Source organism: Escherichia sp. KTE159 (assembly GCF_000408805.1).
Lineage (GTDB): Bacteria > Pseudomonadota > Gammaproteobacteria > Enterobacterales > Enterobacteriaceae > Escherichia > Escherichia marmotae.
The window spans coordinates 755,503-813,173 of sequence record NZ_KE137292.1; the positions used below are offsets into that span (position 1 = coordinate 755,503).

39 protein-coding genes and 2 pseudogenes (1 of these 41 running past the window's edge) are annotated in these 57,671 nt (G+C 48.6%); 35 read left to right on the top strand and 6 right to left on the bottom strand.

The genetic code is table 11. The annotated features are described in order from the left end of the window. From ftsK to dmsC, 7 genes and pseudogenes are all read left to right on the top strand, one after another. Positions 1–1,560 (top strand): annotated as a pseudogene (ftsK, locus tag A31E_RS17860) (DNA translocase FtsK); the annotation flags it as partial. Positions 1,561–1,718: 158 nt separating this feature from the next. Further along, on the top strand, positions 1,719–2,330 hold the full coding sequence (lolA, locus tag A31E_RS17855) for an outer membrane lipoprotein periplasmic chaperone LolA (RefSeq protein ID WP_001516101.1): 612 nt from the start codon (positions 1,719–1,721) through the stop codon (positions 2,328–2,330). 9 nt (positions 2,331–2,339) lie between these two features. Next, positions 2,340–3,683, top strand: coding sequence for a replication-associated recombination protein RarA (rarA, locus tag A31E_RS17850; protein ID WP_000067764.1), 1,344 nt, complete (start codon positions 2,340–2,342; stop codon positions 3,681–3,683). A gap of 90 nt (positions 3,684–3,773) precedes the next feature. Next, positions 3,774–5,066 (top strand): serine--tRNA ligase, encoded by a 1,293-nt coding sequence (gene serS, locus A31E_RS17845; protein ID WP_000886683.1) that lies wholly within the window; start codon positions 3,774–3,776, stop codon positions 5,064–5,066. A 238-nt stretch (positions 5,067–5,304) separates the two neighbouring features. Then, a complete protein-coding gene (dmsA, locus tag A31E_RS17840; RefSeq protein WP_001516102.1) occupies positions 5,305–7,749 on the top strand; it encodes a dimethylsulfoxide reductase subunit A in 2,445 nt (814 codons plus the stop codon). Between the two features lie 10 nt (positions 7,750–7,759). Further along, positions 7,760–8,377: a dimethylsulfoxide reductase iron-sulfur subunit DmsB gene (dmsB, locus tag A31E_RS17835; RefSeq protein ID WP_000213098.1), complete on the top strand. Its 618-nt coding sequence runs from the start codon at positions 7,760–7,762 to the stop codon at positions 8,375–8,377. A gap of 1 nt (position 8,378) precedes the next feature. Next, positions 8,379–9,242: a dimethyl sulfoxide reductase anchor subunit DmsC gene (gene dmsC / locus A31E_RS17830; protein WP_001516103.1), complete on the top strand. Its 864-nt coding sequence runs from the start codon at positions 8,379–8,381 to the stop codon at positions 9,240–9,242. A 35-nt stretch (positions 9,243–9,277) separates the two neighbouring features. Here dmsC and ycaC read toward each other — a convergent pair whose 3' ends face one another. Beyond that, on the bottom strand, positions 9,278–9,904 hold the full coding sequence (gene ycaC / locus A31E_RS17825) for an isochorismate family cysteine hydrolase YcaC (protein WP_000165876.1): 627 nt from the start codon (positions 9,902–9,904) through the stop codon (positions 9,278–9,280). A 314-nt stretch (positions 9,905–10,218) separates the two neighbouring features. Here ycaC and A31E_RS17820 point away from each other — a divergent pair, with 314 nt between their 5' ends. From A31E_RS17820 to bcsC, 7 genes and pseudogenes are all read left to right on the top strand, one after another. Next, entirely contained in the window at positions 10,219–11,367 is a 1,149-nt protein-coding gene (locus A31E_RS17820) for an MFS transporter (protein WP_000109280.1), read from the top strand. 183 nt (positions 11,368–11,550) lie between these two features. Then, positions 11,551–11,649 (top strand): annotated as a pseudogene (locus tag A31E_RS26370) (hypothetical protein); the annotation flags it as partial. A 1,061-nt stretch (positions 11,650–12,710) separates the two neighbouring features. After that, positions 12,711–15,059 (top strand): EAL domain-containing protein, encoded by a 2,349-nt coding sequence (locus tag A31E_RS17815; RefSeq protein ID WP_016248545.1) that lies wholly within the window; start codon positions 12,711–12,713, stop codon positions 15,057–15,059. A gap of 4 nt (positions 15,060–15,063) precedes the next feature. Next, positions 15,064–16,404: a GGDEF domain-containing protein gene (locus A31E_RS17810; RefSeq protein WP_016248546.1), complete on the top strand. Its 1,341-nt coding sequence runs from the start codon at positions 15,064–15,066 to the stop codon at positions 16,402–16,404. A gap of 83 nt (positions 16,405–16,487) precedes the next feature. Continuing rightward, positions 16,488–18,602 (top strand): UDP-forming cellulose synthase catalytic subunit, encoded by a 2,115-nt coding sequence (bcsA, locus tag A31E_RS17805; protein ID WP_000576412.1) that lies wholly within the window; start codon positions 16,488–16,490, stop codon positions 18,600–18,602. Positions 18,603–18,668: 66 nt separating this feature from the next. After that, on the top strand, positions 18,669–20,969 hold the full coding sequence (gene bcsB / locus A31E_RS17800) for a cellulose biosynthesis cyclic di-GMP-binding regulatory protein BcsB (RefSeq protein WP_016248547.1): 2,301 nt from the start codon (positions 18,669–18,671) through the stop codon (positions 20,967–20,969). Positions 20,970–21,087: 118 nt separating this feature from the next. Beyond that, positions 21,088–24,195 (top strand): cellulose synthase complex outer membrane protein BcsC, encoded by a 3,108-nt coding sequence (bcsC, locus tag A31E_RS17795; RefSeq protein WP_016248548.1) that lies wholly within the window; start codon positions 21,088–21,090, stop codon positions 24,193–24,195. 142 nt (positions 24,196–24,337) lie between these two features. Here the strand turns inward: bcsC and pflA are convergent, their stop codons facing one another. From pflA to ycaO, 4 genes are all read right to left on the bottom strand, one after another. Continuing rightward, on the bottom strand, positions 24,338–25,078 hold the full coding sequence (gene pflA, locus A31E_RS17790) for a pyruvate formate lyase 1-activating protein (RefSeq protein ID WP_000111043.1): 741 nt from the start codon (positions 25,076–25,078) through the stop codon (positions 24,338–24,340). Positions 25,079–25,269: 191 nt separating this feature from the next. After that, complete coding sequence (gene pflB / locus A31E_RS17785) at positions 25,270–27,552, bottom strand: formate C-acetyltransferase (protein WP_001292821.1); 2,283 nt, start codon at positions 27,550–27,552, stop codon at positions 25,270–25,272. A gap of 54 nt (positions 27,553–27,606) precedes the next feature. Continuing rightward, positions 27,607–28,464, bottom strand: coding sequence for a formate transporter FocA (gene focA / locus A31E_RS17780; RefSeq protein ID WP_000642551.1), 858 nt, complete (start codon positions 28,462–28,464; stop codon positions 27,607–27,609). Positions 28,465–28,870: 406 nt separating this feature from the next. Then, positions 28,871–30,631, bottom strand: a complete 1,761-nt coding sequence (gene ycaO, locus A31E_RS17775; protein ID WP_001516111.1) for a 30S ribosomal protein S12 methylthiotransferase accessory factor YcaO — start codon at positions 30,629–30,631, stop codon at positions 28,871–28,873. Positions 30,632–30,760: 129 nt separating this feature from the next. Between ycaO and A31E_RS17770 the strand changes: the two genes are divergently transcribed. The 14 genes from A31E_RS17770 (at position 30,761) to A31E_RS17705 (ending at position 46,640) form a co-directional block, all read left to right on the top strand. Then, the gene (locus A31E_RS17770) at positions 30,761–31,453 is read left to right on the top strand and encodes a DUF421 domain-containing protein (protein ID WP_000642842.1); all 693 of its coding nucleotides are present in this window, start codon (positions 30,761–30,763) and stop codon (positions 31,451–31,453) included. Between the two features lie 197 nt (positions 31,454–31,650). Next, the gene (gene serC / locus A31E_RS17765; RefSeq protein ID WP_000057146.1) at positions 31,651–32,739 is read left to right on the top strand and encodes a 3-phosphoserine/phosphohydroxythreonine transaminase; all 1,089 of its coding nucleotides are present in this window, start codon (positions 31,651–31,653) and stop codon (positions 32,737–32,739) included. Positions 32,740–32,810: 71 nt separating this feature from the next. Next, positions 32,811–34,094, top strand: a complete 1,284-nt coding sequence (gene aroA / locus A31E_RS17760) for a 3-phosphoshikimate 1-carboxyvinyltransferase (protein ID WP_016248549.1) — start codon at positions 32,811–32,813, stop codon at positions 34,092–34,094. Between the two features lie 168 nt (positions 34,095–34,262). Then, entirely contained in the window at positions 34,263–35,027 is a 765-nt protein-coding gene (gene ycaL / locus A31E_RS17755) for a metallopeptidase YcaL (protein WP_016248550.1), read from the top strand. 172 nt (positions 35,028–35,199) lie between these two features. Next, positions 35,200–35,883 carry a (d)CMP kinase gene (gene cmk, locus A31E_RS17750; protein ID WP_000125014.1) on the top strand — a complete coding sequence of 228 codons (684 nt, stop codon included), beginning with the start codon at positions 35,200–35,202 and terminating at the stop codon, positions 35,881–35,883. 110 nt (positions 35,884–35,993) lie between these two features. Then, complete coding sequence (rpsA, locus tag A31E_RS17745) at positions 35,994–37,667, top strand: 30S ribosomal protein S1 (protein WP_000140327.1); 1,674 nt, start codon at positions 35,994–35,996, stop codon at positions 37,665–37,667. Between the two features lie 159 nt (positions 37,668–37,826). Next, positions 37,827–38,111: an integration host factor subunit beta gene (gene ihfB, locus A31E_RS17740; RefSeq protein WP_000167336.1), complete on the top strand. Its 285-nt coding sequence runs from the start codon at positions 37,827–37,829 to the stop codon at positions 38,109–38,111. 205 nt (positions 38,112–38,316) lie between these two features. Next, positions 38,317–40,581, top strand: a complete 2,265-nt coding sequence (locus A31E_RS17735) for a ComEC family protein (protein WP_016248551.1) — start codon at positions 38,317–38,319, stop codon at positions 40,579–40,581. 36 nt (positions 40,582–40,617) lie between these two features. Then, the gene (msbA, locus tag A31E_RS17730) at positions 40,618–42,366 is read left to right on the top strand and encodes a lipid A ABC transporter ATP-binding protein/permease MsbA (RefSeq protein WP_000551252.1); all 1,749 of its coding nucleotides are present in this window, start codon (positions 40,618–40,620) and stop codon (positions 42,364–42,366) included. Then, positions 42,363–43,349: a tetraacyldisaccharide 4'-kinase gene (lpxK, locus tag A31E_RS17725; protein WP_001516115.1), complete on the top strand. Its 987-nt coding sequence runs from the start codon at positions 42,363–42,365 to the stop codon at positions 43,347–43,349. Before msbA ends, lpxK begins: the two co-directional genes overlap by 4 nt. Positions 43,350–43,384: 35 nt before the next feature. Further along, positions 43,385–44,617 (top strand): crosslink repair DNA glycosylase YcaQ, encoded by a 1,233-nt coding sequence (ycaQ, locus tag A31E_RS17720; protein WP_016248552.1) that lies wholly within the window; start codon positions 43,385–43,387, stop codon positions 44,615–44,617. Positions 44,618–44,668: 51 nt separating this feature from the next. Then, positions 44,669–44,851, top strand: a complete 183-nt coding sequence (ycaR, locus tag A31E_RS17715; protein WP_000350069.1) for a protein YcaR — start codon at positions 44,669–44,671, stop codon at positions 44,849–44,851. Next, on the top strand, positions 44,848–45,594 hold the full coding sequence (gene kdsB / locus A31E_RS17710) for a 3-deoxy-manno-octulosonate cytidylyltransferase (protein WP_000011587.1): 747 nt from the start codon (positions 44,848–44,850) through the stop codon (positions 45,592–45,594). The genes ycaR and kdsB overlap by 4 nt, the downstream gene beginning before the upstream one ends. Before the next feature lie 152 nt (positions 45,595–45,746). Beyond that, a complete protein-coding gene (locus A31E_RS17705) occupies positions 45,747–46,640 on the top strand; it encodes a YcbJ family phosphotransferase (RefSeq protein ID WP_000436936.1) in 894 nt (297 codons plus the stop codon). On the opposite strand, the gene elyC is transcribed toward A31E_RS17705, so the two are convergent. Further along, entirely contained in the window at positions 46,617–47,396 is a 780-nt protein-coding gene (gene elyC / locus A31E_RS17700) for an envelope biogenesis factor ElyC (RefSeq protein ID WP_016248553.1), read from the bottom strand. The two genes, A31E_RS17705 and elyC, sit on opposite strands and share 24 nt — an antisense overlap. 135 nt (positions 47,397–47,531) lie before the next feature. Between elyC and cmoM the strand changes: the two genes are divergently transcribed. The 7 genes from cmoM to gloC all read left to right on the top strand — a co-directional run. Continuing rightward, positions 47,532–48,317: a tRNA uridine 5-oxyacetic acid(34) methyltransferase CmoM gene (gene cmoM, locus A31E_RS17695; RefSeq protein WP_001516118.1), complete on the top strand. Its 786-nt coding sequence runs from the start codon at positions 47,532–47,534 to the stop codon at positions 48,315–48,317. Then, on the top strand, positions 48,314–49,636 hold the full coding sequence (mukF, locus tag A31E_RS17690; RefSeq protein WP_001288861.1) for a chromosome partition protein MukF: 1,323 nt from the start codon (positions 48,314–48,316) through the stop codon (positions 49,634–49,636). Before cmoM ends, mukF begins: the two co-directional genes overlap by 4 nt. Beyond that, positions 49,617–50,321: a chromosome partition protein MukE gene (mukE, locus tag A31E_RS17685; RefSeq protein ID WP_010329756.1), complete on the top strand. Its 705-nt coding sequence runs from the start codon at positions 49,617–49,619 to the stop codon at positions 50,319–50,321. Before mukF ends, mukE begins: the two co-directional genes overlap by 20 nt. Further along, entirely contained in the window at positions 50,321–54,781 is a 4,461-nt protein-coding gene (mukB, locus tag A31E_RS17680; RefSeq protein ID WP_016248554.1) for a chromosome partition protein MukB, read from the top strand. The genes mukE and mukB overlap by 1 nt, the downstream gene beginning before the upstream one ends. A gap of 255 nt (positions 54,782–55,036) precedes the next feature. Continuing rightward, the gene (gene ldtD, locus A31E_RS17675) at positions 55,037–56,869 is read left to right on the top strand and encodes a L,D-transpeptidase (RefSeq protein ID WP_016248555.1); all 1,833 of its coding nucleotides are present in this window, start codon (positions 55,037–55,039) and stop codon (positions 56,867–56,869) included. A 181-nt stretch (positions 56,870–57,050) separates the two neighbouring features. Continuing rightward, complete coding sequence (locus A31E_RS17670) at positions 57,051–57,599, top strand: peptidoglycan L,D-endopeptidase MepK (protein ID WP_001516120.1); 549 nt, start codon at positions 57,051–57,053, stop codon at positions 57,597–57,599. Between the two features lie 26 nt (positions 57,600–57,625). Then, a protein-coding gene (gene gloC / locus A31E_RS17665; protein ID WP_001109447.1) for a hydroxyacylglutathione hydrolase GloC crosses the window boundary here: on the top strand, positions 57,626–57,671 show its 5' end (the start). 602 nt of this gene lie beyond the right edge of the window; the window shows 46 of its 648 coding nt (coding positions 1–46); it begins with the start codon at positions 57,626–57,628; its stop codon lies beyond the right edge, outside the window.

The following is a 57,671-nucleotide window of genomic DNA, read 5'->3' on the forward strand; positions in this document are numbered from 1 at the left end:
GTCGTGCCGCAGCCGCAGGATACCCTGCTTCATCCGCTGTTAATGCGCAATGGCGACAGTCGTCCGTTGCACAAGCCGACAACGCCGTTGCCATCGCTGGATTTGTTGACGCCGCCGCCGAGCGAAGTGGAGCCAGTAGATACCTTTGCGCTCGAACAAATGGCACGTCTGGTGGAGGCGCGCCTGGCTGATTTCCGCATTAAAGCCGATGTTGTTAACTACTCACCAGGGCCAGTTATCACTCGCTTTGAACTGAACCTGGCACCGGGTGTAAAAGCCGCGCGTATTTCTAACTTGTCACGTGACCTTGCCCGTTCGTTATCAACAGTGGCAGTCCGTGTAGTTGAAGTAATCCCAGGTAAACCTTATGTAGGTCTGGAATTACCGAATAAAAAACGCCAGACCGTTTATTTGCGCGAAGTGCTGGATAACGCCAGGTTCCGTGATAACCCATCACCGTTGACGATTGTATTGGGTAAAGATATTGCCGGTGAGCCGGTGGTTGCCGATCTGGCGAAAATGCCGCACTTATTGGTTGCGGGGACTACCGGTTCCGGTAAGTCTGTCGGTGTGAACGCTATGATCCTGAGTATGCTCTATAAAGCGCAGCCGGAAGATGTGCGTTTCATCATGATCGACCCGAAAATGCTGGAGCTTTCGGTTTATGAAGGTATCCCGCATCTGTTAACGGAAGTCGTTACCGACATGAAAGATGCAGCGAATGCTCTGCGCTGGTGTGTCAACGAGATGGAACGTCGTTATAAGCTGATGTCGGCACTGGGTGTGCGTAACCTGGCAGGTTATAACGAAAAAATTGCTGAAGCTGATCGTATGATGCGGCCAATTCCAGATCCGTACTGGAAGCCGGGCGATAGTATGGATGCACAGCATCCGGTGCTGAAAAAAGAGCCGTATATCGTGGTGCTGGTGGACGAATTTGCCGACCTGATGATGACGGTGGGTAAAAAAGTGGAAGAGCTGATTGCACGTCTGGCGCAAAAAGCCCGTGCCGCGGGTATCCACCTCGTACTGGCAACGCAACGTCCTTCGGTTGATGTTATTACTGGTCTGATTAAAGCGAACATTCCGACCCGTATCGCCTTCACGGTATCCAGCAAGATCGACTCACGTACCATTCTTGATCAGGCTGGCGCAGAATCGCTACTGGGAATGGGGGATATGCTCTACTCCGGGCCTAACTCCACCATGCCAGTACGTGTTCACGGTGCCTTTGTTCGCGATCAGGAAGTACATGCGGTGGTGCAGGACTGGAAAGCCCGTGGTCGTCCGCAGTATGTTGACGGCATCACTTCCGACAGCGAAAGTGAAGGTGGTGCGGGTGGTTTTGACGGTGCTGAAGAGCTGGATCCGTTGTTCGATCAGGCGGTGGCGTTTGTCACTGAAAAACGCAAAGCGTCTATTTCCGGTGTTCAGCGTCAGTTCCGCATCGGTTACAACCGTGCCGCACGCATCGTAGAACAGATGGAAGCGCAGGGGATCGTCAGCGAACAGGGTCACAACGGTAATCGTGAAGTGCTGGCCCCACCGCCATTTGACTAATTAGTGAATCGTAGGCCGGATAAGACGTGATAACGTTGCATCCGGCACTCCATCAACTGAAAATTCAGTATTTTCTTCTTTCCTCAAGCTGATTATTAGCCTGGAATAGAGAGTAGAGGGAACTCCCGTTTGGGAGTGACGTAATTTGAGGAACAATGATGAAAAAAATTGCCATCACCTGTGCATTACTCTCAAGCTTCGTGGCGAGCAGCGTTTGGGCTGACGCCGCAAGCGATCTGAAAAGCCGCCTGGATAAAGTCAGCAGTTTCCATGCCAGCTTTACGCAAAAGGTCACTGACGGTAGCGGCGCTGCTGTACAGGAAGGTCAGGGGGATTTATGGGTGAAACGCCCTAATCTGTTTAACTGGCATATGACTCAGCCGGATGAAAGTGTTCTGGTTTCTGACGGTAAAACACTGTGGTTCTATAATCCCTTTGTTGAACAAGCCACGGCAACCTGGCTGAAAGATGCCACCGGCAATACGCCGTTTATGCTGATTGCCCGTAACCAGTCCAGTGACTGGCAGCAATACAACATCAAACAGAATGGCGATGACTTTATCCTGACGCCGAAAGCCAGCAATGGCAATCTGAAGCAATTCACCATTAATGTGGGGCGCGATGGTACGATCCATCAGTTTAGTGCGGTAGAGCAGGACGATCAGCGCAGTAGTTATCAACTGAAATCCCAGCAAAACGGTGCTGTGGATGCAGCGAAATTTACCTTCACCCCGCCGCAAGGCGTAACGGTAGATGACCAACGTAAGTAGAGGCCCTGAGTGAGCAATCTGTCGCTCGATTTTTCGGATAATACTTTTCAACCTCTGGCCGCGCGTATGCGGCCAGAAAATTTAGCACAGTATATCGGCCAGCAGCATTTGCTGGCTGCGGGGAAACCGTTGCCGCGTGCTATCGAAGCGGGGCACTTGCATTCCATGATCCTCTGGGGGCCACCCGGTACTGGTAAAACGACCCTCGCAGAAGTCATTGCCCGCTATGCGAATGCTGATGTGGAACGTATTTCAGCCGTCACCTCTGGCGTTAAAGAGATTCGCGAGGCAATCGAGCGAGCGCGGCAGAACCGCAATGCCGGTCGGCGCACCATTCTGTTTGTTGATGAAGTTCACCGCTTCAACAAAAGTCAGCAGGATGCTTTTCTACCGCATATTGAAGATGGCACCATCACTTTCATTGGCGCGACGACTGAAAACCCGTCATTTGAACTTAACTCGGCATTGCTTTCCCGTGCCCGAGTTTATCTGCTGAAATCCCTTAGCACAGAGGATATTGAGCAAGTACTGACTCAGGCGATGGAAGACAAAACCCGCGGTTACGGTGGGCAAGATATTGTTCTGCCAGATGAGACGCGTCGGGCGATTGCTGAACTGGTGAATGGCGATGCGCGCCGGGCGTTAAATACGCTGGAAATGATGGCGGATATGGCCGAAGTCGATAACAGCGGTAAACGTGTTCTGAAGACAGAATTATTGACGGAAATCGCCGGTGAGCGCAGTGCCCGCTTCGATAACAAAGGCGATCGCTTTTACGATCTGATTTCCGCGCTGCATAAATCTGTGCGCGGTAGCGCCCCCGATGCGGCGCTTTACTGGTATGCGCGAATTATTACTGCTGGTGGCGATCCGTTATATGTCGCACGTCGCTGCCTTGCAATAGCGTCGGAAGATGTCGGCAATGCTGATCCGCGTGCGATGCAGGTGGCAATAGCTGCCTGGGATTGCTTTACCCGCGTGGGTCCGGCAGAGGGCGAGCGCGCCATTGCCCAGGCGATTGTTTATCTGGCTTGCGCACCAAAAAGTAACGCTGTGTATACTGCGTTTAAAGCCGCGCTGGCCGATGCTCGCGAACGTCCGGATTATGACGTGCCAGTTCACTTGCGCAATGCGCCAACCAAACTGATGAAGGAAATGGGCTACGGGCAGGAATATCGTTACGCTCATGATGAAGCAAACGCTTATGCCGCCGGTGAGGTTTACTTCCCGCCGGAAATAGCACAAACACGCTATTATTTCCCGACCAACAGAGGCCTTGAAGGCAAGATTGGCGAAAAGCTCGCCTGGCTGGCTGAACAGGATCAAAATAGCCCCATAAAACGCTACCGTTAATGTTATCGTTGCGGTAATGTTGTTACTGTATCCCTGTGGTCGCAGGCTGTGGCCACATCTCCCATTTAATTCGATAAGCACAGGATAAGCATGCTCGATCCCAATCTGCTGCGTAATGAGCCAGACGCAGTCGCTGAAAAACTGGCACGCCGGGGCTTTAAGCTGGATGTAGATAAGCTGGGCGCTCTTGAAGAGCGTCGTAAAGTATTGCAGGTCAAAACGGAAAACCTGCAAGCGGAGCGTAACTCCCGATCGAAATCCATTGGCCAGGCGAAAGCGCGCGGGGAAGATATTGAGCCTTTACGTCTGGAAGTGAACAAACTGGGCGAAGAGCTGGATGCAGCAAAAGCCGAGCTGGATGCTTTACAGGCTGAAATTCGCGATATCGCGCTGACAATCCCTAACCTGCCTGCAGATGAAGTGCCGGTAGGTAAAGACGAAAATGACAACGTTGAAGTTAGCCGCTGGGGCACCCCGCGCGAGTTTGACTTTGAAGTTCGTGACCACGTGACGCTGGGTGAAATGCACTCAGGTCTTGACTTTGCAGCAGCAGTTAAGCTGACCGGTTCGCGCTTTGTGGTGATGAAAGGGCAAATCGCTCGCATGCACCGTGCGCTGTCGCAGTTTATGCTGGATCTGCACACCGAGCAGCATGGCTATAGCGAAAACTATGTCCCGTATCTGGTTAACCAGGACACGCTGTACGGTACTGGTCAGTTGCCGAAATTTGCTGGTGACCTGTTCCATACTCGTCCGCTGGAAGAAGAAGCTGACACCAGTAACTACGCGCTGATCCCGACGGCGGAAGTTCCGCTGACCAACCTGGTGCGCGGTGAAATCATCGATGAAGATGATCTGCCAATTAAGATGACCGCCCATACACCGTGCTTCCGTTCTGAAGCTGGTTCTTATGGTCGTGACACTCGCGGCCTGATCCGTATGCACCAGTTCGACAAAGTTGAAATGGTTCAGATCGTGCGTCCGGAAGACTCTATGGCGGCACTGGAAGAGATGACCGGTCATGCAGAAAAAGTCCTGCAACTGCTGGGTCTGCCGTACCGTAAAATCATTCTTTGCACTGGCGACATGGGCTTTGGCGCTTGCAAAACTTACGACCTGGAAGTATGGATCCCGGCACAGAACACCTACCGCGAGATCTCTTCCTGCTCTAACGTCTGGGATTTCCAGGCACGTCGTATGCAGGCACGTTGCCGCAGCAAGTCAGACAAGAAAACCCGTCTGGTTCATACCCTGAACGGTTCTGGTCTGGCTGTTGGTCGTACGTTGGTTGCGGTAATGGAAAACTATCAGCAGGCTGATGGCCGTATTGAAGTACCAGAAGTTCTGCGTCCGTACATGAACGGACTGGAATATATTGGCTAATATCTAAATATGCCGAATCTAAAAAGCGCCTACGGGCGCTTTTTTTGTCTCCTTTTGATACCAAACAATAATTACATTTCACTTACGCGTAATACTACTTTCGAGTGAAAATCTATCTATCTCGTTGATTTTCAAATCATTCGATGTATACAAGCCTATATAGCGCACCGCTATAAAAATAATTACACAATACGGTTTGTTACTGGAATCAATCGTAAGCAAGCTTGAGTGAGCCATTATGAAAACGAAAATCCCTGATGCGGTATTGGCTGCTGAGGTGAGTCGCCGTGGTTTGGTAAAAACGACAGCGATCGGCGGCCTGGCGATGGCCAGCAGCGCATTAACATTACCTTTTAGTCGAATAGCGCACGCTGTCGATAACGCCATTGCGGCAAATTCTGACGAGAAGGTTGTCTGGAGCGCCTGTACAGTTAACTGTGGCAGCCGCTGCCCGCTACGTATGCATGTCGTGGACGGTGAGATCAAATACGTCGAAACGGATAATACCGGTGATGACAATTACGACGGCCTGCATCAGGTGCGCGCCTGTCTGCGTGGGCGTTCCATGCGTCGTCGCGTTTATAATCCTGATCGTCTGAAATATCCGATGAAACGGGTAGGGGCGCGTGGTGAAGGCAAATTTGAGCGCATTAGCTGGGAAGAAGCCTACGACATTATCGCTACTAATATGCAGCGTCTGATTAAAGAATATGGCAACGAATCCATCTATCTGAACTATGGTACAGGTACGCTGGGCGGCACCATGACCCGCTCCTGGCCACCGGGAAATACCCTGGTTGCGCGTTTAATGAACTGCTGTGGCGGTTACCTGAACCATTATGGTGACTACTCCTCCGCGCAAATTGCGGAAGGTCTGAACTATACCTACGGCGGCTGGGCTGATGGCAACAGCCCGTCAGATATTGAAAACAGTAAGCTGGTGGTACTGTTTGGTAATAACCCGGGCGAAACGCGAATGAGCGGCGGCGGGGTGACTTATTACCTCGAACAGGCGCGTCAGAAATCAAATGCTCGCATGATCATTATCGATCCGCGCTATACAGACACCGGTGCCGGGCGCGAAGATGAATGGATCCCGATCCGTCCGGGAACAGATGCCGCACTGGTTAATGGTCTGGCATATGTCATGATCACTGAAAACCTGGTTGATCAAGAGTTTCTCGATAAATATTGTGTCGGTTACGACGAAAAAACGTTGCCTGCCAGTGCGCCGAAAAACGGTCACTATAAAGCCTACATTCTGGGTGAAGGGCCGGACGGCGTTGCTAAAACGCCGGAATGGGCTTCGCAAATTACGGGTATTCCGGCGGACAAAATCATCAAACTGGCGCGGGAAATTGGCAGCACTAAACCGGCGTTTATCAGCCAGGGTTGGGGACCACAACGCCACGCTAACGGTGAAATCGCCACTCGTGCTATCTCAATGCTGGCGATCCTCACCGGTAACGTCGGTATTAACGGTGGCAACACCGGGGCGCGCGAAGGCTCATACAGCTTACCGTTTGTCCGTATGCCGACCCTCGAAAACCCGATCCAAACCAGCATTTCCATGTTTATGTGGACCGATGCGATTGAACGCGGCCCGGAAATGACAGCGCTGCGTGATGGTGTGCGCGGTAAAGATAAGCTGGATGTTCCGATTAAGATGATCTGGAACTATGCCGGTAACTGCCTGATTAACCAGCACTCGGAAATCAACCGCACCCATGAAATCCTTCAGGATGATAAGAAGTGCGAATTGATTGTAGTTATCGACTGCCACATGACCTCATCAGCAAAATATGCTGACATCCTGTTGCCGGATTGCACCGCCTCTGAGCAGATGGACTTTGCGCTGGATGCTTCCTGCGGAAATATGTCCTACGTAATTTTCAATGACCAGGTGATTAAACCGCGCTTTGAATGTAAGACCATCTATGAGATGACCAGCGAACTGGCAAAACGCCTTGGCGTCGAGCAACAGTTTACTGAAGGGCGTACCCAGGAAGAGTGGATGCGCCACCTGTATGCCCAGTCGCGAGAAGCGATTCCTGAATTGCCGACCTTTGAAGAGTTTCGTAAGCAGGGGATCTTTAAAAAGCGTGATCCACAAGGGCATCACGTTGCTTATAAAGCCTTCCGGGAAGATCCGCAGGCAAATCCATTGACCACGCCATCGGGCAAAATTGAGATCTATTCACAGGCACTGGCTGATATTGCAGCTACCTGGGAATTGCCAGAAGGCGATGTGATTGATCCACTGCCGATCTACACGCCGGGCTTTGAAAGTTATCAGGATCCGCTGAATAAACAGTATCCGCTGCAACTTACTGGTTTCCACTACAAATCTCGTGTGCACTCCACCTACGGTAACGTTGATGTGCTGAAAGCGGCTTGTCGCCAGGAAATGTGGATCAACCCAATTGATGCGCAAAAACGCGGTATCAACAATGGCGATAAGGTGCGGATCTTTAACGATCGCGGTGAGGTTCATATTGAGGCGAAAGTAACGCCACGAATGATGCCGGGCGTGGTCGCATTGGGTGAAGGTGCCTGGTATGACCCCGATGCGAAACGTGTTGATCAGGGCGGTTGTATCAACGTACTGACCACTCAACGCCCATCTCCTCTCGCCAAGGGGAATCCGTCACATACAAACCTCGTTCAGGTTGAAAAGGTGTAAGGAGTAACCGATGACAACCCAGTATGGATTTTTTATTGATTCCAGTCGTTGCACCGGTTGCAAAACCTGCGAACTGGCTTGTAAAGACTACAAAGATTTGACACCAGAAGTCAGCTTCCGCCGAATTTATGAATATGCGGGCGGCGACTGGCAGGAAGATAACGGCGTCTGGCATCAGAACGTATTTGCCTACTATCTCTCGATTTCATGTAATCACTGCGAAGATCCGGCGTGTACCAAAGTCTGCCCGAGCGGCGCGATGCATAAACGTGAAGATGGTTTTGTCGTTGTCGATGAAGATGTGTGTATTGGCTGTCGTTACTGCCATATGGCTTGCCCGTATGGTGCGCCACAGTACAACGAAACCAAAGGACATATGACCAAATGTGATGGTTGTTATGATCGTGTCGCGGAAGGTAAAAAACCGATCTGTGTCGAGTCTTGCCCGCTGCGGGCGCTGGATTTCGGCCCTATCGACGAGTTGCGTAAAAAACATGGCGATCTGGCCGCCGTTGCGCCGTTGCCAAGAGCGCACTTTACCAAACCAAATATTGTGATCAAACCTAACGCCAACAGCCGCCCAACCGGGGATACCACTGGCTACCTGGCAAATCCGAAGGAGGTGTGAGATGGGAAGTGGATGGCATGAATGGCCGTTGATGATCTTCACGGTCTTCGGGCAGTGTGTAGTGGGCGGTTTTATCGTTCTGGCATTTGCCTTGTTGAAAGGTGAACTTCGGGCCGATACCCAACAGCGGGTTATTGCCTGTATGTTTGGCTTGTGGGTACTGATGGGCATTGGCTTTATTGCCTCAATGCTTCACCTTGGTTCACCGATGCGCGCCTTTAACTCACTCAATCGGGTTGGCGCTTCGGCGTTGAGTAACGAAATCGCCAGCGGTTCGATCTTTTTTGCCGTTGGTGGCATCGGCTGGTTGCTGGCAATGCTGAAAAAGCTGTCACCGGTATTACGCGCGCTGTGGCTGGTGGTGACGATGGTTCTCGGTGTGGTATTTGTCTGGATGATGGTACGTGTGTATAACAGCATCGATACCGTACCGACCTGGTACAGCATCTGGACACCGATGGGCTTCTTCCTGACCATGTTTATGGGTGGCCCGCTGCTGGGATATCTGTTACTGCGTCTGGCGGGGGTTAATGGCTGGGTGATGCGTTTACTTCCGGCAATTTCAGTGCTGGCGTTGGTGGTGAGCGGTGTAATGTCTGTAATGCAGGGGGCTGAACTCGCTACGATTCACTCTTCTGTACAACAGGCTGCGGCGCTGGTGCCGGATTACGGTGCACTGATGGCCTGGCGGATTGTGCTTATCGCTGTGGCACTGTGCTTGTGGATTGCTCCGCAGTTAAAAGGTTTTCAGCCTGCGGTGCCGCTGCTTTCCGTGTCATTCATCCTGCTTCTTGCAGGGGAATTAATCGGTCGCGGCGTATTCTACGGTTTGCATATGACCGTGGGTATGGCTGTTGCCAGCTAAAGCGTTATAACCGGGGTTTCGGCCCCGGTTCTCTTTTATTTCTGTTTCGTTAAGGTGTCGTAACTGGTCATCAAATTACGATAATCAGGAATGTGGTTAGAGAACAGCGTCGCCAGGCCTTCGATATCGTTACGCCAGTCACGGTGCAGTTCGCAGGCGACACCAAACCACGTCATCAATTGCGCCCCCGCTTGTGACATGCGATCCCATGCCGAATGCCGGGTAATTTCGTTAAAGGTTCCTGACGCGTCAGTCACCACAAAGACATCAAACCCTTCTTCAATTGCGGAAAGTGCCGGAAATGCTACGCAAACCTCGGTTACCACCCCTGCAATAATCAGTTGTTTTTTACCTGTCGCTTTAACTGCTTTGACAAAATCTTCGTTATCCCAGGCGTTAATATTTCCAGGACGCGCAATATAAGGTGCATCCGGAAACTGTGCTTTCAGTTCAGGGACCAGTGGGCCGTTAGGACCAGTTTCAAAGCTGGTGGTAAGAATGGTAGGCAAATTGAAATATTTAGCTAAGTCACCCAGCGCCAGCACGTTATTTTTAAATTTGTCAGGTTCAATATCCCGCACAAGGGAAAGTAAACCAGCCTGGTGATCAACTAACAAAACAGCAGCATCATTTTTATCGAGACGAACATACGGTTTGGTCATTCTCTTCTCCTTTCGAGAGTCAGTGGTACGCCTGAAATCGTTCAGACGCGATGCGTTGCCCTGAAAGCATAGACGGGAAATCCAGGTTTGCTGTGACCATGAAATTTTTCGACTGAACGAAATGCATGAACTTTATGTTAGTTCAATAAAAACAAGTAGATGAGACTGATTATCTTTTCGTCATTAGTGTTATGAATGAGTAATATAAATCGATAATACAGCCGCTACGTTATGTACGTATTTTCACCCATTGACAATGTTTTTGGTGGTGGCATGATGCGCATGAAATTTGAGCTTCCTCACGGTTTTAATTCATGTCCACGTATACCCGGCCTGTCATGCTTTTGCTGTCTGGCTTACTTTTGTTGACTCTGGCGATCGCGGTGTTAAATACACTGGTGCCGCTATGGCTCGCCCAGGCGCATTTGCCCACATGGCAGGTCGGTGTCGTCAGTTCATCTTATTTTACCGGCAACCTGGTCGGTACTTTACTGACAGGGTATGTCATTAAACGCTTTGGGTTTAATCGCAGTTATTACCTTGCTTCCTTCATTTTTGCGGCAGGCTGTGTCGGGCTTGGTTTGATGATTGGATTCTGGAGCTGGTTAGCCTGGCGTTTCGTCGCAGGCGTCGGTTGCGCCATGATTTGGGTTGTGGTGGAAAGCGCGCTGATGTGCAGCGGAACGTCACGTAACCGTGGGCGGTTACTTGCTGCCTATATGATGGTTTATTATGTGGGGACGTTTTTAGGCCAGTTACTGCTCAGTAAAGTTTCAACCGAATTGATGAGCGTATTGCCGTGGGCTACGGGGTTGACCCTGGCGGGGATCTTGCCGCTGCTGTTTACTCGTATCCTGAATCAACAGGCTGAAAATCATGCTTCGACGCCCATGACGTCAATGCTAAAACTTCGCCAGGCACGACTTGGCGTGAATGGCTGCATTATCTCGGGAATCGTTTTGGGTTCTTTGTATGGTCTGATGCCTCTGTACCTCAATCATAAAGGGATTAGCAATGCCAGCATCGGATTCTGGATGGCGGTACTGGTTAGTGCCGGTATCCTCGGGCAATGGCCAATTGGCCGTCTGGCGGATAAATTTGGTCGTCTGCTGGTACTGCGTGTTCAGGTATTTGTCGTCATTCTCGGTAGTATCGCGATGTTAAGTCAGGCGGCAATGGCTCCAGCATTGTTCATCCTCGGTGCAGCCGGTTTTACGCTCTATCCGGTGGCGATGGCCTGGGCTTGTGAGAAAGTTGAACATCATCAACTGGTCGCAATGAATCAAGCATTGTTGTTGAGTTATACCGTGGGTAGTTTGTTTGGGCCGTCTTTTACTGCCATGCTAATGCAGAATTTTTCTGATAATCTGCTGTTTATCATGATCGCCAGTGTGTCGTTTATCTACTTACTGATGCTGCTACGCAATGCCGGACACACGCCAAAACCCGTTGCTCACGTCTAAATGAATTAGTGCAGAGTGTGAACTTGTTGTCCGCACTCTGTTTTCTTATTCCCTCTTTACACGAGCTTTCAGCAAAATTTATTTGTAAAAATAAAATGTACAGCAGATTGTAATTTTTATTCCACCATTTTCGCATTTCTTATTTTCCACACATCCCCCTCTGTTTAGAGATATCTATTAAATATTAGCGAAAGATCGGTCTATGCTGAGAGCGTTCAGGAAAAACAGTTGCGCTGGTACAACATTGTGCTGATGTCATTTATCACCAATTGGGGTTTGGGCAGGAAATAGATTAAAAGAACGAGTCGATCTGATAACGCTAAAGTTAAGTTTTTCTTAAGAGATGAATGGTGATAAATGTTGTCGTGATAATACGAATTTAAGTTATCGGAAAGCTTTATTTTTAGATATGGTGATAATTTAAATTGTTGGCTATTTTGCGCGTTATTATTCTGAGTTCCGCAGTGAACTATTTCTTATGGTAACAGTTTGATTTTTGAGGACAAAGTTTAAACAACGCCCAGCACTATAAAATCGTTTTTTTTGATCTGCATCAACAATGTTGCATGTTATCACTTTTGGTTAAATTTGCTGAAAATAGTTGCAACTATTGTTTCGTTATGTAGAAAATACATTTCTAATCTGGTTTAAAATTCTGCTAATTTGATGTTTTATAGGATTTTAAACTTACAAAAACCTTCTCTCACTAGAATCTACTCATACCAGGCATGGTTCACAGACTATTGTTTTAAAAATAAAATAGTCGTCTGCCACTGCACCTTATTGTTTTATCGATCGTGTATTCCTCAACGTATTTATCTGTTCAGGTTGATGGGCGCTCTACAGCCTTAGCAATCAACTAATAATGACCACTTTCTCTAAGGTTATTGATTAATTTATTTGGGTTAAAAGAGTCACATTGCTCATATCTGAAGAACAGATAAATAAACGGAATGGATTGCTGAGATTACATATTAATGCCTCTTTTGGGTGGTAAAAGTGGCGATGGCGCAACTGTGCGGTATGTGACAGTTATGTCGACATTTATAAATATTTTCATATCTTAATTATTTCGTTGAAAATTAACGAAAGGCGGTAGCGTGGGCAAAAGAGACAAAAGCACGAATATTAAGTATAACAATGTTGGTTCAGTTAAAGTAAAAACTATGATAATCACTTTGGTAAATTAAGGAAAAATGAATCTTCTCATCATGGTATATTCGTTGGGAGGAAATGTTTCAAGTAATAAAATCATAATGAGGGATATTAACACCATCAATTATAAGTAATTTTATACGATGTAATATCGGAACTATTGATAACACTTTAGTCAGAACTCCAATATGTATAGCATTACTGAAAAATTAAATTCAAGATTTAACACTGCGCTTATATTAGCCGTTACAGTCTATATTATTTTGTCATTTATTACGGCGATTGATTTTCATAAAAAAATAGAAGAAAATTATTCGCGTATTAATCTTATACTTATTAACAATAATTTAAATAATTTTTTTTCTAAAATTGAAAAAGAAGCTGATGCGTTAAAAGATGCTATTTATCTGTTACATGATGAAAATGAAATCAAACAAGCGGTCATCCATCGGATGAAAAAAATAGATTCCGTTAATCTAGTTGGGATAATGTTGAATAACGGGAAGTATCTTAGCTTTATTCGAACTGATGGTGGTGTGATTAAGTTTTTTGGCCAATCAGAACCCGGTAAACCTTTTACTGGGGTTGATGGTGAAATTAGCGATAAATACTTTGATCCTGAATCTCGCCCCTGGAATAAATTGCCGAAAGGGACTTATTCAAAATGGTCACCGTGGTATAACTGCTATGGCATTGCAGGGAAAAAATGTTTCTCGTTTTCATTACGTCCATCCGAAGAAGAAAAAAATTCGTTTGCTCTGAAGTTAATGCATTTAGATCTTGATGAAAGATATTTTAGTAATTATCTTAATAAATTGGCTGGTGAAGCTGATATTTTATTCATGGAGCAGAATAAAAAAATTATGGTAGGTAATGAAAAATCAATGCTGCATCTTATTGTTCGTAACTCATCAGGTAGTTATAACATAAGTAATGACAGTGGCAACTATACCGATAATGTCATATCACTCCCCAGACTTCCTGATGTCAGATTCCATTATTTTCACTATCAGAAATCAGAGGATGCAAACATCAATAAATATTTTACATTGATGTTTTTATGTGGTTTGGTTTGCTTCTGTTTATTATGGTATGTTGTTGAAAAGATAACAAAGAAAATTAAAAAAGAGTCCAATAAACTGATAGAGCATTTGAAAAAATTAGCGAATTCAGTATACCGCAACGACAAAATTGAAATTGTGCAAAATGACAGCAGTGAGATTATTGAGCTGAAAAAAATCATTAATAACATAAGTGATAAATACAAAGAACGAATGGAGCGGTTACTTAATCTTGTTTCTTGTGAGCAAGGAAGTTGCTTCTATATCAATAAATCTGTTATTGAAACCAACAATAAAACCTACTTAGCAGTTGGCATGCTTTGTATCTATGGATTAGAGTTTGTTGAGGCGATACATGGAAGTAAAAAATATGACGAGATTATAAATGATATAAAATCAAAAATATCAGAAAAATATTCTCGATACTGTGACATACTGAAAGTCTCAACTGAAACATATTTGTTGCTATGTCATACTCATTGTGAAGAGTTCATCGAGCAATTATCAATTTTAAATCTCCCTGATCATATTATTTGTCTAAGAAATATTTATGTTCATAAAATTGCTATTTGCGAAACTTTTGTAGGGGAAAATGTATCAAATTATGAAGGCAAGCTGAAACTGGCATTAACGGCTATGCGAGAAAATAAAGAATCTGAATTTATGTTTTATGATGACATCAAGGCTCATGAACTTGATCAAAAGGTCTGGGTCGCTGGAAATATAAAAAAGGGGATTGCGAGTAGTGAGTTTTATTTAGTCTATCAACCTATTATTGATATGGCGAATAATAAGGTTGTAGGTGCGGAGGCGTTATGCCGTTGGTTGTCAGTTGAAAATGGCATAATACCACCATCAATTTTCGTACCTGTTGCTGAAGAAATTGGCTTAATTAAAGAATTGGGTGATTTTGTACTGGAAACGGCTATTGGAGAATTTGGGGCATTTAGCCGTGAATATGAAATTACGAATGATTTTCTCCTGCATATTAATGTATCTCCGTGGCAATTAAATGAATTTGATTTCCACTTCCGGGTTTTGTCATTAATTAATACGTTTAGTATAAATGCTGATCAAATCTGCCTGGAGATCACCGAATCGGCAGTAAAAGACATAAATGATAGCTTTTACAATAATATAAATATTTTAAAAGAAAACGGTATTAAGATTTCACTTGATGATTTCGGCAGCGGTTTAGCTGATTTGAAAAAACTTTATAAAGTAAGGCCTGATAGCATTAAAATTGATTCGGAGTTTACCTCAGGAATTTTCGATGAAACAAACAGAATTGTCTATTTCATATCCAGCCTTGCCCGTGAAGAAAATATGCCGGTTATAGCTGAAGGTGTTGAAACCGAAAGCCAGGCCAGAGAATTACAAAAGTTAGGATTCTCTCATGTCCAGGGATACTTATACCAGAAACCGTTACCATTTTCAGAGTGGCATATAGACAATAAACCGAAAAAAAGAAAATAACGCAATGTTCAAATATAAAAAAAAGGCCGCAGGAATCTGTTTTTTGTATTTTTTGTGCGTCTCTGTAGTCACTTGTTATTTATACACTATGTATCTTAAAGACCGAGTTAATTCGGTAAAGGTATCTATTATTGATAGTGGGCTTGCTATTGCTAATGTGTCTGAGTATCGTCGTTCAGTATCTAATAATGTATTTTATGAACTAGAGATATCACCAGATGAACTGTTAAATAAAATACGCGATAGCTTTTCAAATTTCCAACATCCTGGATATTTATATGATCTGGGTCCTTATATGATTAGTGATGATAAATGTATCAAAATTACGTCAAAAGGAGATGATTTTTGTGACGACATAGTTTCCTCTGTTCGGGTAATTAACGAATTTGAAAGAGGTGTTATTAGTTTAAAAGATAAATACTATGTTTATTATGCACATCCCATAGCAAAAAGAACTAGTTTGATATCAGTAGTGGATCCAGAACGTTATTTATCTCTGATAAGAAATCAGTCAGGGGAACGAGAAGATATCTATGTCTCATTTTATGATATTAATGATAATGAAAAGAAAATTGCGGGTGATGATTTTTTGATAAATGATGCTGTATTTGAGATCTCAGCCATCACCCTGACATATTCTTATATCCCTGAAATGATATTTATCGTGGCTTACAAAAAAAGCAAGTATATTTATATGTGTTTGCTATTTGTTTTTGCTTCGGCGGTATCTGCAGTCATAATATATTACTATTATATTAATTTGCTGCAAAACATTATATATAAGGGTAGGTTGGAAAAAGAATCAATATTGTCGGATCATCATTATGGTTTACGTGGAGAAAATCTATTCTTTAATGCTGAAGAGATCAATGCAATTAGAGAAATATATGATTTTGGCACTTATGATGCGCTTACACGGGCTTCAGGTCGCCGGAGCTTTGATAAAGATATCAAAATATTGAGCGAAAAATTTGGATACTTATGTCTGTTTGACATAGATAAATTTAAAACCATTAATGATAAGTTTGGCCATTTGTTTGGTGATGAGGTACTCATAAAAATAGTTAATCTTATTAAAGATGAATTGCCTCGCAGTAAAGGTGAAATTTATCGGTTTGGTGGCGATGAGTTCGCTATCATTTATCATGATAAAGATGTAAGTCAACTAACAAGAACTTTGCACCGAATTGTTCATTTCTCGATGGGTGGGTTGAATTGTAGTTGCAGCATTGGCGTAGCTAATACTGACGAGTGTATGAATAATATTGAACGGTTGAAATTGTTGGCAGATGAACGATTATACAAAAGTAAGCAAAATGGTAGAGCTCAGATAACATGGTGTTAATGTGTTAAATTTCATTGAATTGGTTACTTATGTTTCAAAAAACACACAGTTTGAATAATAGTATTAATAAATGACTAGATGCCATGATCTTTAAAAATAAAGAAGCATACAACAAAATCCTTCTGGTTGTTGCTATATTGCTATGTTTTGTTTTTATATCGATTGTCGAACAGCCTCTTGGACTTTATCAACAAATATTATTCTCTATTATCATTTGCATCTCTGTTTTTCTCATCAATTTTGTTAAGGGAAGGATAATTACCCTTATTTTGATGGGGATTGGCGTACTCATATCTTCCAGATATCTATGGTGGCGTTACTCTTCTTCAGTTATCCTGGATGAGGTTCCAGACAGCTTCTTTTCAGTAACGCTATTAGTTGCTGAGACGTATGCCTGGCTTGTCTTATTACTGGGTTACTTTCAGGTTTGCTTTCCATTGAACAGAGAGTGTATACCCTTACCAGACAATAAAGAAGAATGGCCTAATGTTGATATATTAATACCCACTTATAATGAACCTCTGACGGTTGTGAAGAATACAGTTTATGGTGCACTGGCATTAGACTGGCCAAAAGATAAATTACACGTCTGGATCCTTGATGATGGCGCCAGGCAAGAGTTTAGAAGATTCGCAGATGAATCAGGCATTCATTATGTCGCAAGAGAAACACATGAACATGCTAAGGCCGGAAACATAAATAATGCGCTTAAAATAGCTAACGGAGAATTTGTTGCTATTTTTGATTGCGATCATATACCTTCTGTTTCTTTTTTAACGAAAACAATGGGTTGGTTTATTGCTGATGAAAAACTATCGATGTTGCAAACACCACATCATTTTTTCTCCCCTGATCCTTTTGAGCGAAATCTGGGACAGTTTCGGCAAAAGCCAAATGAAGGGCATCTCTTTTATGGATTAATCCAGAATGGAACGGATACCTGGAATGCTTCATTTTTTTGTGGTTCGTGCGCAATTATCCGTAGATCTGCTTTGGATGAGGTGGGTGGCATTGCAGTCGAAACAGTAACGGAAGATGCGCATACGTCGTTACGTTTGCATCGTGCAGGTTACAGCTCTGCGTACCTTCGCTATCCTCTGGCTGCCGGACTTGCCACCGAAACATTGTCAGCCCATATTGGGCAACGGATTCGGTGGGCCAGGGGAATGATCCAAATCTTGCGTATTGACAATCCATTATTAGGCAAAGGCCTGACATTATCACAGCGCCTTTGCTATCTCAGCAGCATGATGCACTTTTTATCAGGTGTGCCACGACTGATTTTCTTGTGTGCACCATTATGCCCCATTTTCTTTTCAGTTAATCTGATAGATGCATCGATAGCGGATATTATGTCTTATGTTTTGCCTTATCTATTTGTTATCGTTTTAACTAACTCAAGAATACAAGGAAAATACAGACATTCTTTCTGGAATGAGATTTACGAAATGGTGCTGGCCTGGTACATTACGCTACCGACGCTTGTTGCATTACTTGCTCCGGCAAAAGGGCGCTTTAATGTTACGGCTAAAGGGGGATTAATAAAAAATAAGTTTGTTGACTGGCGAATATCATATCCCTACCTCATTTTTGCTATTTTAAACTTACTTGGATTGATAATGGGTATTGTTAATTTTTATAATTTGCAAGGGCATATTGCGATCCTGAATCTCTTTTGTTTAGTTTGGTTGCTTTATAATACAATTATTATTGGCGCAACTTTGGCTGTCTCTATTGAACAAAAACAGGTGCGTTTTTCTCCGCGTATCGACGTGTCTTTCAAAGGTGTGATCCAACTGACTGATGGGCGAAACTACCCTTGTTCTGTTCTTGATTTCTCCGAAGGAGGACTAGGGGTTATCATTGATAATATTTCCGACCTAAAAGATTTTGATAAAACACAGCAGTTGTCTCTTCATCTGGATGATGGTTACGGAAAATGCGATATTCCAGTACAAATAGTTCATGCTTACAATAATAAAATTGGCCTGAAGATTATGCCAATGAGCCATGAACAAAGTATTAATTATGTTAGAGCGACATTTTCTCGTGATTCAATATGGCAAGAATGGAATGATAAAATATCCCGGGATAATATTCTAAAGAGCTTTTTTGAAATATCTTTCATCTCTCTGAAAGGTTACTGTAATATGATTTTTTATATTCTCCAGAATATTAAAGGACGTTCTAAGGGTTAGTTTTGTTTCTGGTTGCTAACTAAATATTTATTGTGTGTATTTGTTTTTGGTTCTTGAGTTTTTAAAATGGGAAGAAAGTTTTTTAAGGCTGGTTTTGCAATAATTTTCTTGGGGTTGTTATGCATTTATCAGGCAAATGCAGCATCGACTACACATACAACGATTAATAAACCTACCACCGGGATAATATTACCTTCTGTGCAGAAGGAGAACGTTTCTATTTATGAGAAAGTGCCATCCCGCCAGTTAAAGCTCCCATTTACGCAAATAGCAGCAGTGCCAGGTAATATTGTTCTGAGTGGAGTCAACCCTCAGGGTCATATTGAGTTTGGTATGCGCAGTGATGAAATGGTTTCAGAAGCGAAACTAAAACTTGAGTATACCCCATCGCCGTCGTTACTCCCTGTCCAGTCACAACTTAAGGTTTATCTTAATGATGAGTTGATGGAGGTATTACCGATTTTCAAAGAACAACTGGGGAAAAAAACGTTGACGGAAATATCTCTCAATCCATTGTATTTCTCCGATTTTAACCGCTTGCATTTCGAATTAATTAGTCACTACCAGAGTGCATGTGAAAATTTGACCAGCAGCAGCCTGTGGCTTGATATTGGGCGCAACAGCGAGCTGGAACTGACGTTTCAGAGACTCAATCTGAAAAATGATCTTTCATATTTTCCGGTGCCATTCTTTGATCCACGAGATAACCGTACCAATACATTGCCGATGGTATTTGCCGGTACTCCTGACAAAGGGTTGCAGCAGGCATCAGCAATTGTCGCTTCGTGGTTTGGTGCACAATCGGGATGGCGTGGTCATCGATTCCCTGTTTTCTATGACCAGTTACCAGAAAGTAATGCAGTGGTATTTGCCACTAATAATAGACGACCAGACTTTCTACGTGATCATCCGTTGGTGAATGCACCTGTTATTGAAATGATCAACCATCCGCAAAATCCTTTCGTCAAATTGTTGGTACTTTTTGGTCGCGATGACAACGATTTATTACAGGCGGCAAAAGGCCTTGCGCAGGGAAATATACTGTTTCGCGGCGATAGTGTGGTCGTCAATGATGTGGAGCCGCTTTTGCCGCGCAAACCTTATGATGCGCCAAATTGGGTACGCACTGACCGTCCTGTAACTTTCGCAGAGCTTAAGACATATGAAGGGCAATTACAGGCAAGCGCCCTGGAGTCTGCGGCAATTAATATTTCATTTAATTTGCCACCAGATCTCTTTCTGCTACGTAACCGCGGTGTTGATATGAAGATTAACTATCGCTATACCACACCAATGGTGAGTGGTTCGCGCGTGGATGTCAGCCTTAATAATCAGTACCTGGAATCTTTTCGTCTAAATACTCAATCTGCTACGGATCGACTGCTGTTACGTTTACCGTTATTGCAAGAATTGTTGGATGACAATAATAAAATTACCGTTCCGGCGTTGACACTGGGGGCGCTCAATCAATTGCGATTTAATTTTGAATACGTTAATACGATACCGCGCGCTGATGCTGATAGCTGTATTATTTCCCGGCCTTTGAAAAATCATGCAGTCATTGCAGATGATTCCACTATCGATTTTTCAAAGTATCATCACTTTATCGCCATGCCTGATTTACGCGCCTTTGTCAGCGCAGGCTTTCCTTTTAGTCGAATGGCTGATTTATCAGAAACAGTTGTCGTTATGCCTGAAAAGCCTGGTGCAACGCAGGTTGAAATATTGCTAAATACCCTGGGATTGATTGGTGCTCAAACCGGGTTTCCAGCCATTAATCTGACAATTACTGATGATATAAGCTCCGTTCGGAGCAGGGATGCAGACATTCTGTTGATAGGGACACTTCCACAAGAATTAGAAGACAAACAGCAAATAAATCTGCTTATTGAGGCAACGACACGTTGGGTAAAAAGTCCAATGCGGCACGCTAAATATGTCCAAATTGAGGCAGATAAAAACGATCAAAATTCGGAAACACAATCAACCATAGTTTCCCCATCGCCAATGGCTGCGGTGGTTGGTTTTCAGTCCCCGTATCATACCCAACGTAGCGTAATTGCATTGATGACCGAAGGAGCACGCGGCGATGGGTTACTCAACAATGCGTTGGTTGATAGTGTAAAGCGCGGCAATATCTTTGGCTCAGTCGCGGTTATTCGTGAATCTGGTGTCGATAGTTTACGGGCTGGAGATACTTATTATGTGGGGGATCTTCCCTGGTTTGAGCGTATCCAATACGTGTTAGCGAGACATCCCGTTCTGTTGGCGGTGTTGGCAACACTCAGTGTGGTGCTATTGGCATGGGTGGCCTGGCGTCTGCTACGCATTATTAGCCGCCGTCGTCTGAATCCTCATCAACAGTAATTCATCGTCATTTTTATTTTGCAGCTCAATCCTGTCCTGGCCTTAAACAGGCAGGGCGGGGAGCTGCACTCATTCTGTTTCTAATAAAAAGTGAGTTAACACCTGATTGAGGCCAGGCATGTACAAATTCACCCTAAATTTGCTCACACTATCCCTTGGTTTGTCGATGCTGTCGATGGCGGAAGCCGCGCCAACTGCTCATCAGTTGTTGATGGCGCAGGTTCGGTTAGGCGAAGACACTCACCGCGAAGATCTGGTCGAGCAATCGCTTTATCGTCTTGAATTGGTGGAACCCAATAATCCAGATGTCGTTGCGGCTCGTTTTCGCTATCTGCTGCGAAGGGGAAATATTGACGGTGCACAAAAACAACTTACCAGGCTTTTCCTGCTCGCACCGGATTCAAAAATATATCAAGCATCGCACACGGCTATGCGACTTTCCTCGCCTGATGGCCGTCAGGCACTGCAAATGGCACGTTTACAAGCTATCTCCGGGCGTCACAAAGAGGCTATTGCCAATTACGACAGGCTATTTAATGGGGCACCGCCAGATGTCGAAATGGCGATGGAGTACTGGAGTACAGTGGCGCAAATAGCATCCCGTCGCAACGAAGCGATTAGTCAGTTGAGAATACTTAATAATGATAACCCTGACACTGGTGCAATATTGGGGGCGCTGGGCCAGGCGTATTCCCAGAAAGGCGATCGCGCGAATGCGGTGGTGAATCTGGAAAAAGCCCTCGCGCTGGACCCGCACAGCAGCAACAATGACAAGTGGAACAGCCTGTTGAAAGTGAACCGCTACTGGCTGGCGATCCAGCAGGGTGATGCTGCGCTGAAAGCCAATAATCCAGAGCAGGCCGAACGGTTGTTCCGGCAGGCGCGCAGTGTTGATAACGCCGACAGCTATGCAGTGCTGGGACTGGGTGATGTGGCAATGGCGCGCAAAGATTACCCCGCCGCGGAACGTTATTATCAGCAGACGCTGCGCATGGACAGCAGCAACACCAACGCCGTGCGCGGACTGGCGAATATTTATCGCCAGCAGTCACCGGAAAAAGCCGAAGCGTTTATTGCCTCGCTCCCGGCCAGCCAGCGGCGCAGCGTTGATGACATCGAACGCAGCCTGCAAAACGATCGTCTGGCACAGCAGGCGGAGGCACTGGAAAATCAGGGCAAATGGGCGCAGGCGGCAGCGCTTCAGCGGCAACGGCTGGCGCTGGATCCCGGCAGTGTATGGATTACTTACCGGCTGTCGCAGGATCTCTGGCAGGCCGGGCAACGTAGCCAGGCCGATACCCTGATGCGCAATCTGGCACAGCAGAAACCAGACGATCCGGAGCAGGTTTACGCTTACGGGCTGTATCTCTCCGGTCACGATCAGGAGCGGGCGGCGCTGGCGCATATCAACAGCCTGCCGCGCGCGCAGTGGAACAGCAATATTCAGGAGCTGGTTAATCGGCTGCAAAGCGATCAGGTGCTGGAAACCGCTAACCGTCTGCGGGAAAGCGGCAAAGAGGCCGAAGCGGAAGCGATGCTGCGCCAGCAACCACCTTCCACGCGCATTGACCTCACGCTGGCCGACTGGGCGCAGCAACGGCGTGATTACACCGCCGCCCGTGCTGCGTATCAGAATGTCCTGACGCGCGAGCCGAATAATATCGACGCCATTCTTGGCCTGACGGAAGTGGATATTGCTGCAGGCGACAAAGCGGCAGCGCGCAGCCAACTGGCGAAACTGCCCGCCACCGATAACGCGTCGCTGAACACGCAACGGCGTGTGGCGCTGGTGCAGGCACAGCTTGGCGATACCGCGGCGGCGCAGCAGACGTTTAACAGGCTGATCCCACAGGCAAAATCTCAACCACCGTCGATGGAAAGCGCGATGGTACTGCGCGATGGCGCGAGTTTTGAAGCGCAGGCGGGGGAACCGCAGCAGGCGCTGGAAACCTACAAAGACGCAATGGTCGCATCCGGTGTGGCGACAACGCGTCCGCAGGATAACGACACCTTTACCCGTCTGACCCGCAATGACGAGAAGGACGACTGGCTGAAACGCGGCGTGCGCAGCGATGCGGCGGACCTCTATCGTCAGCAGGATCTCAACGTCACCCTCGAACATGATTACTGGGGTTCGAGCGGTACTGGTGGCTATTCTGATCTGAAAGCGCACACCACCATGTTGCAGGTGGATGCGTCGTATTCCGACGGGCGAATGTTCTTCCGCAGTGATTTCGTCAATATGAACGTTGGCAGTTTCTCCGCCGACGCTGAGGGTAAATGGGATAACAACTGGGGCACCTGTACGTTACAGGATTGTAGCGGCAATCGCAGTCAGTCGGATTCCGGTGCCAGCGTTGCTGTCGGCTGGCGCAATGACGTCTGGAGCTGGGATATCGGCACCACGCCGATGGGCTTCAACGTGGTGGATGTCGTTGGCGGCATCAGTTACAGCGACGACGTGGGGCCGCTTGGTTACACCATTAACGCCCATCGTCGCCCCATCTCCAGTTCCTTGCTGGCCTTTGGCGGGCAAAAAGACTCCCCGGGCAACACCGGGAAAAAATGGGGCGGCGTGCGTGCTGATGGCGTGGGGCTAAGCCTGAGCTACGATAAAGGTGAAGCGAACGGCGTCTGGGCATCGCTTAGCGGCGACCAGTTAACCGGTAAAAATGTTGAAGATAACTGGCGCGTGCGCTGGATGACGGGCTATTACTATAAAGTTATCAACCAGAACAATCGCCGCGTCACCATTGGTCTGAACAATATGATCTGGCATTACGACAAAGACCTGAGTGGGTACTCACTCGGTCAGGGCGGTTACTACAGCCCGCAGGAATACCTGTCGTTTGCCGTACCGGTGATGTGGCGTGAGCGGACGGAAAACTGGTCGTGGGAGCTGGGGGCGTCTGGCTCGTGGTCGCATTCACGAACCAAAACCATGCCGCGTTATCCGCTGATGAACCTGATCCCGACTGACTGGAAAGACGATGCAACCGGCCAGACCAACGACGGTGGCAGCAGTCAGGGCTTTGGCTACACGGCGCGGGCATTACTTGAACGCCGTGTCACATCCAACTGGTTTGTCGGTACGGCAATCGATATCCAGCAGGCGAAAGATTATGCGCCCAGCCATTTCCTGCTCTATGTACGGTATTCCGCCGCCGGATGGCAGGGCGACATGGATTTACCGCCGCAGCCGCTGATACCTTACGCCGACTGGTAACGAGCTAGAATCAGAAGATTACGACGCGGAAATTAAGTCGAGCAAGCCAGCGTTGAGAATGCTCCTAACGCTGGCTTACTGATTATCACTAACAGGAGGGGAGCCAAAATTGCAGGGCGAAATTCAACCTGCACGTGATGTTTTAGAACATCACTTTATGACCATACTGCTCAAGAATGCCTTTCACGCGCTCCATGGTCTCTTTCTTCGGTGGTTTCACGCCATCGAGTTTGTACTCTTCGCCCATCGCCACCCATTTGTGTTTGCCCAGCTCATGGTAGGGGAGGAGTTCGATTTTTTCGACGTTACCCATATCACGGGTAAATTCACCAAGACGGTGGGCGGAATCGTCGTCGTCAGACCAGCCAGGTACTACGACATAACGGATCCAGACTTTCACATTTTTGTTCGCCAGATATTTGGCAAACTCCAGCGTTCGGTGGTTGGAAACGCCTACCAGATTTTGGTGGATCTCGTCGTTCATTTGTTTGAGATCAAGCATTACCAGGTCGGTTACTTCCAGCAGTTCATCAATCACCGGATCGTAACGACGAACAAAACCGTTGGTGTCCAGACAGGTATGAATGCCTTCTTTTTTGCAGGCGCGGAACCAGTCACGAACAAACTCAGCTTGCAGAATTGCTTCGCCGCCAGATGCGGTAACGCCGCCACCTGAAGCGTTCATAAAGTGGCGATAGGTCACCACCTCTTTCATTAAATCTTCAACGGTAACTTCTTTACCGCCATGCGTGTCCCAGGTGTCGCGGTTATGACAATACAGGCAGCGCATCAGGCAGCCCTGGAAAAAGGTGATAAAGCGAATACCCGGGCCGTCTACGGTTCCACAGGATTCAAAGGAGTGAATGCGACCAATAACTGACATTGCGGTGTTTCTCCAGATGTGGCCCATCTGAGGCCGTGTTGGTGCGCAGCTCGAAGGCTACGTCGAGTCTGTTTTGGCAGTCACCTTAAAGTATAGATAGCTGACAAAAAAGGCTCTCTTGCTAAAAAAGGCCCCACTTTCGTGGAGCCTTTATTGTACGCTTTTTACAGTACGATTTCAGTCAAATCTAATTACATAGATTGAGTGAAGGTACGAGTAATAACGTCCTGCTGCTGTTCTTTAGTCAGCGAGTTGAAACGTACTGCGTAGCCAGATACACGGATGGTCAACTGCGGATATTTTTCCGGGTTTTCCATTGCGTCGAGCAGCATTTCACGGTTCATCACGTTTACGTTCAGGTGCTGACCACCTTCGATGGACGCTTCGTGGTGGAAGTAACCATCCATCAGACCAGCCAGGTTGGTCTTACGAACTTCGTCGTCTTTACCCAGTGCGTTCGGAACGATAGAGAAGGTGTAAGAGATACCATCTTTAGCGTAAGCGAACGGCAGTTTAGCAACGGAAGTCAGAGAAGCTACAGCACCTTTCTGGTCACGACCGTGCATCGGGTTAGCACCCGGTCCGAACGGTGCGCCAGCACGACGACCGTCTGGGGTGTTACCGGTTTTCTTACCATACACAACGTTAGAAGTGATGGTCAGAACAGACTGAGTCGGGATAGCGTCACGGTAGGTGTGCAGTTTCTGAATTTTCTTCATGAAACGTTCTACCAGATCAACAGCCAGGTCATCTACACGCGGATCGTTGTTACCAAACTGCGGGTATTCGCCTTCGATTTCGAAGTCGATAGCCAGACCGTCTTCGTCACGAATCGGTTTAACTTTCGCATATTTGATTGCAGACAGGGAGTCAGCAGCAACGGACAGACCAGCGATACCACACGCCATGGTGCGGATAACGTCACGGTCGTGCAGCGCCATCAGAGCGGCTTCGTAGCTGTACTTGTCGTGCATGTAGTGGATGATGTTCAGTGCAGTGATGTACTGTTTAGCCAGCCAGTCCATGAAGTGATCCATGCGCTCCATCACTTCATCGTAGTTCAGGACGTCGCCTTTGATCGGTTCAGATTTCGGACCAACCTGCATTTTCAGTTTTTCGTCAACGCCGCCGTTGATTGCGTACAGCATGGTTTTCGCCAGGTTTGCACGCGCACCGAAGAACTGCATTTGTTTACCAACGATCATCGGGCTTACGCAGCAAGCGATAGCATAGTCATCGTTGTTGAAGTCCGGACGCATCAGGTCATCGTTCTCATACTGCAGAGAAGAGGTGTCGATGGACACTTTAGCGGCGAATTTCTTGAAGTTCAGCGGCAGTTTTTCAGACCACAGAATGGTCATGTTCGGTTCCGGAGACGGACCCATGGTGTACAGGGTGTTCAGGAAACGGAAGCTGTTTTTGGTAACCAGCGTACGACCGTCGAGACCCATACCACCGATAGATTCGGTTGCCCAGATCGGGTCACCAGAGAACAGTTCATCGTACTCCGGAGTACGCAGGAAGCGAACCATACGCAGTTTCATGACCAGGTGGTCAACCATTTCCTGCGCTTCTTGTTCGGTGATTTTACCAGCTTTCAGGTCACGTTCGATGTACACGTCCAGGAAGGTGGAGGTACGACCGAAGGACATTGCAGCACCGTTCTGAGACTTAACAGCAGCCAGGTAGCCGAAGTAAGTCCACTGGATAGCTTCCTGAGCATTGGTAGCCGGACCAGAGATGTCGTAGCCGTATTTAGCAGCCATTTCTTTCATCTGACCCAGAGCGCGGTGCTGTTCAGCGATTTCTTCGCGCAGACGAATGGTCTGTTCCAGGTTTACGCCGTTTTCCAGATCAGCCTGCAGAGAGGTGAACTGTGCCAGTTTATCTTTCATCAGGTAGTCGATACCGTACAGCGCAACGCGACGGTAGTCACCGATGATACGACCACGGCCATAAGCATCTGGCAGACCGGTCAGAACACCGGATTTACGGCAACGCAGGATGTCCGGAGTGTAAACGTCGAACACGCCCTGGTTGTGAGTTTTACGGTATTCAGTGAAGATTTTTTTGATCATCGGATCCAGTTCGCGGTTGTACGCTTTGCAGGAACCTTCGATCATTTTGATACCACCGAACGGGATAAGAGCACGTTTCAGCGGAGCTTCAGTCTGCAGACCAACGATTTTCTCAAGCTGCTTGTTGATGTAGCCAGCGTCGTGAGAGGTGATGGTGGAAGCAACAGCGGTGTCAAAGTCAACTGGCGCGTGAGTGCGGTTTTCCAGTTTAACGCCTTCCATTACTTTGTCCCACAGGGTAGTGGTCGCTTCAGTAGCGCCAGCCAGGAAGGACTCGTCACCCTCGTACGGAGTGTAGTTTTTCTGAATGAAGTCACGGACGTTTACTTCATTCTGCCAGTCACCTTTGGTAAAACCTTCCCAGGCTGTGGCTAACTTTTCATTAAGCTCGGACATGTAACACCTACCTTCTTAAGTGGATTTTTTATTTACTGCGTACTTCGACAGCCATTAATGGTTGTCGTTTTCACGCAGGTAAATGACCCAGTATGTCAACCCAACCAACAAACCACCGCCGATAATATTGCCGATCGTAACCGGAATCAGGTTATCAGTGATGAAGTTCATCACGGTCAGGTGAGAAAAATTTTCCGGTGCTGAACCGACAGCGGTCCAGAATTCCGGTGTAGCGAAGTCGCGGATTACAATACCCATCGGGATCATAAACATGTTTGCGATACTGTGCTCAAAACCGCTGGCAACAAACATCGCGACCGGCAGCACCATGATAAACGCTTTGTCCATCAGGCTGCGGCCAGAATAGCTCATCCATACCGCCAGGCATACCATCAGGTTAGCCAGGATACCGAGGCAGACGGCCTCAATAAAAGTATGGTGCACTTTGTGGTCGGCGGTTTGTAGGACGTTCAGCCCCCATTGACCATTGGCGGTCATATACTCGCCGGAAAGCCACATTAAAAGTACAAATAACAACGCGCCGACCAGGTTGCCAAAATAGACATTCAGCCAGTTTTTCGCCAACTGACCCCAGGTGATACGCCCACTCGCCTTGGCAACAACAATCAACACGGTAGAAGTAAAGAGATCGGCACCGCAGACAACACAAAGAATCAGCCCCAGAGAGAAGCAAATGCCGCCAACCAGTTTTGCCATGCCGAAGGGCATTGTGCCTGTGCCAGTGGTTGCTGTGATATAGAAGACGAATGCGATTGAGATGAAAACACCGGCGGTAATCGCCAGATAGAAAGTCTTAAGCGGATGTTTCGTTGCTTTATAGACACCTGCCTCTTCGGCCACTTTGGCCATTGCTGCAGGAAGTAAAAGATCAAAAGGGTTGTCAGCTTTCACACTAACTCTCTCTTTATTAAGTCGGCGACGAGATACTAACAAAGCATTATAGATGAGAAATTGATATAGATCATATCTCGCCTGGCTTATAGGCCCGTAAGTCGCATGGTTTTTATGCAAATACGGAGTAAGTATTTGATTATCCAAATAAAAATAAATTTTAAAAATTAACAAATGAGTTGAATTTTTTCCGCATCCTCCGCTAAAACAGTTAATTAAAAGGGGGGCATCAGGCAAATAAAGTAACAATATCGATCGTATTTATTAAATATAAATTACCGATATTTAACTTTATAATTACAATTATTTTATTAATGCAAATATATGTAAAGCGGGGCATTAAAAAAACGCCCCGTAATATAACTCAGACTAATCATTAAGCCTACATTGCGTAGGCTATTTGATTTTATTTTGTCCAGAATGCCGCTTTGGCGTGTTGCAGTTTTTCGTAAGCTTTCAGCAGTGACTGATGTGCGGCAAACGCATGTAGATCGTTGTCTACCGGTTGCAGGCCATAAAACGCGGCTTCGCCACTCATGGCTGCGCTGGCAGCTTCTACCGCATCAGCACCGTACATGCGAACAAACGCGTTCAGATATTGCAGTGGCTGACGATCTTCTTCCTGAGCAAGCAGCAGTAAGGTTTGCAGGCAGCGATAATAGTTCGCGCGCTCCGGGCTGAACACCGATGAGTTAAACTCCATCGTCCATTCGGTCCAGACCAGAGCCTGTTCCAGGTCGCCACCAGCCAGCGCCAGCATGGCTTTCAGTTCACCGATACGCAGGGTATACCAGCCGTTGTCCGACCCCGTTGCCAGACCCAGCAGCTCACGTACGCGGGTAAAATCGTCAAAACCTTCTTCATCCAGTTGCTCGATGAGGTTCAGGTAATCTTCTTTTTCCCATTCACTGCCTGGCAGCGACAGAATCGTTTCTCGTAAATGGCTGCCCATACTGTTATTCGCCATCCACAAATCTTCTGCCGGATAAATATCGGACATGCCCGGCACGATAATACGGCAAGCGTAGACACCCAGATGCTCATAATCAGCAATATAAACGTCTTTACCTTCCTTATTGAAGATAGCCATCAGCGTGGCGAACTCTTCTTCAGTGGTGCCGGAGAAATTCCAGTCGACAAACGGATAATCGGCATCCTGCTTGAACAGATCCCAGGAGATCAAACCGCTGGAATCAATAAAGTGCGTTTCGAGGTTGGTATGTTCAGCTACTTCTTCATCGTCGAAGGTTGGCGGAGTAAATACATCCAGGTCCTTCAAACTGCGGCCCTGCAGCAGTTCAGTCACGGTACGTTCCAGTGCAACGCCAAAATCAGGATGTGCGCCGAAAGAGGCAAAGCAAGTGCCGTTAGCCGGGTTGAACAGTACCACGCAGATCACCGGATACTGACCGCCAAGCGAACCATCATAAGCAAAGATTGGGAAACCTTCCGCTTCCAGCGTTTCGATGGCTTCAACCACCGCCGGATAACGTGCCAGCACATCAGCCGGGATCTCTGGCAGGCTGATGCTTTCAGCGATGATGCGGTTTTTCACATAGCGTTCAAAAACTTCGGATAATCCCTGGACGCGCGCTTCGTTGCGGGTATTACCAGCGGACATACCGTTGGAAACATACAGGTTACCGATAATATTCATCGGAATATAAACGGTTTGATTGTCGGACTGGCGAGTAAACGGCAGGCCGCAAATACCGCGATCTTCATTACCGGATTGCAGATCAATCAGCATACTGCCGGTCAGTTCATTCTCCGGGTCGTAAAATGCCCTCAGACGGTCATCAAGCAGGCCTTCCGGCACATCGTCGTTTTCGGTCAGTGGGAACCATTTTTCGTTGGGATAATGCACGAACGGGCCGTTGGCGATGGTTTCGCCCAGCCAGAAATCAGCAAAAAAGTAGTTAGTAGAGAGACGCTCGAAATATTCACCGAGGGCAGAAGCCAGCGCCGCCTTTTTGGTTGCGCCTTTACCGTTGGTAAAACATAGCGCGCACTCTTTATCGCGGATGTGTACAGACCAGACGTTAGGCACCGGATTCAGCCAGGAAGCTTCTTCAATTTGAAAACCGAGGTCGGAGAGTTTTTGCTGGAAGCGAGCGATGGAATCTTCCAGAGCGGCATCTTTGCCGGGGATAAATGTTTGTGTCATGAAAATCACTTTAGTCGTACGGAAAGCGCGCAATAATACGGGTTTTATCTCAAAGGCGCTATCACCGCCGCCATGCCGATGAACTGTTGACTATGCTTTTAGTGGATAAACCACGATAAGAGCATAAAAATGAAGGCGTTCGATCTCCACCGTATGGCATTCGATAAAGTGCCTTTTGATTTCCTTGGCGAAGTTGCCCTACGCAGTCTCTATACCTTTGTGTTGGTCTTTCTGTTCCTCAAAATGACCGGAAGACGCGGCGTGCGGCAAATGTCGCTGTTTGAAGTGTTAATCATTTTGACACTAGGGTCGGCGGCTGGGGATGTGGCATTTTATGACGATGTGCCGATGATCCCGGTACTTATTGTCTTTATTACTCTGGCGTTGTTATATCGCCTGGTGATGTGGTCGATGGCGCACAGTGAAAAACTGGAAGATCTGTTGGAGGGTAAGCCGGTTGTCATTATTGAAGATGGTGAGCTGGCCTGGTCGAAACTTAATAACTCCAACATGACGGAATTTGAGTTTTTTATGGAGCTACGGTTGCGTGGTGTGGAACAACTGGGACAGGTTCGTCTGGCTATTCTTGAAACCAACGGGCAAATCAGCGTCTATTTCTTTGAAGATGAAAAGGTGAAACCGGGATTACTTATTTTACCCAGTGATTGTACTCAGCGTTATAAAGTGGTGCCGGAGTCGGCGGACTACGCCTGTATCCGTTGCAGTGAAATCATTCATATGGAAGCAGGTGAAAAACAATTATGTCCCCGCTGTGCAAATCCAGAATGGACGAAGGCAAGTCGGGTAAAACGGGTGACCTGACAGCAAAAACAGCGGCTTTTTGACTAGAATCCGAGATATTCTGTTGTGTGACGCGGACCACATTTTTACCCGCAACAGTTTTACCCATTGCGACGCGCGTCACTGAATGATAAAACCGATAGTCACAGGAATAACGTATTACCCAGGGTCGCAATCGATTACCGTGGGTCAATAACAACGCAACGTGGTGAGGGGAAATGGCTCAAATCTTCAATTTTAGTTCTGGTCCGGCAATGCTACCGGCAGAGGTGCTTAAACAGGCTCAACAGGAACTGCGCGACTGGAACGGTCTTGGTACGTCGGTGATGGAAGTGAGCCACCGCGGCAAAGAATTCATTCAGGTTGCAGAGGAAGCCGAGAAGGATTTTCGCGATCTTCTTAACGTCCCCTCCAACTATAAAGTATTGTTCTGCCATGGTGGCGGTCGGGGTCAGTTTGCGGCTGTACCGCTGAATATTCTCGGTGATAAAACCACTGCAGATTATGTTGATGCCGGCTACTGGGCGGCAAGCGCCATCAAAGAAGCGAAAAAATACTGCACGCCAAATGTGTTTGACGCCAAAGTGACTGTTGATGGTTTGCGCGCGGTTAAGCCAATGCGTGAATGGCAACTCTCTGATAATGCTGCTTATATGCATTATTGCCCGAATGAAACTATCGATGGTATTGCCATCGATGAAACGCCAGACTTTGGTAAAGATGTGGTAGTCGCTGCCGATTTCTCTTCAACGATTCTTTCCCGCCCGATTGATGTCAGCCGCTACGGCGTGATTTACGCTGGCGCGCAGAAAAATATCGGCCCGGCTGGCCTGACGATCGTCATCGTTCGCGAAGACTTACTGGGTAAAGCGAATATCGCATGCCCGTCGATTCTGGATTACTCCATCCTTAACGATAACGATTCCATGTTTAATACGCCGCCGACCTTTGCCTGGTACTTATCTGGCCTGGTCTTCAAATGGCTGAAAGCGAACGGCGGTGTGGCTGCAATGGACAACATCAATCAGCAAAAAGCAGAACTGCTGTATGGCGTAATAGATAACAGCGATTTCTATCGTAATGATGTCGCAAAAGATAACCGTTCGCGGATGAATGTGCCGTTCCAGTTGGCGGACAGTGCGCTTGACAAGTTGTTCCTCGAAGAGTCTTTCGCTGCGGGCCTTCATGCGTTGAAAGGTCACCGTGTGGTCGGCGGAATGCGCGCGTCTATTTATAATGCCATGCCGCTGGAAGGTGTTAAAGCGCTGACAGACTTCATGGTTGAGTTCGAACGCCGTCACGGCTAATGCCGAAATTTTGCTTAATCCCCCACAGCCAGACTGTGGGGTTTTTATTTCTGTTGTAGAGAGTTGAGTTCATGGAATCCCTGACGTTACAACCCATCGCCCGTGTTGATGGCACCATTAATCTGCCCGGTTCCAAGAGCGTTTCTAACCGCGCTTTATTGCTGGCGGCATTAGCACACGGCAAAACCGTATTAACCAATCTGCTGGATAGCGACGATGTTCGCCATATGCTGAATGCACTGCAGGCGTTGGGGGTGAGCTATACGCTTTCTGCTGATCGTACGCGTTGCGAAATTATCGGTAACGGCGGTCCATTACACGCAGAAAGTGCGCTGGAGTTATTTCTCGGTAATGCGGGGACAGCGATGCGTCCTCTGGCGGCGGCACTTTGTCTGGGAAGCAATAATATTGTCCTGACCGGTGAACCGCGTATGAAAGAACGCCCGATCGGTCATCTGGTCGATGCGCTGCGCCAGGGCGGGGCAAAAATCGCTTACCTGGAACAAGAAAATTATCCACCGTTGCGTTTACAGGGGGGTTTTACTGGCGGCAATGTCGAAGTTGATGGCTCTGTTTCCAGTCAGTTCCTCACCGCACTATTAATGGCCGCACCGCTTGCGCCGGAAGATACGGTTATTCGGATTAAAGGTGATCTGGTTTCTAAACCTTATATCGATATCACGCTCAACCTGATGAAGACGTTTGGTGTTGAGATTGAAAATAAGCAATATCAACAATTTGTAGTAAAAGGCGGTCAATCTTATCAGTCACCGGGCCACTATTTAGTGGAAGGGGATGCATCCTCGGCGTCTTACTTTCTCGCTGCAGCAGCGATTAAAGGCGGTACGGTAAAAGTGACTGGCATTGGACGCAACAGTATGCAGGGTGATATTCGCTTTGCTGACGTACTGGAAAAAATGGGGGCGACCATTAGCTGGGGCGATGATTATATTGCCTGCACGCGTGGTGAACTGAACGCTATCGACATGGATATGAACCATATTCCCGATGCGGCGATGACTATCGCTACGACGGCGCTATTTGCTAAAGGCACTACCACGCTGCGCAATATTTATAACTGGCGCGTTAAAGAGACGGATCGTCTGTTTGCGATGGCGACCGAATTACGTAAGGTCGGCGCAGAAGTGGAAGAGGGATATGATTTCATTCGCATTACGCCGCCAGAAAAACTGAAATTTGCCGGGATCGCCACTTATAACGATCACCGAATGGCAATGTGTTTCTCGCTGGTAGCATTGTCAGATACGCCGGTGACGATTCTTGATCCTAAATGTACGGCTAAAACATTCCCGGATTACTTCGAGCAACTGGAACGTATTAGCCAACCAGCCTGAACGAATATCAGGCAATAAATAGACAGATCTTTCTTTATCAAAACGTCGGTTTATTGTCGGCGTTTTTTTTCGGACATTGTGAGCCATTCGTATTAATGGTAGCGTTAGTTGTCAATGTAAGTTGTTGATACATAATATTTATGTATGATTAATCAACGGATGATTCACATGAAGAATACTAAATTACTGCTGGCGATTGCGGCCTCTGCAGCATTACTGACAGGGTGTCAGAATACGCACGGTATTAATACCGATCTGGCTATCAGCTCCGGTTTAAATGCCTATAAAGCTGTAACGTTAAGCGATGCCGATGCAAAAGCGATTGCCAATCAGGGTTGTGTCGAAATGGACAGCGGCAACAAAGTCGCTAGCAAATCCAGCAAGTACGGTAAACGTCTGGCAAAAATCGCCAAAGCATTGGGTAGCAATATTAACGGTACGCCGGTCAACTATAAGGTATATATGACCAGCGACGTTAACGCATGGGCGATGGCAAACGGCTGTGTTCGTGTCTACAGTGGCCTGATGGACATGATGAACGACAATGAAATTGAAGGCGTTCTGGGCCATGAATTGGGGCACGTTGCATTGGGTCACTCGCTGGCTGAAATGAAAGCCTCTTATGCGATTGTTGCCGCACGTGATGCGATTTCCGCAACCAGCGGTGTGGCTTCTCAGCTTTCCCGTTCACAATTAGGCGATATCGCAGAAGGCGCTATCAATGCTAAGTACTCCCGCGATAAAGAGTCCGAAGCAGATGATTTCTCCTTTGATCTGCTGAAGAAACGTGGCATCAACACCCAGGGACTGGTCGGTAGCTTTGAAAAACTGGCCAGCCTGGATGGCGGTCGTACCCAGTCTATGTTTGACTCTCATCCACCATCAACAGAGCGTGCACAACACATCCGTGACCGTATCGCCTCTGGTAAGTAAATCATTGTCATCTTTCGGGCTGGTCTTTCGCCAGCCCGCTATAATTGCGCAATAAATCCCCATCTGAATACAGACAAAACTGGTTTTTGCACACAACGTTAACGATTTGTGGCGCTGGCGCGTATAATGCGCGCGGTTATGTTAACGGTACGCCTGTTTTAAGGAGATAAAGATGACGGCAATTGCCCCGGTTATTACCATTGATGGCCCAAGCGGTGCAGGGAAAGGCACTTTGTGTAAGGCTATGGCGGAAGCGTTGCAATGGCATCTGCTGGACTCGGGTGCAATTTATCGCGTACTGGCACTGGCGGCATTACATCACCATGTTGATGTGGCGTCGGAAGATGCTCTGGTGCCACTGGCATCCCACCTGGATGTACGTTTTGTATCGACCAATGGCAATCTGGAAGTGATCCTCGAAGGGGAAGATGTCAGTGGTGAAATTCGCACCCAGGAAGTGGCGAATGCCGCTTCACAAGTCGCGGCATTTCCCCGTGTTCGCGAAGCATTATTGCGTCGCCAACGCGCATTTCGCGAATTACCTGGCCTGATTGCCGATGGCCGCGATATGGGAACGGTGGTATTCCCTGATGCACCAGTGAAAATTTTCCTTGACGCCTCCTCAGAAGAACGTGCACATCGCCGCATGCTACAGTTGCAGGAGAAGGGCTTTAGTGTTAACTTTGAGCGCCTTTTGGCCGAGATCAAAGAACGCGACGACCGCGATCGTAATCGCGCGGTAGCGCCGTTGGTTCCGGCAGCCGATGCTTTAGTGTTGGATTCCACCACCTTAAGCATTGAGCAAGTGATTGAAAAAGCGTTACACTACGCGCGCCAAAAATTGGCTCTCGCATAAGCGACCGAATTTGCAGTACCCCCGCTGCAATGGAATGACAGCGGGTATGTTAAACAACCCCATCCGGCACGGAGCCAGGTGGACGTTAAATATAAACCTGAAGATTAAACATGACTGAATCTTTTGCTCAACTCTTTGAAGAGTCCTTAAAAGAAATCGAAACCCGCCCGGGTTCTATCGTTCGTGGCGTTGTTGTTGCTATCGACAAAGATGTAGTACTGGTTGACGCTGGTCTGAAATCTGAGTCTGCCATCCCGGCTGAGCAGTTCAAAAACGCCCAGGGCGAGCTGGAAATCCAGGTAGGTGACGAAGTTGACGTTGCTCTGGACGCAGTAGAAGACGGCTTCGGTGAAACTCTGCTGTCCCGTGAGAAAGCTAAACGTCACGAAGCCTGGATCACGCTGGAAAAAGCTTACGAAGATGCTGAAACTGTTACCGGTGTTATCAACGGCAAAGTTAAGGGCGGCTTCACTGTTGAGCTGAACGGTATTCGTGCGTTCCTGCCAGGTTCTCTGGTAGATGTTCGTCCGGTGCGTGACACTCTGCACCTGGAAGGCAAAGAGCTTGAATTCAAAGTAATCAAGCTGGATCAGAAGCGCAACAACGTTGTTGTTTCTCGTCGTGCCGTTATCGAATCCGAAAACAGCGCAGAGCGCGATCAACTGCTGGAAAACCTGCAGGAAGGCATGGAAGTTAAAGGTATCGTTAAGAACCTCACTGACTACGGTGCATTCGTTGATCTGGGCGGCGTTGACGGCCTGCTGCACATCACTGACATGGCCTGGAAACGCGTTAAGCATCCGAGCGAAATCGTCAACGTGGGCGACGAAATCACTGTTAAAGTGCTGAAGTTCGACCGCGAACGTACCCGTGTATCCCTGGGCCTGAAACAACTGGGCGAAGATCCGTGGGTAGCTATCGCTAAACGTTATCCGGAAGGTACTAAACTGACTGGTCGCGTAACCAACCTGACCGACTACGGCTGCTTCGTTGAAATCGAAGAAGGCGTTGAAGGCCTGGTACACGTTTCCGAAATGGATTGGACCAACAAAAACATCCACCCGTCCAAAGTTGTTAACGTTGGCGATGTAGTGGAAGTTATGGTTCTGGATATCGACGAAGAACGTCGTCGTATCTCCCTGGGTCTGAAACAGTGCAAAGCTAACCCGTGGCAGCAGTTCGCGGAAACCCACAACAAGGGTGACCGTGTTGAAGGTAAAATCAAGTCTATCACTGACTTCGGTATCTTCATCGGCCTGGACGGCGGCATCGATGGCCTGGTTCACCTGTCTGACATCTCCTGGAACGTTGCAGGCGAAGAAGCAGTTCGTGAATACAAAAAAGGCGACGAAATCGCTGCAGTTGTTCTGCAGGTTGACGCAGAACGTGAACGTATCTCCCTGGGCGTTAAGCAGCTCGCAGAAGATCCGTTCAACAACTGGGTTGCTCTGAACAAGAAAGGCGCTATCGTAACCGGTAAAGTAACTGCAGTTGACGCTAAAGGCGCAACCGTAGAACTGGCTGACGGCGTTGAAGGTTACCTGCGTGCTTCTGAAGCATCCCGTGACCGCGTTGAAGATGCTACCCTGGTTCTGAGCGTTGGCGACGAAGTTGAAGCTAAATTCACCGGCGTTGATCGTAAAAACCGCGCAATCAGCCTGTCTGTTCGTGCGAAAGACGAAGCTGACGAGAAAGATGCAATCGCAACTGTTAACAAACAGGAAGATGCAAACTTCTCCAACAACGCAATGGCTGAAGCTTTCAAAGCAGCTAAAGGCGAGTAATTCTCTGACTCTTCGGGATTTTTATTCCGAAGTTTGTTGAGTTTACTTGACAGATTGCAGGTTTCGTCCTGTAATCAAGCACTAAGGGCGGCTACGGCCGCCCTTAATCAATGCAGCAACAGCAGCCGCTAAATTTGCCTTTAAGGAACCGGAGGAATCATGACCAAGTCAGAATTGATAGAAAGACTTGCCACCCAGCAATCGCACATTCCCGCCAAGACGGTTGAAGATGCAGTAAAAGAGATGCTGGAGCATATGGCCTCGACTCTTGCGCAGGGCGAGCGTATTGAAATCCGCGGTTTCGGCAGTTTCTCTTTGCACTACCGCGCACCTCGTACCGGACGTAATCCGAAAACTGGCGATAAAGTAGAACTGGAAGGAAAATACGTTCCTCACTTTAAACCAGGTAAAGAACTGCGCGATCGCGCCAATATTTACGGTTGAGTTTTTACACAAACTTGAACGCGAAAAAAGCACCTGTCGGGTGCTTTTTTCATTTCTGTAATCTGAATCTGGAAGATGTCTCGCAGAGTTGTGTACAGTTTTCATCTTCCTGTTAAATTCTTCTGAACGCGCCTCGGGCAAAGCAAAACACCCACCAGACAACTGCCGAACAAAGTTGCACACTTTCCAAAACAGGGAGGGGTGCATGAAAGTAACGACGATCAGCGTATGCGTAATTTGTGGGATTTTTCCACTGCTGGTATTACCGCAACTACCCGGGACGTTAGCCACTGCAGTTCTTACAACTTTCGCCTGCGTACTGGCATTTATTCCTGTTAAAGCTGTTCGTTATTTCACGCTGATATTGCTGTTTTTTCTTTGGGGCGTACTGGCGGCGAAGCAAGTTATATGGGTAGGAGAAGCCTTAGCTGGTGCGACGCAGGATGCAATCGTCGAGATTACTGCCACTGATGGCATGACCACTCATTACGCTCAAATTACCCACTTACAAGGCCGACGTCTTTTTCCTGCGCCAGGCATTGTGCTGTATGGCGAATATCTGCCGCAAGCAGTTTGTGCCGGACAACAATGGTCAATGAAACTCAACGTTCGTGCGGTTCACGGCCAGCTTAATGATGGCGGCTTTGACAGCCAGCGTTATGCCATTGCCCAGCATCAGCCGCTCACCGGGCGCTTTCTGCAGGCAAGCGTCATTGAAGCGAGTTGTAGTCTGCGAGCGCAATATCTGGCCTCTTTACAAACGTCTCTGCAACCCTATCCGTGGAAAACGGTCATTCTTGGTTTAGGTATGGGTGAACGGTTATCTGTACCCAGAGAAATCAAAAATATTATGCGCAATACCGGTACAGCGCATTTAATGGCGATATCGGGATTACACATTGCTTTTGTGGCATTACTGGCGGCAGGGCTTATTCGCAGTGGGCAAATTTTCCTTCCTGGGCGTTGGATCCATTGGCAGATACCATTAATTGGCGGAATTTGCTGTGCTGCTTTTTATGCATGGTTGACTGGTATGCAACCTCCCGCATTGCGTACCGTAGTGGCGCTTGCAACGTGGGGAATGCTTAAGTTAAGTGGTCGACAATGGAGTGGCTGGGATGTGTGGATATGCTGCCTTGCAGTAATATTGCTGATGGACCCTGTTGCCATTCTCTCGCAAAGCTTGTGGCTCTCTGCCGCCGCGGTGGCGGCGCTTATTTTTTGGTATCAGTGGTTTCCCTGTCCGGTATGGTCGCTGCCACCTGCAGTGCGTGCGATGGTTTCTCTCATCCATCTGCAACTGGGAATAACGCTCCTGTTAATGCCTGTACAAATCGTCATATTTCATGGCATTAGCCTGACCTCGTTTATAGCAAATCTATTTGCCATTCCTTTAGTGACATTTATTACTGTTCCGTTGACGCTTGCCGCGATGATCGTGCATTTAAGCGGACCATTAATTGTGGAGCAAGGTTTATGGTTGCTTGCCGACAGGTCTTTGGCTTTACTTTTCTGGGGGTTAAAGAGTTTGCCGGAAGGATGGATCAACATTGCTGAACGTTGGCAATGGCTATCATTTTCTCCCTGGTTATTGTTGATAGTATGGCGACTAAACGTATGGCGAACACTGCCAGTGGTGTGTGTGGCTGGAGGCATTATGATGTGCTGGCCGCTGTGGCAAAAACCACAGCCCGACGAGTGGCAGGTGTATATGCTTGATGTCGGCCAGGGACTGGCAATGGTGATTGCGAGAAATGGCAAAGCGATTCTCTATGATACGGGACTTGCCTGGCCGGAGGGCGACAGCGGGCAACAAATTATCATCCCCTGGCTACGCTGGCATAACCTTGAACCGGAAGGCGTCATTCTTAGCCATGAGCATCTGGATCATCGGGGAGGACTGGACTCGATATTACGTACCTGGCCGACGTTATGGGTCAGAAGCCCTTTAAATGGGGAGCATCATCAGCCCTGTGTGCGTGGCGAAGCGTGGCAGTGGCAAGGATTACGTTTTAGTGTGCACTGGCCTTTACAAGGTAGCAACGATAAAGGAAATAACCATTCCTGTGTGGTTAAGGTTGATGACGGAATGTATAGCATTCTTTTAACTGGTGATATTGAAGCACTAGCTGAACAAAAAATGCTAAGTCGTTACTGGCAGCATGTGCAGGCGACATTACTTCAGGTGCCCCATCACGGTAGTAATACCTCATCATCATTGCCATTAATTCAGCGTGTGAATGGAAAAGTGGCACTGGCATCGGCATCGCGCTATAACGCGTGGCGACTACCCTCCAGTAAAGTTAAAAGACGTTATCAACTTCAGGGATATCAATGGGTTGACACCCCTCATCAGGGGCAAATAACCGTCGATTTTTCAGCGAAAGGTTGGCTGGTACGCAGCCTAAGGGAGCAAATTTTACCTCGTTGGTATCATCAGTGGTTTGGCGTGCCAGTGGATAACGGGTAGAATATGCGGCTATTTCAACAAATGCTGGTTTTTTGAATGCATAACGACAAAGATCTCTCTACGTGGCAGACATTCCGCCGACTGTGGCCAACCATTGCGCCTTTTAAAGCGGGTCTGATCGTGGCGGGCATAGCGTTAATCCTCAACGCGGCCAGCGATACCTTCATGTTATCGCTCCTTAAGCCACTTCTTGATGATGGCTTTGGTAAAACAGATCGCTCCGTGCTGATGTGGATGCCGCTGGTGGTTATTGGGCTGATGATTTTACGTGGTATCACCAGTTATATCTCCAGCTACTGTATCTCCTGGGTATCTGGCAAAGTGGTAATGACCATGCGTCGTCGCCTGTTTGGTCATATGATGGGAATGCCGGTTTCATTTTTTGATAAACAGTCAACCGGGACTCTGCTTTCACGTATTACTTACGATTCTGAACAGGTTGCTTCGTCATCTTCCGGCGCACTGATTACTGTTGTACGTGAAGGTGCGTCCATCATTGGTTTGTTCGCCATGATGTTCTATTACAGTTGGCAGTTATCGATCATTTTGATTGTGCTGGCACCCATTGTCTCGATTGCAATTCGTATCGTATCGAAGCGTTTTCGCAGCATCAGTAAAAACATGCAAAACACGATGGGGCAGGTGACCACCAGTGCGGAACAGATGCTGAAAGGCCACAAAGAAGTGCTGATTTTTGGTGGCCAGGAAGTGGAAACGAAGCGTTTTGATAAGGTCAGCAACAAAATGCGTTTGCAGGGGATGAAGATGGTGTCCGCCTCGTCCATCTCTGACCCGATCATTCAATTGATCGCTTCTTTGGCGCTGGCGTTTGTTCTGTATGCGGCGAGCTTCCCAAGTGTGATGGATAGCCTGACAGCCGGTACGATTACCGTTGTTTTCTCTTCAATGATTGCACTGATGCGTCCGCTGAAATCGCTGACCAACGTTAACGCCCAGTTCCAACGTGGTATGGCGGCCTGTCAGACGCTGTTCACCATTCTGGATAGTGAACAGGAGAAAGACGAAGGTAAGCGTGAGATTGAGCGTGCTACCGGCGATGTGGAATTCCGTAATGTTACCTTCACCTATCCAGGGCGTGAAGTTCCCGCTTTGCGTAACATCAACCTGAAAATCCCGGCAGGGAAAACAGTTGCTCTGGTTGGACGTTCTGGTTCGGGTAAATCGACCATCGCGAGTTTAATCACTCGCTTCTACGATATCGATGAAGGCGAGATCCTGATGGATGGTCACGATCTACGCGAGTATACCCTGGCGTCATTGCGTAATCAGGTTGCGCTGGTGTCGCAGAATGTCCATCTGTTTAACGATACGGTTGCCAACAACATTGCTTACGCACGTACTGACCAGTACAGCCGTGAGCAAATTGAAGAAGCGGCGCGTATGGCTTATGCCATGGACTTTATCAATAAGATGGATAACGGTCTCGATACGGTAATTGGCGAAAACGGTGTACTGCTTTCTGGCGGTCAGCGTCAGCGTATTGCTATTGCTCGTGCTTTGTTGCGTGACAGCCCGATTCTGATTCTGGACGAAGCCACCTCGGCACTGGATACTGAATCTGAACGTGCAATTCAGGCGGCGCTGGATGAGTTGCAGAAAAACCGTACTTCACTGGTGATAGCCCACCGTTTGTCTACCATTGAAAAGGCAGACGAAATTGTGGTCGTCGAGGACGGGGTCATTGTGGAACGCGGTACGCACAACGATTTGCTTGAACACCGTGGTGTCTACGCGCAACTTCACAAAATGCAGTTTGGCCAATGATTGAAAAAATCTGGTCTGGTGAATCGCCTTTGTGGCGGCTGTTGCTGCCACTCTCCTGGCTGTATGGCCTGGTGAGTGGTGCAATCCGTCTTTGCTACAAATTAAAATTGAAACGCGCATGGCGCGCGCCAGTGCCAGTTGTGGTGGTCGGTAACCTCACCGCAGGTGGCAATGGAAAAACCCCGGTCGTTGTCTGGCTGGTGGAACAACTGCAAAAACGCGGTGTTCGCGTTGGTGTGGTGTCAAGGGGGTATGGCGGTAAGGCCGAGTCGTATCCGTTGTTACTGTCGGCAGATACCACCACGGCACAGGCGGGTGATGAACCGGTGCTTATTTATCAGCGCACTGGTGCGCCTGTTGCGGTTTCTCCCGAACGTTCTGATGCAGTAAAAGTGATTCTGGCGCAGCATCCTGATGTACAACTCATCGTGACTGACGACGGTCTACAGCATTATCGCCTGGCGCGAGATGTAGAAATTGTCGTCATCGATGGTGTGCGTCGCTTTGGTAATGGCTGGTGGTTGCCCGCGGGGCCAATGCGTGAGCGAGCGGGGCGCTTAAAATCGGTTGATGCGGTAATCGTCAACGGCGGTGTACCGCACAATGGTGAAATCCCAATGCATCTGCTGCCGGGTCAGGCTGTGAATTTGCGTACTGGTACGCGTTGTGATGTTGCACAACTTGAACATGTGGTAGCAATGGCGGGGATTGGTCACCCGCCGCGCTTTTTTGCCACGCTGAAGATGTGCGGTGTTCAACCAGAAAAATGTGTTCCGCTGGCCGATCATCAGTCTTTGAATCATGCGGATGTCAGCGCACTGTTAAGTGCCGGGCAAACGCTGATCATGACTGAAAAAGATGCGGTGAAATGCCGGGCCTTTGCAGAAGAAAATTGGTGGTATTTGCCCGTTGACGCACAGCTTTCGGGCGATGAACCAGAGAAACTGCTCGCGCAACTTTCCTCGCTGGCTTCTGGCAACTAATTCCGCCGCGGCAGCGTTCAATAGATGGAGCCATGATGACGCTGCCGTATATTTCCCTTGCCGATGCGCGTAATCTTCACCTTGCCGCTCAAGGCCTGTTAAACAAATCCCGCCGTCGTGCGTCGCCAGAAGATATCCTGTCAACTATCTCCCGTATCTCCCTGCTACAAATCGACACTATCAATATCGTTGCCCGCAGCCCTTATCTGGTACTTTTTAGTCGCCTTGGTAATTATTCTCCGCAGTGGCTGGATGAGTCACTGACACGTGGCGAATTAATGGAGTACTGGGCGCATGAAGCCTGTTTTATGCCGCGTAGCGATTTTCGTCTTATTCGCCACCGAATGCTGGCACCTGAAAAAATGGGCTGGAAATACAAAGACGCCTGGATGCAGGAACATGTAGCAGAAATTGAACAGTTAATTCAGCACATACAAGATAACGGACCGGTACGTTCAGCCGATTTCGAACATCCCCGAAAAGGGGCAAGCGGTTGGTGGGAGTGGAAGCCCCATAAACGGCATCTGGAAGGCTTATTTACTGCCGGAAAAGTCATGGTAGTTGAACGGCGCAACTTCCAGCGAGTTTATGATCTAACCCATCGCGTCATGCCTCACTGGGATGATGAGCGTGATCTCGTTTCGCAAACAGAAGCAGAAATCGCCATGCTGGATAACAGCGCGCGTTGCCTGGGAATATTCCGCGAACAGTGGCTGGCGGATTATTATCGTTTGAAACGTCCTGCACTGTCGGCCTGGCGTGATCTATGTGCTGAACAGCAACAAATTATCCCCATAAATGTGGAGAGATTAGGACAACTCTGGCTGCATGCTGACTTGTTGCCTTTTCTCGAAACAGCTCTCGCGGGGAAACTAACCGCGACGCATAGCACTGTACTGTCACCTTTTGACCCTGTCGTCTGGGATCGTAAACGTGCAGAGCAACTTTTTGATTTTAGCTACCGGCTGGAATGCTACACGCCAGCGCCGAAACGCCAGTATGGCTATTTCGTTCTGCCGTTACTACATCGTGGGCAATTAGTCGGGCGAATGGATGCCAAAATACATCGCCAGGCGGGCGTTCTTGAAGTTATCTCCCTCTGGTTACAGGATGGCATCAAACCGACAGCTTCTCTTCAAAAAGGGTTACGCCAGGCGATTACCGATTTTGCTAGCTGGCAGCAGGCGACGCGAGTGACATTAGGGCGCTGCCCACCCGATCTTTTTACCGATTGCCGCACTGGCTGGGAAATAGCCCCCTACGCATAAATGATTATGATAAGATTTATGCATTCATAACCCGATCCATCTGGAGGAACTATGGATCATCGTCTGCTTGAAATCGTTGCCTGCCCGGTTTGCAACGGCAAACTTTGGTATAACCAGGAAAAACAAGAACTGATTTGCAAACTGGATAACCTGGCTTTCCCGCTGCGCGATGGCATTCCAGTTCTGCTGGAAACGGAAGCCCGTGTACTGACTGCCGATGAGAGTAAATCATGAGTTTTGTGGTCATTATTCCCGCGCGCTACGCTTCTACGCGTCTGCCCGGTAAACCGCTGGTCGATATTAACGGCAAGCCCATGATCGTTCATGTCCTTGAGCGCGCCCGCGAATCAGGTGCCGATCGCATCATCGTGGCAACCGATCATGACGATGTCGCCCGCGTCGTTGAAGCTGCGGGTGGTGAAGTATGCATGACGCGCGCCGATCATCAATCAGGCACTGAGCGTCTGGCGGAAGTTGTCGAAAAATGCGCGTTCAGTGACGATACGGTGATTGTTAATGTGCAGGGGGATGAACCCATGATCCCTGCAACAATCATTCGTCAGGTTGCCGATAATCTCGCCCAGCGTGAAGTGGGAATGGCTACCCTGGCTGTACCTATCCACAATGCGGAAGAAGTCTTTAATCCGAATGCGGTTAAAGTGGTTCTTGATGCTGAAGGTTATGCGCTTTACTTTTCACGTGCCACCATTCCGTGGGATCGTGACCGTTTTGCAAAAAGTCTGGAAACCGTTGGTGATAATTTCCTGCGGCATCTCGGTATTTATGGCTACCGTGCAGGTTTTATCCGCCGTTATGTTAACTGGCAGCCAAGCCCGTTAGAACACATCGAAATGTTAGAGCAGCTTCGCGTACTGTGGTACGGCGAAAAAATCCATGTTGCTGTCGCCCGGGAAGTTCCTGGTACAGGTGTGGATACCCCTGAAGATCTCGAGCGCGTTCGCGCTGAAATGCGCTAAGTTAATTTCACGACACTCCACCCGATTTTCGGGGGAGTGTCGTACCGTTACGATTTTCCTCATTTTTCTTTTCAACAATTGATCTCATTCAGGTGACATCTTTTACATTGGCGCTCATTATGAAGGCAGTAGCTTTTATGAGGGTAATCTGAATGGAACAGCTGCGTGCCGAATTAAGCCATTTACTGGGTGAAAAACTCAGTCGTATTGAGTGTGTCAATGAAAAAGCGAATACGGCGTTGTGGGCTTTGTATGACAGCCAGGGAAACCCAATGCCGCTGTTGGCAAGAAGCTTTAGTACGCCAGGGCAAGCACGACAGTTGGCATGGAAAACCACCATGCTGGCGCGCAGCGGGACTATCCGTATGCCAACTATTTATGGTGTGATGACACATGAAGAACACCCAGGCCCCGATGTCCTGTTACTGGAGCGGATGCGTGGTGTTTCTGTGGAAGCACCTGCACGTACACCGGAACGTTGGGAGCATCTGAAAGAGCAAATTGTTGAAGCTCTGTTGGCCTGGCACCGACAGGACAGTCGCGGTTGCGTTGGCGCAGTGGATAATACCCAGGAAAATTTCTGGCCCTCCTGGTATCGGCAACATATTGAAGTGTTATGGACCACGCTCAATCAGTTCAATAACACCGGTTTAACCATGCAGGATAAGCGGATTCTGTTCCGCACCCGCGAATGTCTTCCAGCATTATTTGAAGGATTTAACGACAATTGTGTGCTGATTCACGGCAATTTCTGTTTGCGTAGCATGTTGAAAGATTCGCGCAGCGATCAACTACTGGCGATGGTCGGGCCGGGATTAATGCTTTGGGCACCGCGAGAGTATGAACTGTTCCGACTAATGGATAATACGCTGGCAGAAGATTTACTCTGGAGTTACCTGCAACGCGCGCCAGTGGCGGAGTCGTTCATCTGGCGACGTTGGCTATATGTGTTATGGGATGAAGTTGCGCAACTGGTCAATACCGGACGGTTTAGTCGGAGCAACTTCGATCTGGCATCAAAATCACTCTTGCCGTGGCTCGCCTGATGAACCTTTTAACCACTGCCAGATGCGGCCAAGCGTTTCATAACCGGCCCGGTCGCTATGCATCAACCAGACCGGAGACGGAATTGCCCGTTCCCACGGGTTAAGTGGTGAATCGATTGCCAGTTGATTGGCGGGGGCAGGTAGCGGATTTAATCCTGCATGTTGAAAAAAGATCATCGCGCGCGGCAAATGAGACGCAGAGGTCACCAACAGGAAAGGGGCGTCACCAATTGCCTGTTTCACTGCTGCGGCTTCTTCTTCGGTATCTTTCGGTAAATCCAGCGTAATAATCTGCTCGCGTGGGACACCCAGCGATTGCGCCACTCTGGCCCCCACTTCTGCTGTACTCACCGTATTGGTTTTTGCCACACCACCCGTGAAGATTAACTTTGATCCCGGATTTTCACGCCACAAACGCACGCCTTCATTCAGGCGTGGCAGACTGTTATTGATTAAATTTGAACTTGGCGCCCACTGCGGGTTCCAGGTATAGCCGCCGCCCAGCACCACTATATAGTCCACTTTTTGTACATTGCTCCATGTCGGATAGGTGCTTTCGATGGGGCGCAGCAGACGATCTGCTACCGGTTGCAAACTTAATAACAAAAGTGCCAGCCATCCTACGCTAATAAATATCTTCCCGGTTTTTTGAAAACGACTAAACCACAGTAGCACCAGGCCAGCACCAATAATCAGCAACATCAGCGGAAGTGGCAGCAGCATACCGCCAATCACTTTTTTCAGTGTAAAAAGCATCCTTTCTGGTTCCTTTTTTAACCATATAGCGAGGGATCGGCAGTGATATTACACCAGACGGGTTCATTCTCGCCTCGGCTGTGACAAAATAGCGCCTTTATCAGAAAACGTCTTAGCCAACCGGTGGAGAAAGCAATGCAGGATCGCAATTTTGATGATATTGCGGAAAAGTTTTCCCGTAACATTTACGGCACCACCAAAGGACAGCTTCGACAGGCTATTCTGTGGCAGGATCTCGATCGTGTGCTGGCGGAAATAGGCTCGCAAAAATTGCGAGTGCTGGATGCTGGCGGTGGTGAAGGGCAGACGGCGATCAAAATGGCCGGGCGTGGGCATCAGGTCATTTTATGCGATCTTTCTGCGCAGATGATCGACCGCGCAAAGCAGGCGGCAGAAGCAAAAGGTGTGAGCGGCAACATGCAATTTATACATTGCGCTGCTCAGGATGTTGCTTCGCATTTGGAAACGCCCGTTGATCTGATATTGTTCCATGCGGTGCTGGAGTGGGTCGCTGACCCCCGTAGCGTGTTACAGACTCTGTGGTCAGTGTTGCGCCCAGGAGGCATGTTGTCGTTAATGTTCTACAATGCGCACGGTTTGCTGATGCACAACATGGTTGCAGGAAATTTTGATTACGTGCAGGCGGGAATGCCGAAAAAGAAAAAACGGACGCTTTCGCCAGACTCTCCGCGCGATCCGGCGCAGGTATATCAGTGGCTGGAAGAAGCTGGCTGGCAAATTACCGGCAAGACCGGCGTTCGCGTGTTTCATGATTATCTGCGTGAAAAGCACCAACAGCGCGATTGCTACGAAGCATTACTTGAATTAGAAACGCGTTATTGCCGTCAGGAACCTTACATTAGCCTGGGGCGTTATATTCATGTCACCGCGCGCAAACCGCAGAGCAAGGATAAAGTATGAGTGAATTTTCCCAGACAGTCCCCGAACTGGTTGCCTGGGCCAGAAAAAACGACTTCTCCATCTCGCTGCCGGTAGACCGTCTCTCTTTTCTGCTGGCGGTGGCCACGCTGAACGGCGAGCGTCTGGACGGCGAGATGAGTGAAGGTGAGCTGGTGGATGCATTCCGCCACGTGAGTGATGCGTTTGAGCAAACCAGCGAAACCATCGGCGTGCGCGCCAACAACGCGATCAACGATATGGTGCGTCAACGTCTGCTGAACCGCTTTACAAGCGAACAGGCGGAAGGGAACGCCATTTACCGTCTGACGCCGCTCGGCATCGGCATTACTGATTACTACATCCGTCAGCGCGAGTTTTCTACGCTGCGTCTTTCTATGCAATTGTCGATCGTTGCAGGCGAACTGAAGCGTGCGGCGGATGCGGCAGAAGAGGGCGGCGATGAGTTTCACTGGCACCGTAACGTCTATGCGCCGCTGAAATACTCGGTAGCAGAAATTTTCGACAGTATCGACCTGACGCAACGTCTGATGGACGAACAGCAGCAACAGGTGAAAGACGATATCGCCCAGTTACTGAATAAAGACTGGCGGGCGGCGATCTCAAGCTGTGAAATGTTGCTTTCGGAAACCTCTGGTACGCTGCGTGAATTGCAAGATACGCTGGAAGCGGCGGGCGACAAATTACAGGCTAACCTGTTGCGCATCCAGGATGCGACCATGACCCATGACGATCTGCATTTTGTCGATCGTCTGGTGTACGACCTGCAAAGCAAACTCGACCGTATTATCAGTTGGGGTCAGCAATCCATCGATTTATGGATCGGTTATGACCGCCACGTACATAAATTTATCCGTACCGCGATCGATATGGATAAAAACCGTGTCTTTGCCCAGCGATTACGTCAGTCGGTACAAACCTATTTTGATGACCCGTGGGCGCTGACTTACGCCAATGCCGATCGTCTGCTGGATATGCGTGACGAAGAGATGGCACTGCGTGACGAAGAAGTGACCGGGGAACTTCCGCCAGATTTAGAGTACGAAGAGTTTAACGAGATCCGCGAACAACTGGCGGCAATCATCGAAGAGCAGCTCGCCGTCTATAAAACCAGACAAGTGCCGCTGGATCTTGGTCTGGTGGTACGCGAATATCTGGCGCAGTATCCGCGTGCGCGTCACTTTGATGTTGCGCGCATTGTTATTGATCAGGCGGTACGCCTCGGCGTAGCGCAAGCAGACTTCACCGGACTGCCAGCGAAATGGCAGCCGATTAATGATTACGGAGCCAAGGTACAGGCGCATGTCATCGACAAATATTGAACAAGTGATGCCGGTTAAGCTGGCGCAAGCGCTGGCGAATCCGTTATTTCCGGCGCTGGATAGCGCCTTACGTTCAGGTCGCCATATCGGTCTTGACGAACTGGACAACCATGCATTCCTGATGGATTTTCAGGAATACCTGGAAGAGTTTTACGCGCGTTATAACGTTGAGCTTATTCGCGCGCCGGAAGGTTTCTTCTATTTGCGTCCACGTTCCACCACGTTGATCCCTCGTTCCGTGTTGTCCGAACTGGATATGATGGTTGGGAAAATCCTCTGTTATCTCTATCTCAGCCCGGAACGGCTGGCGAACGAGGGGATCTTTACTCAGCAGGAACTGTATGACGAACTGCTCACCCTGGCTGACGAAGCGAAACTGCTGAAACTGGTAAACAACCGTTCTACCGGTTCAGACGTTGACCGCCAGAAGTTGCAGGAAAAAGTACGTTCTTCGCTAAATCGTCTGCGTCGTTTGGGCATGGTGTGGTTTATGGGCCACGACAGCAGCAAGTTCCGCATTACAGAATCGGTGTTCCGTTTTGGTGCGGATGTGCGTGCTGGTGACGATCCGCGCGAAGCCCAACGTCGCCTGATTCGCGATGGTGAAGCAATGTCTCTGGAAAATCACCTGCAACTCAACGACGAAACCGAAGAGAATCAGCCAGATAGCGGAGAGGAAGAATAATGATTGAACGCGGTAAATTTCGCTCACTGACGCTGATTAACTGGAACGGCTTTTTTGCCCGTACCTTTGACCTCGATGAGCTGGTCACAACGCTTTCCGGCGGTAACGGTGCAGGTAAATCCACCACTATGGCGGCGTTTGTTACGGCGCTTATTCCTGACCTGACCCTGCTGCACTTCCGTAACACCACGGAAGCCGGGGCCACCAGTGGTTCGCGCGATAAAGGTTTGCACGGTAAGCTAAAAGCGGGCGTCTGTTATTCGATGCTCGACACCATCAACTCGCGCCATCAGCGCGTGGTGGTCGGTGTGCGTCTGCAACAGGTTGCCGGGCGCGATCGTAAAGTGGATATCAAACCGTTTGCGATTCAGGGGCTACCGATGTCGGTGCTGCCGACGCAACTGGTGACAGAAACCCTGAACGAACGCCAGGCGCGCGTGCTGCCGCTTAATGAGCTGAAAGAGAAGCTCGAAGCGATGGAAGGCGTGCAGTTTAAGCAGTTCAATTCCATCACCGATTACCATTCACTGATGTTCGATCTGGGCATCATTGCGCGTCGTCTGCGCTCGGCGTCTGATCGTAGTAAATTCTATCGTCTGATCGAAGCCTCACTGTACGGCGGTATTTCCAGTGCCATTACCCGTTCTCTGCGTGACTATCTGCTGCCAGAAAACAGCGGCGTGCGTAAAGCGTTCCAGGATATGGAAGCAGCGCTGCGTGAAAACCGCATGACGCTGGAAGCGATTCGTGTAACGCAGTCCGATCGCGACCTGTTTAAGCATTTGATCAGTGAAGCCACCAACTATGTGGCGGCGGACTATATGCGTCACGCCAACGAACGTCGCGTTCATCTGGATAAGGCACTGGAGTTTCGTCGTGAGCTACACACTTCTCGTCAGCAACTGGCGGCGGAGCAGTACAAACACGTCGATATGGCGCGTGAACTGGCAGAGCACAACGGTGCGGAAGGCGATCTGGAAGCAGATTATCAGGCAGCCAGCGATCACCTGAACCTCGTGCAAACCGCACTGCGTCAGCAGGAAAAGATCGAACGTTACGAAGCGGATCTCGATGAATTGCAGATCCGTCTCGAAGAGCAAAACGAAGTGGTGGCAGAAGCCATCGAACGTCAGGAAGAGAATGAAGCGCGCGCGGAAGCCGCCGAACTGGAAGTGGACGAGCTGAAAAACCAGCTTGCTGACTACCAGCAGGCACTGGACGTCCAGCAAACGCGCGCGATCCAGTACAACCAGGCGATTACTGCACTTAACCGCGCTAAAGAACTGTGTCATCTGCCGGACTTAACTGCCGACAGCGCCGCCGAGTGGCTGGAAACCTTCCAGGCGAAAGAGCTGGAAGCCACCGAAAAAATGCTCTCTCTTGAGCAGAAAATGAGCATGGCACAAACCGCGCATAGCCAGTTTGAGCAGGCTTATCAGTTAGTCGCAGCCATTAACGGTCCGCTGGCGCGTAACGAAGCGTGGGATGTTGCTCGTGAACTGCTGCGCGAAGGGGTCGAACAACGTCACCTTGCAGAACAGGTTCAGCCGCTGCGGATGCGCTTAAGCGAACTGGAACAGCGCCTGCGTGAGCAACAGGAAGCCGAGCGCCTGCTGGCGGATTTCTGCAAACGCCAGGGCAAGAACTTTGATATCGATGAACTGGAAGCCCTGCATCAGGAACTGGAAGCACGCATTGCCTCCCTTTCTGACAGCGTGTCTAATGCCCGTGAAGAGCGCATGGCGCTGCGTCAGGAACAGGAACAACTGCAATCACGCATTCAGAGTCTGATGCAGCGTGCGCCGGTTTGGTTGGCTGCGCAAAACAGCCTCAATCAGTTGAGCGAGCAGTGCGGTGAAGAGTTCACCTCCAGTCAGGATGTCACTGAATACATGCAACAGTTGCTGGAGCGCGAGCGCGAGGCGATTGTTGAACGTGACGAAGTGGGCGCGCGCAAAAACGCCGTTGACGAAGAGATCGAGCGTTTAAGTCAGCCGGGGGGCTCTGAAGATCAGCGCCTGAATGCGCTGGCGGAACGTTTTGGCGGCGTGCTGTTGTCAGAAATTTATGACGACGTTAGCCTGGAAGATGCGCCGTACTTCTCGGCGCTGTATGGCCCCTCTCGTCACGCCATCGTAGTGCCCGATCTGTCGCAGATTGCCGAACAACTGGAAGGTTTAACCGATTGCCCGGAAGATCTCTATCTGATCGAAGGTGATCCGCAGTCATTCGATGACAGCGTGTTCAGCGTTGATGAACTGGAAAAAGCGGTGGTGGTGAAAATTGCCGACCGTCAGTGGCGTTATTCGCGCTTCCCTGAAGTGCCGTTGTTTGGTCGTGCGGCGCGCGAAAGCCGTATTGAAAGCCTTCATGCCGAACGTGAAGTGCTTTCCGAACGCTTCGCCACGCTCTCCTTTGATGTACAGAAAACTCAGCGCCTGCATCAGGCTTTCAGTCGCTTTATCGGCAGCCATCTGGCGGTGGCATTTGAGTCCGATCCGGAAGCTGAAATCCGTCAACTGAACAGCCGCCGCGTCGAACTGGAGCGGGCGTTGAGTAATCATGAAAATGATAACCAGCAGCAACGCATTCAGTTTGAGCAGGCGAAAGAGGGCGTGACAGCGCTTAACCGCATCCTGCCGCGCCTTAACCTGTTGGCTGACGATACGCTGGCAGATCGCGTCGATGAAATCCGCGAACGTCTGGATGAAGCCCAGGAAGCGGCGCGTTTTGTTCAGCAGTTCGGTAATCAACTGGCGAAACTGGAGCCGATCGTTTCAGTGTTGCAAAGCGATCCGGAACAGTTTGAACAGTTAAAAGAAGATTACGCATACTCCCAGCAGATGCAGCGCGATGCCCGTCAGCAGGCATTTGCCCTGACGGAAGTGGTGCAGCGTCGCGCACACTTTAGCTACTCCGACTCGGCAGAAATGCTCAGTGGTAACAGCGATCTCAACGAAAAATTGCGTGAACGTCTGGAACATGCGGAAGCAGAGCGTACCCGTGCTCGTGAAGCACTGCGTGGTCATGCTACACAGTTGAACCAGTACAATCAGGTGCTGGCATCGCTGAAAAGTTCTTACGACACTAAAAAAGAACTGCTTAACGATCTGCAACGCGAATTGCAGGATATCGGTGTGCGTGCCGATAGCGGCGCAGAAGAGCGCGCGCGTATTCGCCGTGACGAGCTACATGCGCAACTCAGTAATAACCGTTCCCGTCGCAACCAACTGGAAAAAGCGCTCACCTTCTGCGAAGCGGAGATGGACAACCTGATCCGTAAACTGCGCAAGCTGGAGCGTGATTATCACGAGATGCGCGAGCAGGTGGTGACCGCCAAAGCGGGCTGGTGCGCGGTAATGCGCATGGTGAAAGACAACGGCGTCGAACGCCGCTTGCACCGTCGCGAGCTGGCTTATCTTTCTGCTGATGATTTGCGTTCCATGTCGGATAAGGCGTTAGGTGCGCTGCGTCTGGCGGTAGCGGATAACGAACATCTACGCGACGTGCTGCGTATGTCGGAAGATCCAAAACGTCCGGAACGTAAAATCCAGTTCTTCGTGGCGGTTTACCAGCATCTGCGCGAACGAATCCGCCAGGATATTATTCGTACCGATGATCCGGTAGAAGCTATCGAGCAGATGGAGATCGAACTTAGCCGTCTGACCGAAGAATTAACCTCCCGTGAGCAGAAACTGGCGATCAGTTCCCGCAGTGTGTCGAACATTATTCGCAAAACCATTCAGCGCGAACAGAACCGTATCCGTATGCTCAACCAGGGCTTGCAGAACGTGTCGTTCGGCCAGGTGAACAGCGTACGTCTGAACGTGAATGTGCGTGAAACGCACGCCATGTTGCTGGATGTGCTTTCTGAACAACATGAACAACATCAGGATTTGTTTAACAGCAACCGTCTGACCTTCTCGGAAGCGCTGGCGAAACTGTATCAGCGCCTTAACCCGCAAATTGATATGGGGCAGCGCACGCCGCAGACCATTGGTGAAGAGCTGCTGGATTATCGCAACTACCTGGAGATGGAAGTTGAAGTTAACCGTGGTTCCGATGGATGGCTGCGTGCGGAGTCAGGCGCGTTGTCAACGGGTGAGGCCATCGGTACAGGGATGTCGATTCTGGTGATGGTGGTACAGAGCTGGGAAGATGAATCCCGTCGTCTGCGCGGTAAAGATATTTCTCCTTGTCGTCTGCTGTTCCTCGATGAAGCAGCGCGCCTGGATGCCCGTTCTATCGCCACGTTGTTTGAATTGTGTGAGCGTTTGCAAATGCAGCTCATCATCGCGGCACCAGAAAATATTAGTCCGGAAAAAGGCACCACCTACAAACTGGTGCGTAAGGTATTCCAGAATACCGAACACGTACATGTGGTTGGTTTGCGTGGCTTTGCGCCGCAGCTTCCTGAAACGCTTCCAGGAACTGACGAAGCGTCTTCCCAGGCAAGTTAAGATTAAGGCGGCAGCGATGTCGCCTTTTTTTCGAAAACTCCGTTTCTGCACTAAAAAAATGCCGCATTACGGTGCGCTTTTCTTTAAACTTCTTTACATTAGGTTGTGTAAAAACGTATCGACGTTTATATACTGAAGGTAAGCCTGATAAGTAACAGGCTTGCTCGTCATACTTTCGTGAGTATTGGCGTTGTACAGGCAAGTAGAGAAAAGCAGCCTGGCTATTCAAAGTATGATAAAAACAGGGGGCAAGGGATGTTGCTTAACATGATGTGTGGTCGTCGGCTTTCGGCAATAAGTTTTTGTCTGGCCGTAACATTCGCTCCACTGTTCAGTGTGCAGGCTGATGAGCCTGAAGTAATCCCTGGCGACAGCCCGGTGGCTGTCAGCGAACAGGGAGATGTACTGCCGCAAGCGCAAGCGACGGCAATTATGGCGGGGATCCAACCGCTACCAGAGGGTGCGGCGGAAAACGCTCGCACACAAATCGAATCTCAATTACCCGCAGGTTATAAGCCGGTTTATCTTAACCAGCTTCAACTGCTGTATGCCGCACGTGATATGCAGCCGATGTGGGAAAACCGTGATGCGGTTAAAGCTTTCCAGCAGCAACTGGCGGAAGTGGCGATTGCCGGTTTTCAGCCGCAGTTTAATAAATGGGTAGAGTTACTGACTGACCCAGGCGTTAATGGTCTGGCACGTGACGTAGTGTTGTCGGATGCAATGCTGGGTTACCTTCATTTCGTTGCTAACATTCCGGTCAAAGGCACGCGCTGGCTATACAGCAGTAAACCTTATGCGCTCTCAACACCACCGCTCTCGGTCATTAACCAATGGCAGGTGGCGCTAAATAATGGCCAATTGCCAACGTTTGTTGCAGGACTGGCACCGCAGCATCCGCAATATGCCGCGATGCATGAATCTTTACTGACCTTGCTCAGTGATACCAAACCGTGGCCACAACTAACCGGTAAAGCAACGTTGCGTCCTGGACAGTGGAGTAATGACGTACCAGCACTGCGCGAAATATTGCAGCGCACAGGTATGCTCAATGGTGGACCGAAAATTGCGCTGCCTGGCGATGAAACACCCGCTGATGCAGTCGTTAGCCCATCTGCCGTTGCCGTCGAAACTGCGGAAAAGCAAACAAAGTTTCTTAGTAAACCTAAGCCAACTGTACGTGCCGCCTACGATAATGAGCTGGTTGAAGCGGTTAAACGTTTTCAGGCATGGCAAGGATTGGGGGCAGATGGTGCTATTGGTCCAGCCACACGTGATTGGCTCAATGTGACACCTGCACAGCGTGCAGGTGTGTTGGCGCTCAACATCCAGCGTTTACGTTTGCTGCCTGCGGAGCTTTCTACCGGCATCATGGTCAATATACCGGCCTATTCTTTGGTCTATTACCAGAACGGTAATCAGGTGCTGGACTCGCGGGTGATTGTCGGCCGTCCTGACCGCAAAACACCAATGATGAGCAGTGCCTTAAACAATGTGGTAGTGAATCCGCCGTGGAACGTACCGCCGACGCTGGCACGCAAAGATATTCTGCCGAAAGTGCGTAATGATCCGGGCTATCTGGAAAGCCATGGCTATACGGTGATGCGTGGCTGGAACAGCAAAGAAGCAATTGACCCGTGGCAGGTTGACTGGTCGACGATTACCGCGTCGAATTTACCGTTCCGCTTTCAGCAAGCTCCAGGCCCACGAAATTCGCTAGGACGGTATAAATTTAATATGCCGAGTTCAGACGCTATCTACTTACATGACACGCCTAATCACAATCTGTTCAAGCGTGATACGCGTGCGTTGAGCTCTGGCTGTGTGAGGGTGAATAAGGCATCCGATCTGGCAAACATGCTGTTGCAGGATGCAGGCTGGAATGACAAGCGTATTTCCGATGCTCTGAAGCAGGGAGATACCCGTTACGTCAATATCCGTCAGTCTATCCCGGTTAATCTCTACTACCTGACAGCATTTGTCGGCGCAGATGGGCGTACTCAATATCGTACAGATATTTACAATTATGATCTGCCTGCGCGATCCAGCTCGCAAATTGTATCGAAAGCGGAACAATTAATCAGGTAAATGAAGTAGTTCGGGGAAATCAGTTGTCGTAATAATTGGCATGATTGGGGGCTATTCCTTGTAGCCCCCATCACTGCTGGGGTTGAGTCACCTTGACGTTAGCTTTATGGGCGGTTAAGGTGCACTCTTGTGCGCCAGAAGTGCATATAAACGATAACATTGACCTGTAGACTTGATTACCATGGACAAATTCGACGCTAATCGCCGCAAACTACTGGCGCTTGGTGGCGTTGCACTTGGTGCTGCCATCTTGCCGACCCCTGCGTTTGCGACACTCTCCACCCCACGCCCGCGTATTTTGACACTCAACAATCTCCATACTGGAGAGTCAATTAAAGCGGAGTTTTTCGATGGCAGAGGCTATATTCAGGAAGAATTGGCAAAACTAAACCATTTTTTCCGCGATTTCCGCGCGAACAAAATAAAGTCCATCGATCCAGGATTATTCGACCAGTTGTATCGCCTGCAAGGCCTGTTAGGTACTCGCAAGCCGGTACAGTTAATTTCTGGTTACCGTTCTATCGACACCAATAATGAATTACGCGCACACAGCCGTGGAGTAGCGAAGAAAAGCTATCACACCAAAGGCCAGGCGATGGATTTCCATATTGAAGGCGTCGCGTTAAGCAATATTCGCAAAGCCGCGTTATCTATGCGCGCAGGTGGTGTAGGATATTACCCACGTAGTAACTTTGTGCATATTGATACCGGACCTGCACGGCACTGGTAGCAATCGCTTAACGAAACAGGGGCAGTATGAATTATCGTATTATTCCGGTCACTGCATTCTCCCAGAACTGCT

What these genes read in the sequence shown, in the direction of transcription:
- ycaR (WP_000350069.1), top strand. Translation starts at nt 44,669, where the DNA reads ATGGATCATCGTCTGCTTGAAATCGTTGCCTGCCCGGTTTGCAACGGC.
- kdsB (WP_000011587.1), top strand. Translation starts at nt 44,848, where the DNA reads ATGAGTTTTGTGGTCATTATTCCCGCGCGCTACGCTTCTACGCGTCTG.
- ycaC (WP_000165876.1), bottom strand. Translation starts at nt 9,904, where the DNA reads ATGACCAAACCGTATGTTCGTCTCGATAAAAATGATGCTGCTGTTTTG.
- mukE (WP_010329756.1), top strand. Translation starts at nt 49,617, where the DNA reads ATGTCATCGACAAATATTGAACAAGTGATGCCGGTTAAGCTGGCGCAA.
- rpsA (WP_000140327.1), top strand. Translation starts at nt 35,994, where the DNA reads ATGACTGAATCTTTTGCTCAACTCTTTGAAGAGTCCTTAAAAGAAATC.
- bcsC (WP_016248548.1), top strand. Translation starts at nt 21,088, where the DNA reads ATGTACAAATTCACCCTAAATTTGCTCACACTATCCCTTGGTTTGTCG.
- mukB (WP_016248554.1), top strand. Translation starts at nt 50,321, where the DNA reads ATGATTGAACGCGGTAAATTTCGCTCACTGACGCTGATTAACTGGAAC.
- lolA (WP_001516101.1), top strand. Translation starts at nt 1,719, where the DNA reads ATGAAAAAAATTGCCATCACCTGTGCATTACTCTCAAGCTTCGTGGCG.
- ycaL (WP_016248550.1), top strand. Translation starts at nt 34,263, where the DNA reads ATGAAGAATACTAAATTACTGCTGGCGATTGCGGCCTCTGCAGCATTA.
- A31E_RS17670 (WP_001516120.1), top strand. Translation starts at nt 57,051, where the DNA reads ATGGACAAATTCGACGCTAATCGCCGCAAACTACTGGCGCTTGGTGGC.
- A31E_RS17815 (WP_016248545.1), top strand. Translation starts at nt 12,711, where the DNA reads ATGTATAGCATTACTGAAAAATTAAATTCAAGATTTAACACTGCGCTT.
- A31E_RS17735 (WP_016248551.1), top strand. Translation starts at nt 38,317, where the DNA reads ATGAAAGTAACGACGATCAGCGTATGCGTAATTTGTGGGATTTTTCCA.
- cmoM (WP_001516118.1), top strand. Translation starts at nt 47,532, where the DNA reads ATGCAGGATCGCAATTTTGATGATATTGCGGAAAAGTTTTCCCGTAAC.
- bcsB (WP_016248547.1), top strand. Translation starts at nt 18,669, where the DNA reads ATGGGAAGAAAGTTTTTTAAGGCTGGTTTTGCAATAATTTTCTTGGGG.
- ycaQ (WP_016248552.1), top strand. Translation starts at nt 43,385, where the DNA reads ATGACGCTGCCGTATATTTCCCTTGCCGATGCGCGTAATCTTCACCTT.
- elyC (WP_016248553.1), bottom strand. Translation starts at nt 47,396, where the DNA reads ATGCTTTTTACACTGAAAAAAGTGATTGGCGGTATGCTGCTGCCACTT.
- serC (WP_000057146.1), top strand. Translation starts at nt 31,651, where the DNA reads ATGGCTCAAATCTTCAATTTTAGTTCTGGTCCGGCAATGCTACCGGCA.
- lpxK (WP_001516115.1), top strand. Translation starts at nt 42,363, where the DNA reads ATGATTGAAAAAATCTGGTCTGGTGAATCGCCTTTGTGGCGGCTGTTG.
- mukF (WP_001288861.1), top strand. Translation starts at nt 48,314, where the DNA reads ATGAGTGAATTTTCCCAGACAGTCCCCGAACTGGTTGCCTGGGCCAGA.
- A31E_RS17705 (WP_000436936.1), top strand. Translation starts at nt 45,747, where the DNA reads ATGGAACAGCTGCGTGCCGAATTAAGCCATTTACTGGGTGAAAAACTC.
- msbA (WP_000551252.1), top strand. Translation starts at nt 40,618, where the DNA reads ATGCATAACGACAAAGATCTCTCTACGTGGCAGACATTCCGCCGACTG.
- ldtD (WP_016248555.1), top strand. Translation starts at nt 55,037, where the DNA reads ATGTTGCTTAACATGATGTGTGGTCGTCGGCTTTCGGCAATAAGTTTT.
- serS (WP_000886683.1), top strand. Translation starts at nt 3,774, where the DNA reads ATGCTCGATCCCAATCTGCTGCGTAATGAGCCAGACGCAGTCGCTGAA.
- pflA (WP_000111043.1), bottom strand. Translation starts at nt 25,078, where the DNA reads ATGTCAGTTATTGGTCGCATTCACTCCTTTGAATCCTGTGGAACCGTA.
- ihfB (WP_000167336.1), top strand. Translation starts at nt 37,827, where the DNA reads ATGACCAAGTCAGAATTGATAGAAAGACTTGCCACCCAGCAATCGCAC.
- cmk (WP_000125014.1), top strand. Translation starts at nt 35,200, where the DNA reads ATGACGGCAATTGCCCCGGTTATTACCATTGATGGCCCAAGCGGTGCA.
- dmsB (WP_000213098.1), top strand. Translation starts at nt 7,760, where the DNA reads ATGACAACCCAGTATGGATTTTTTATTGATTCCAGTCGTTGCACCGGT.
- bcsA (WP_000576412.1), top strand. Translation starts at nt 16,488, where the DNA reads ATGATCTTTAAAAATAAAGAAGCATACAACAAAATCCTTCTGGTTGTT.
- A31E_RS17810 (WP_016248546.1), top strand. Translation starts at nt 15,064, where the DNA reads ATGTTCAAATATAAAAAAAAGGCCGCAGGAATCTGTTTTTTGTATTTT.
- dmsA (WP_001516102.1), top strand. Translation starts at nt 5,305, where the DNA reads ATGAAAACGAAAATCCCTGATGCGGTATTGGCTGCTGAGGTGAGTCGC.
- A31E_RS17770 (WP_000642842.1), top strand. Translation starts at nt 30,761, where the DNA reads ATGAAGGCGTTCGATCTCCACCGTATGGCATTCGATAAAGTGCCTTTT.
- A31E_RS17820 (WP_000109280.1), top strand. Translation starts at nt 10,219, where the DNA reads ATGTCCACGTATACCCGGCCTGTCATGCTTTTGCTGTCTGGCTTACTT.
- dmsC (WP_001516103.1), top strand. Translation starts at nt 8,379, where the DNA reads ATGGGAAGTGGATGGCATGAATGGCCGTTGATGATCTTCACGGTCTTC.
- pflB (WP_001292821.1), bottom strand. Translation starts at nt 27,552, where the DNA reads ATGTCCGAGCTTAATGAAAAGTTAGCCACAGCCTGGGAAGGTTTTACC.
- ycaO (WP_001516111.1), bottom strand. Translation starts at nt 30,631, where the DNA reads ATGACACAAACATTTATCCCCGGCAAAGATGCCGCTCTGGAAGATTCC.
- aroA (WP_016248549.1), top strand. Translation starts at nt 32,811, where the DNA reads ATGGAATCCCTGACGTTACAACCCATCGCCCGTGTTGATGGCACCATT.